The 57,671-nt window shown below is 33.9% G+C and carries 58 protein-coding genes and 1 pseudogene (1 of these 59 running past the window's edge); all 59 read right to left on the bottom strand.

Going from position 1 to position 57,671, the window contains the following annotated elements:
• Positions 1 to 21 carry the 5' portion of a 2-oxoacid:acceptor oxidoreductase family protein gene (locus BUC45_RS04345; protein WP_296970619.1) on the bottom strand. It extends 513 nt beyond the left edge of the window, so 21 of the gene's 534 nt are visible here — the first part of the coding sequence; its start codon is at positions 19 to 21; its stop codon lies off the left edge, out of view.
• The gene (locus BUC45_RS04340) at positions 14 to 841 is read right to left on the bottom strand and encodes a 2-oxoacid:ferredoxin oxidoreductase subunit beta (protein WP_296970617.1); all 828 of its coding nucleotides are present in this window, start codon (positions 839 to 841) and stop codon (positions 14 to 16) included. The genes BUC45_RS04345 and BUC45_RS04340 overlap by 8 nt, the downstream gene beginning before the upstream one ends.
• Positions 834 to 1,985 carry a 2-oxoacid:acceptor oxidoreductase subunit alpha gene (locus BUC45_RS04335; protein WP_296970616.1) on the bottom strand — a complete coding sequence of 384 codons (1,152 nt, stop codon included), beginning with the start codon at positions 1,983 to 1,985 and terminating at the stop codon, positions 834 to 836. The genes BUC45_RS04340 and BUC45_RS04335 overlap by 8 nt, the downstream gene beginning before the upstream one ends.
• Entirely contained in the window at positions 1,975 to 2,181 is a 207-nt protein-coding gene (locus BUC45_RS04330) for a 4Fe-4S binding protein (RefSeq protein ID WP_296970614.1), read from the bottom strand. The genes BUC45_RS04335 and BUC45_RS04330 overlap by 11 nt, the downstream gene beginning before the upstream one ends.
• Positions 2,182 to 2,321: 140 nt before the next feature.
• Positions 2,322 to 3,143 carry a PHP domain-containing protein gene (locus tag BUC45_RS04325; protein WP_296970612.1) on the bottom strand — a complete coding sequence of 274 codons (822 nt, stop codon included), beginning with the start codon at positions 3,141 to 3,143 and terminating at the stop codon, positions 2,322 to 2,324.
• A 242-nt stretch (positions 3,144 to 3,385) separates the two neighbouring features.
• Positions 3,386 to 3,646, bottom strand: a complete 261-nt coding sequence (locus BUC45_RS04320; protein ID WP_013778367.1) for a stage V sporulation protein S — start codon at positions 3,644 to 3,646, stop codon at positions 3,386 to 3,388.
• 100 nt (positions 3,647 to 3,746) lie between these two features.
• Positions 3,747 to 4,511, bottom strand: a complete 765-nt coding sequence (locus tag BUC45_RS04315; RefSeq protein ID WP_366749692.1) for a TIGR00282 family metallophosphoesterase — start codon at positions 4,509 to 4,511, stop codon at positions 3,747 to 3,749.
• A gap of 104 nt (positions 4,512 to 4,615) precedes the next feature.
• Positions 4,616 to 6,154 carry a ribonuclease Y gene (gene rny, locus BUC45_RS04310; protein ID WP_303872632.1) on the bottom strand — a complete coding sequence of 513 codons (1,539 nt, stop codon included), beginning with the start codon at positions 6,152 to 6,154 and terminating at the stop codon, positions 4,616 to 4,618.
• Positions 6,155 to 6,381: 227 nt separating this feature from the next.
• Complete coding sequence (locus tag BUC45_RS04305; RefSeq protein ID WP_296970608.1) at positions 6,382 to 7,056, bottom strand: ATPase; 675 nt, start codon at positions 7,054 to 7,056, stop codon at positions 6,382 to 6,384.
• A gap of 2 nt (positions 7,057 to 7,058) precedes the next feature.
• The gene (locus tag BUC45_RS04300) at positions 7,059 to 7,301 is read right to left on the bottom strand and encodes a hypothetical protein (protein ID WP_296970606.1); all 243 of its coding nucleotides are present in this window, start codon (positions 7,299 to 7,301) and stop codon (positions 7,059 to 7,061) included.
• A 28-nt stretch (positions 7,302 to 7,329) separates the two neighbouring features.
• Complete coding sequence (locus tag BUC45_RS04295; RefSeq protein ID WP_296970605.1) at positions 7,330 to 8,772, bottom strand: AAA family ATPase; 1,443 nt, start codon at positions 8,770 to 8,772, stop codon at positions 7,330 to 7,332.
• A gap of 1 nt (position 8,773) precedes the next feature.
• Positions 8,774 to 9,769 carry a metallophosphoesterase gene (locus tag BUC45_RS04290; RefSeq protein ID WP_296970603.1) on the bottom strand — a complete coding sequence of 332 codons (996 nt, stop codon included), beginning with the start codon at positions 9,767 to 9,769 and terminating at the stop codon, positions 8,774 to 8,776.
• Between the two features lies 1 nt (position 9,770).
• Entirely contained in the window at positions 9,771 to 10,808 is a 1,038-nt protein-coding gene (gene recA / locus BUC45_RS04285; protein ID WP_296970601.1) for a recombinase RecA, read from the bottom strand.
• Positions 10,809 to 10,879: 71 nt separating this feature from the next.
• Positions 10,880 to 11,434 carry an RNA 2',3'-cyclic phosphodiesterase gene (gene thpR, locus BUC45_RS04280; protein ID WP_296970599.1) on the bottom strand — a complete coding sequence of 185 codons (555 nt, stop codon included), beginning with the start codon at positions 11,432 to 11,434 and terminating at the stop codon, positions 10,880 to 10,882.
• Between the two features lie 51 nt (positions 11,435 to 11,485).
• Positions 11,486 to 12,730 (bottom strand): competence/damage-inducible protein A, encoded by a 1,245-nt coding sequence (locus tag BUC45_RS04275; protein WP_296970597.1) that lies wholly within the window; start codon positions 12,728 to 12,730, stop codon positions 11,486 to 11,488.
• A gap of 222 nt (positions 12,731 to 12,952) precedes the next feature.
• Complete coding sequence (locus BUC45_RS04270; protein WP_296970596.1) at positions 12,953 to 14,428, bottom strand: AAA family ATPase; 1,476 nt, start codon at positions 14,426 to 14,428, stop codon at positions 12,953 to 12,955.
• 24 nt (positions 14,429 to 14,452) lie between these two features.
• Positions 14,453 to 14,881 (bottom strand): hypothetical protein, encoded by a 429-nt coding sequence (locus tag BUC45_RS04265; RefSeq protein WP_296970594.1) that lies wholly within the window; start codon positions 14,879 to 14,881, stop codon positions 14,453 to 14,455.
• 270 nt (positions 14,882 to 15,151) lie between these two features.
• Positions 15,152 to 16,477 (bottom strand): 30S ribosomal protein S12 methylthiotransferase RimO, encoded by a 1,326-nt coding sequence (rimO, locus tag BUC45_RS04260; protein ID WP_296970592.1) that lies wholly within the window; start codon positions 16,475 to 16,477, stop codon positions 15,152 to 15,154.
• Between the two features lie 156 nt (positions 16,478 to 16,633).
• Positions 16,634 to 17,101: a DUF4115 domain-containing protein gene (locus tag BUC45_RS04255; RefSeq protein WP_296970590.1), complete on the bottom strand. Its 468-nt coding sequence runs from the start codon at positions 17,099 to 17,101 to the stop codon at positions 16,634 to 16,636.
• Between the two features lie 183 nt (positions 17,102 to 17,284).
• Positions 17,285 to 17,482: pseudogene (locus BUC45_RS04250) on the bottom strand (helix-turn-helix transcriptional regulator); the annotation flags it as partial.
• Between the two features lie 107 nt (positions 17,483 to 17,589).
• On the bottom strand, positions 17,590 to 19,770 hold the full coding sequence (locus BUC45_RS04245) for a DNA translocase FtsK (RefSeq protein WP_296970588.1): 2,181 nt from the start codon (positions 19,768 to 19,770) through the stop codon (positions 17,590 to 17,592).
• Between the two features lie 81 nt (positions 19,771 to 19,851).
• A complete protein-coding gene (locus tag BUC45_RS04240; RefSeq protein ID WP_296970586.1) occupies positions 19,852 to 20,076 on the bottom strand; it encodes a YlzJ-like family protein in 225 nt (74 codons plus the stop codon).
• Positions 20,077 to 20,089: 13 nt separating this feature from the next.
• A complete protein-coding gene (locus tag BUC45_RS04235; protein ID WP_296970584.1) occupies positions 20,090 to 20,812 on the bottom strand; it encodes an ATP-dependent Clp protease proteolytic subunit in 723 nt (240 codons plus the stop codon).
• Between the two features lie 81 nt (positions 20,813 to 20,893).
• Entirely contained in the window at positions 20,894 to 22,567 is a 1,674-nt protein-coding gene (locus BUC45_RS04230) for a ribonuclease J (RefSeq protein ID WP_296970582.1), read from the bottom strand.
• Between the two features lie 21 nt (positions 22,568 to 22,588).
• The gene (locus BUC45_RS04225) at positions 22,589 to 22,882 is read right to left on the bottom strand and encodes a YlmC/YmxH family sporulation protein (protein WP_296970580.1); all 294 of its coding nucleotides are present in this window, start codon (positions 22,880 to 22,882) and stop codon (positions 22,589 to 22,591) included.
• Positions 22,883 to 22,938: 56 nt separating this feature from the next.
• Positions 22,939 to 23,421, bottom strand: coding sequence for a dUTP diphosphatase (gene dut / locus BUC45_RS04220; RefSeq protein WP_296970578.1), 483 nt, complete (start codon positions 23,419 to 23,421; stop codon positions 22,939 to 22,941).
• The gene (gene alr / locus BUC45_RS04215; RefSeq protein ID WP_296970576.1) at positions 23,384 to 24,589 is read right to left on the bottom strand and encodes an alanine racemase; all 1,206 of its coding nucleotides are present in this window, start codon (positions 24,587 to 24,589) and stop codon (positions 23,384 to 23,386) included. The genes dut and alr overlap by 38 nt, the downstream gene beginning before the upstream one ends.
• Before the next feature lie 99 nt (positions 24,590 to 24,688).
• Positions 24,689 to 25,402, bottom strand: coding sequence for a polysaccharide deacetylase family protein (locus BUC45_RS04210; RefSeq protein ID WP_296970574.1), 714 nt, complete (start codon positions 25,400 to 25,402; stop codon positions 24,689 to 24,691).
• A 96-nt stretch (positions 25,403 to 25,498) separates the two neighbouring features.
• The gene (locus tag BUC45_RS04205) at positions 25,499 to 27,601 is read right to left on the bottom strand and encodes a polyribonucleotide nucleotidyltransferase (RefSeq protein ID WP_296970573.1); all 2,103 of its coding nucleotides are present in this window, start codon (positions 27,599 to 27,601) and stop codon (positions 25,499 to 25,501) included.
• Between the two features lie 157 nt (positions 27,602 to 27,758).
• Positions 27,759 to 28,028 carry a 30S ribosomal protein S15 gene (rpsO, locus tag BUC45_RS04200; RefSeq protein ID WP_013778344.1) on the bottom strand — a complete coding sequence of 90 codons (270 nt, stop codon included), beginning with the start codon at positions 28,026 to 28,028 and terminating at the stop codon, positions 27,759 to 27,761.
• A gap of 126 nt (positions 28,029 to 28,154) precedes the next feature.
• Positions 28,155 to 29,081: a bifunctional riboflavin kinase/FAD synthetase gene (locus tag BUC45_RS04195; protein ID WP_296970570.1), complete on the bottom strand. Its 927-nt coding sequence runs from the start codon at positions 29,079 to 29,081 to the stop codon at positions 28,155 to 28,157.
• A gap of 9 nt (positions 29,082 to 29,090) precedes the next feature.
• The gene (truB, locus tag BUC45_RS04190) at positions 29,091 to 29,993 is read right to left on the bottom strand and encodes a tRNA pseudouridine(55) synthase TruB (RefSeq protein WP_296970569.1); all 903 of its coding nucleotides are present in this window, start codon (positions 29,991 to 29,993) and stop codon (positions 29,091 to 29,093) included.
• A complete protein-coding gene (locus BUC45_RS04185) occupies positions 29,977 to 30,960 on the bottom strand; it encodes a bifunctional oligoribonuclease/PAP phosphatase NrnA (protein WP_296970568.1) in 984 nt (327 codons plus the stop codon). The genes truB and BUC45_RS04185 overlap by 17 nt, the downstream gene beginning before the upstream one ends.
• 1 nt (position 30,961) lies before the next feature.
• Positions 30,962 to 31,333 carry a 30S ribosome-binding factor RbfA gene (gene rbfA, locus BUC45_RS04180; RefSeq protein WP_296970566.1) on the bottom strand — a complete coding sequence of 124 codons (372 nt, stop codon included), beginning with the start codon at positions 31,331 to 31,333 and terminating at the stop codon, positions 30,962 to 30,964.
• Positions 31,334 to 31,357: 24 nt separating this feature from the next.
• Positions 31,358 to 33,358 (bottom strand): translation initiation factor IF-2, encoded by a 2,001-nt coding sequence (gene infB, locus BUC45_RS04175; RefSeq protein WP_296970565.1) that lies wholly within the window; start codon positions 33,356 to 33,358, stop codon positions 31,358 to 31,360.
• Positions 33,351 to 33,680: a ribosomal L7Ae/L30e/S12e/Gadd45 family protein gene (locus BUC45_RS04170; RefSeq protein ID WP_296970563.1), complete on the bottom strand. Its 330-nt coding sequence runs from the start codon at positions 33,678 to 33,680 to the stop codon at positions 33,351 to 33,353. Before BUC45_RS04170 ends, infB begins: the two co-directional genes overlap by 8 nt.
• The gene (locus BUC45_RS04165) at positions 33,677 to 33,943 is read right to left on the bottom strand and encodes a YlxR family protein (protein WP_296970562.1); all 267 of its coding nucleotides are present in this window, start codon (positions 33,941 to 33,943) and stop codon (positions 33,677 to 33,679) included. Before BUC45_RS04165 ends, BUC45_RS04170 begins: the two co-directional genes overlap by 4 nt.
• Positions 33,933 to 35,006 carry a transcription termination factor NusA gene (gene nusA / locus BUC45_RS04160; RefSeq protein WP_296970561.1) on the bottom strand — a complete coding sequence of 358 codons (1,074 nt, stop codon included), beginning with the start codon at positions 35,004 to 35,006 and terminating at the stop codon, positions 33,933 to 33,935. The genes BUC45_RS04165 and nusA overlap by 11 nt, the downstream gene beginning before the upstream one ends.
• Positions 35,003 to 35,476, bottom strand: a complete 474-nt coding sequence (gene rimP / locus BUC45_RS04155) for a ribosome maturation factor RimP (RefSeq protein ID WP_013778335.1) — start codon at positions 35,474 to 35,476, stop codon at positions 35,003 to 35,005. The genes nusA and rimP overlap by 4 nt, the downstream gene beginning before the upstream one ends.
• Before the next feature lie 207 nt (positions 35,477 to 35,683).
• Positions 35,684 to 39,955: a PolC-type DNA polymerase III gene (locus BUC45_RS04150; RefSeq protein ID WP_296970559.1), complete on the bottom strand. Its 4,272-nt coding sequence runs from the start codon at positions 39,953 to 39,955 to the stop codon at positions 35,684 to 35,686.
• Between the two features lie 36 nt (positions 39,956 to 39,991).
• Positions 39,992 to 40,630, bottom strand: a complete 639-nt coding sequence (locus BUC45_RS04145) for a glycosyltransferase family 2 protein (protein ID WP_296970557.1) — start codon at positions 40,628 to 40,630, stop codon at positions 39,992 to 39,994.
• Positions 40,631 to 40,777: 147 nt separating this feature from the next.
• Complete coding sequence (gene proS / locus BUC45_RS04140) at positions 40,778 to 42,214, bottom strand: proline--tRNA ligase (protein WP_296970671.1); 1,437 nt, start codon at positions 42,212 to 42,214, stop codon at positions 40,778 to 40,780.
• A gap of 49 nt (positions 42,215 to 42,263) precedes the next feature.
• Entirely contained in the window at positions 42,264 to 43,343 is a 1,080-nt protein-coding gene (gene ispG, locus BUC45_RS04135; RefSeq protein ID WP_296970555.1) for a flavodoxin-dependent (E)-4-hydroxy-3-methylbut-2-enyl-diphosphate synthase, read from the bottom strand.
• A 61-nt stretch (positions 43,344 to 43,404) separates the two neighbouring features.
• Positions 43,405 to 44,451, bottom strand: a complete 1,047-nt coding sequence (rseP, locus tag BUC45_RS04130; RefSeq protein ID WP_296970553.1) for an RIP metalloprotease RseP — start codon at positions 44,449 to 44,451, stop codon at positions 43,405 to 43,407.
• An 11-nt stretch (positions 44,452 to 44,462) separates the two neighbouring features.
• Positions 44,463 to 45,542, bottom strand: coding sequence for a sporulation integral membrane protein YtvI (gene ytvI, locus BUC45_RS04125; RefSeq protein ID WP_296970551.1), 1,080 nt, complete (start codon positions 45,540 to 45,542; stop codon positions 44,463 to 44,465).
• The gene (locus BUC45_RS04120; RefSeq protein ID WP_296970549.1) at positions 45,539 to 46,351 is read right to left on the bottom strand and encodes a phosphatidate cytidylyltransferase; all 813 of its coding nucleotides are present in this window, start codon (positions 46,349 to 46,351) and stop codon (positions 45,539 to 45,541) included. The genes ytvI and BUC45_RS04120 overlap by 4 nt, the downstream gene beginning before the upstream one ends.
• A 13-nt stretch (positions 46,352 to 46,364) precedes the next feature.
• Positions 46,365 to 47,114, bottom strand: coding sequence for an isoprenyl transferase (locus tag BUC45_RS04115; RefSeq protein WP_366749689.1), 750 nt, complete (start codon positions 47,112 to 47,114; stop codon positions 46,365 to 46,367).
• Positions 47,115 to 47,270: 156 nt separating this feature from the next.
• Positions 47,271 to 47,804 (bottom strand): ribosome recycling factor, encoded by a 534-nt coding sequence (gene frr / locus BUC45_RS04110; RefSeq protein ID WP_366749687.1) that lies wholly within the window; start codon positions 47,802 to 47,804, stop codon positions 47,271 to 47,273.
• A 30-nt stretch (positions 47,805 to 47,834) separates the two neighbouring features.
• Positions 47,835 to 48,548 carry a UMP kinase gene (pyrH, locus tag BUC45_RS04105; protein ID WP_296970544.1) on the bottom strand — a complete coding sequence of 238 codons (714 nt, stop codon included), beginning with the start codon at positions 48,546 to 48,548 and terminating at the stop codon, positions 47,835 to 47,837.
• A gap of 97 nt (positions 48,549 to 48,645) precedes the next feature.
• Positions 48,646 to 49,263: a translation elongation factor Ts gene (tsf, locus tag BUC45_RS04100; RefSeq protein WP_296970542.1), complete on the bottom strand. Its 618-nt coding sequence runs from the start codon at positions 49,261 to 49,263 to the stop codon at positions 48,646 to 48,648.
• 66 nt (positions 49,264 to 49,329) lie between these two features.
• Positions 49,330 to 50,031 (bottom strand): 30S ribosomal protein S2, encoded by a 702-nt coding sequence (gene rpsB / locus BUC45_RS04095; protein ID WP_296970540.1) that lies wholly within the window; start codon positions 50,029 to 50,031, stop codon positions 49,330 to 49,332.
• 226 nt (positions 50,032 to 50,257) lie between these two features.
• On the bottom strand, positions 50,258 to 51,250 hold the full coding sequence (locus tag BUC45_RS04090) for an AI-2E family transporter (protein ID WP_296970538.1): 993 nt from the start codon (positions 51,248 to 51,250) through the stop codon (positions 50,258 to 50,260).
• A gap of 531 nt (positions 51,251 to 51,781) precedes the next feature.
• Positions 51,782 to 52,087: a hypothetical protein gene (locus BUC45_RS04085; RefSeq protein ID WP_296970670.1), complete on the bottom strand. Its 306-nt coding sequence runs from the start codon at positions 52,085 to 52,087 to the stop codon at positions 51,782 to 51,784.
• 9 nt (positions 52,088 to 52,096) lie between these two features.
• Positions 52,097 to 53,620, bottom strand: a complete 1,524-nt coding sequence (locus BUC45_RS04080; RefSeq protein WP_296970536.1) for a DUF342 domain-containing protein — start codon at positions 53,618 to 53,620, stop codon at positions 52,097 to 52,099.
• 20 nt (positions 53,621 to 53,640) lie between these two features.
• A complete protein-coding gene (locus tag BUC45_RS04075) occupies positions 53,641 to 54,381 on the bottom strand; it encodes a FliA/WhiG family RNA polymerase sigma factor (protein ID WP_296970533.1) in 741 nt (246 codons plus the stop codon).
• A 14-nt stretch (positions 54,382 to 54,395) separates the two neighbouring features.
• Entirely contained in the window at positions 54,396 to 54,884 is a 489-nt protein-coding gene (locus tag BUC45_RS04070; RefSeq protein WP_296970532.1) for a chemotaxis protein CheD, read from the bottom strand.
• Positions 54,847 to 55,485 carry a chemotaxis protein CheC gene (locus tag BUC45_RS04065; RefSeq protein WP_296970530.1) on the bottom strand — a complete coding sequence of 213 codons (639 nt, stop codon included), beginning with the start codon at positions 55,483 to 55,485 and terminating at the stop codon, positions 54,847 to 54,849. The genes BUC45_RS04070 and BUC45_RS04065 overlap by 38 nt, the downstream gene beginning before the upstream one ends.
• An 11-nt stretch (positions 55,486 to 55,496) precedes the next feature.
• On the bottom strand, positions 55,497 to 55,952 hold the full coding sequence (locus BUC45_RS04060; protein ID WP_296970528.1) for a chemotaxis protein CheW: 456 nt from the start codon (positions 55,950 to 55,952) through the stop codon (positions 55,497 to 55,499).
• A gap of 13 nt (positions 55,953 to 55,965) precedes the next feature.
• Positions 55,966 to 57,549, bottom strand: coding sequence for a chemotaxis protein CheA (locus BUC45_RS04055; protein ID WP_296970667.1), 1,584 nt, complete (start codon positions 57,547 to 57,549; stop codon positions 55,966 to 55,968).
• Positions 57,550 to 57,671: the final 122 nt, after the last annotated feature.

Genomic DNA, 57,671 nt, shown 5'->3' with positions numbered 1-57,671 from the left:
TATTTCTATTCTTTCATTCATTTAGTTTTCCCCCTTGAGCCTTTTTCATGACTTTTGCGTATTCTTCGGTATATTCGGGAGCTTGTTCTTCATAAAATTCTCCAATAACAATTTTCTCGGAAAGTTCTTCAGGTGGTAGCTTTGCTGCAGTTCTTGCCGTAATTGACATTTCGCGAATTTTTTCCATCATAACTACGGGCGACCCCATTTTGTTTCTACGGCCAAAATATGTAGGGCATATATCTACTACATCTATTAGTGAAAAGCCTTTATGCTTCAGAGCTTTTTCCATTAATTTTATTAGTTGCGGAACATGGTAAACTGTTCCTCTGGCTACATAAGTAGCTCCAGCAGCCTGAGCCAATTTGCATAAATCAAAGTTTCTATCTATGTTTCCGTATGGTGCAGTAGTTGCAAATGCTCCCTTAGGTGTCATAGGGGAATATTGCCCGCTAGTCATGCCATAAATACTATTGTTAAAAACTACTGTAGTAATATCAATATTTCTTCGAGCTGCATGAATAAAATGATTACCACCTATGGCTGAACAATCCCCATCACCTGTAAGTACAATAATCTTTAGTTCAGGGTTTGCCATTTTAATACCTGTAGCAAAAGCTAGGGCACGACCATGAGTTGTATGCAAAGTATTGAAATTTAAATATCCTGGAGCTCTAGAAGAACAACCAATTCCAGACACTATACATATTTTATTCTGCTCCAGTTTTAGATTATCGATAGCACGAATAACGGCTCCAGTTATGATACCATGCCCACAACCGGGACACCATATATGTGGAAGTTTATCTTTTCTAAAATATTTTTCTAATTCTTTACGCATATTCGGCCACCTCCCGGACTTTATCTATGACTTCTTGTGGCGTAATCAGCTCTCCGTTGTACTTATTTAAACCATATATTCTAAAAGCTCCTTCAGCAGATGCTTTAACCGTTTCTAGCAACTGACCATAATTCATCTCAGCAACTATTAGGGTATTAACGGATGATTGCATCAATTCTTTAATAGCTATATGTGCAAAAGGCCATATGGTTTTTAATCTTAGCATTCCAATTTTAAGTCCTTCTTGCCGTAAAACTCTTATTGCGCTTAGTACTGAACGTGCAGTACAACCAAAAGTCACTATAACAGTTTCAGCATCTTCCATATACAGCTTTTCATATTCAATAATATCACCAATATTATTATTAATCTTGTTCATCAATCTGTTTATTAAATCCTCAGTAACCTTTGGGTTAGTAGATGGGAATCCGGAAATATCATGAATTAGTCCTGTAACATGAAAGGGTATTCCGTCTCCGAAATTTGCCATAGGAGGAATTCCATCACTGTCATAATCCATATATGGTTTGTAGTCAGACAAAGTAGATGCGACCTTTTTTCGATTTATTATATCGATACTTGATTTATCTGGCAATTCCACTCTTTCTCTCATATGTGCCACAACTTCGTCCATGAGCAAGATGCAGGGAACTCTATACTTTTCTGATAAATTAAAAGCCCTTATTGTCATATCATACACTTCTCTTACCGAAGATGGAGATATAACTATAATTGGATGGTCGCCATGTGTTCCCCATCTTGTTTGCATAACATCACCTTGAGCTGGTAATGTTGGTAGGCCTGTACTCGGTCCTCCTCTTTGGACATTTACTACAACGCAAGGTACTTCAGTAAGACAAGCAAATCCAATATTTTCTTGTTTCAGTGAAAAACCAGGTCCGCTTGTTGCTGTCATAGCCTTGAGGCCCGCAAGTGATGCACCTACTACTGCCCCCATGCTAGCTAATTCATCTTCCATCTGTATAAATTTTCCCCCTACCTTTGGGAGTCTTTCGGCTGCAATCTCGGCTATTTCAGTGGAGGGTGTTATCGGATACCCTGCAAAAAAACGCATGCCTGCTGCTAAAGCCCCTTCAACACAAGCTTCATTGCCTTGCATTAGCATTATTTTTCTACTCAACATCTTCACCTCCGACTATTATAGCATAATCAGGACATCTTAATTCACATAATTTGCAATTAGTACAAGCGTTTTGATTGACTATTATTGGCTTTCCACCTTCGGAAACATAGACTTTCATAGGACAAAATGCTATACATAAGCCGCATTTTTTGCAAGCCTTTTCATCAATTGAAATTCTTATACTCTTCTCATCCAAGCCGTCTCACTCCTGTGTAATTCTATTTTTATAATTGTCTAAATAAATCTATATGATATCTATCAAATAATTACTTTTTTGTTTTGATTTATTAATAATTCGACACAAGTATTAATAATCCTGCCTAATACATTCATTACTCACATTGTAAAAATTCGTTTTATTTCTTTTAATCTATAGAAATAATCCAAAGGTATATCAAAACTTCCTAATAAAAGAGGGGTTTCTCCGTGGGAGTCCGAGCCTCCGGTCAATAATAAATTATTGTCGAGAGCTAACTTAGTGTAGTAAGCTACTTGAGGCTTGTTATGGCTTTTATGAACCACCTCAATACCCATGATTCCATAGGAAATCAATTCATTAATAATACTGTTATCTTCCAGTAATCCTGGATGAGCAAGGACTGGGATACCGCTGTTTTGCTTTATTATATCAATAGCACTAAAAGGAGTTAACTTTTCTTTTGGCACATATGCAGGTTTTCCTTTGTTTAGGTAATTCTTAAACGCTTCTTGAACTGAGCCAACATAGCCCTTTTCTACCAACACTAAAGCAATATGAGGCCTTCCTAAAGAAGATCCCTTTGATTTAGCACATACATCCTCGATAGATATATTAATGCCCATGTTTTTAAGCTTTGCAATAATTTCCTCAATCCTTTTCCTTCTCTTTTGCTGAAAACTCAAGAGAACTGTCCTTAAGTTTGAATTATTATAGTCAATATAATATCCTAAAATATGTATTTCTTCGTTGTTCCAATCTGTGCTCAGTTCAACGCCTGGAACAACTTCGAACCCTGTATATTTCTTTGCCTCATCTAATGCTGGTCTTATACCATCAACAGTATCATGATCGGTAATTGCTATGGCCTTTAAATTAAGTTTTATGGCCATTTTAACAACTTGTTCTGGTGTAAGTAACCCATCTGAAAAAGTTGTATGAACATGAAGATCTATGTACATTTATAAGCCTCCGCATTTACAACTAATACCTAGGATTTTTAATCTTTATAAAAATAAATATAGACGGCATTCAGCTTTACTAAGCTTGAATGCCGCTGGCACCTGTAAAAATTATATTAATGAACATAATCTTTATAAAAGCTGTCGGATTAAAAACTTATTGTTCTTATTTATTAATTGAATAGATACATTTATAATTTTTTGTAAGCAATCAAGTTAAACCTTGAAATAAATCATTTGAACTAACGAGGTTCAACAATTAGTTTTATAGCTGTCCTTTCTTGACCGTCAATTTCAATGTCAGTAAAAGCTGGAATACAAATCAGATCTACACCGCTAGGGGCAACAAATCCTCTTGCAATAGCTACGGCTTTTACTGCTTGATTTAATGCTCCCGCGCCAACCGCTTGAATTTCGGCTCCCCCTCTTTCCCGTAGGACACCTGCCAGTGCTCCTGCTACCGAATTTGGATTGGATTTAGCTGATACCTTTAACACTTCCATTATTTAATTCCTCCCTGCATAATTTGCTTTTAATATTCTATTCTATATTTTAATGAAAAATCCTTGTTTTTTGAAAAAGTTTTAAGGGAATATTTTAATTTCATGTTGATTCCCTAATTCTTTGAATTTTTAAAGCTCTTCCTGTTGATTCATCTATATCCACAATTATTCCATTTATTTCAGCAGATCCTTTGGCTACTTCAAATCTTACCGGCATTTGAGATATAAATTTGTTTATGACTCTTTCTTTTTCTATACCTAGAACTGAATTACACGGCCCTGTCATTCCTATATCAGTTATATAAGCTGTCCCATTTGTGAGTATCTTTTCATCAGCAGTTTGTACATGTGTGTGAGTTCCTGCAACTAAAGAAACTCGGCCATCAAGATACCATCCCATAGCTATTTTTTCCGAAGTAGCCTCAGCATGGAAATCCACTACAATTATTTTTGTTACGTTCTTCATCTCTTGTATTATCAGATCCGCAGCTTTAAATGGGCAGTCAAGAGGAGACATAAATGTTCTTCCTGAAATATTTAAGATACCGATTTTCGTGCCTGCCCCAATTTGAACTATCTGATAACCTTTTCCTGGACTGTTCGGATAATTAGCTGGTCTTATTATGCGATTTTCCGTATCTATAAAATTAAAAATATCTTTATTGTCCCAGACATGATTGCCTGTGGTTATAAAATCAACGCCACTTATAAAAAGCTCTTGAGCAATTTTTTCTGTTATGCCGTTTCCACCTGCAGCATTTTCACCATTTGCAATAATAAAATTGACTTCGTATTTTTTTCTTAAAAATAATAATTTTTCTCTGATTATGGTTCTTCCTGGTCTGCCTACGATATCTCCAATCATTAATATTCTTAGTATCTTCAATTGTTTCAGCTCCTGCATTTATTTTAAATACTCCATTATGTATGATGGTATGGGTTTTAAAAAAGTGCGCAGCTTTGCGCACTTTATTTTGCATACTCTGTAGCCCGAGTTTCTCTTATGACATTCACTTTAATCTGACCGGGATATTCTAATTCATCTTCTACTTTTTTAGCAATGCTTCTAGCTATTTCTAAAACACCTAAATCGTCAACGTCCTCGGGTTTTACCATAATTCGAATTTCACGTCCTGCCTGTATTGCATAGGACTTTTCTACGCCAGAAAATGAATTAGCTATTTCTTCGAGTTTTTCTAAACGTTTTATATACGCTTCCAAAGTTTCTCTTCTAGCTCCAGGTCTTGCGGCTGATACTGCATCTGCCGCCTGAACTAATATTGCTTCTACAGTCTGAGGCTCAACATCATTATGATGGGATGCTATAGCATTTACAACCTCAAATGATTCACCGTATTTTTTTGCTAATTCAGCTCCTAATAATGCATGGGGACCCTCTGTTTCTTGATCAATGCTTTTTCCAATATCATGCAACAAACCGGCTCTTTTTGTAAGTTTGACATCGACTCCAAGTTCTGCTGCCATAGCCCCTGCTAGGTGCGCAACCTCTATAGAGTGATGCAATACATTCTGGCCATAACTTGTCCTATAATATAATTTTCCAAGATATTTTATGAGATCGCTGTGAAGGCCATGAATTCCAGTATCAAATGTTGCTTTTTCGCCCTCGTCCCTAATAATGCTATCAACCTCTTTTTGAGCTTTTTCAACCATTTCTTCAATCCGTGCAGGGTGGATTCTTCCATCTAAAATAAGTTTTTCCAAAGCAATTTTAGCTACTTGACGTCTTATGGGATCAAATCCAGAAAGAATGACTGCTTCTGGAGTATCATCAATAATAAGATCCACTCCAGTAAGAGTTTCTAGTGCTCTAATATTTCGTCCTTCTCTTCCAATAATACGTCCTTTCATTTCATCATTGGGCAGAGCTACCACTGAAACAGTGGTTTCTGCGACTTGATCCACAGCACATTTTTGAATTGCATACGAAATAATTTCTTTTGCTCTTTTTTGAGCTTCTTCTTTTGCTTGTGTTTCAATTTCTTTAATCATTATAGCTGCATCATGACGTATCTCATCCTTAATTTTATTTAACAAGAATTCCTTAGCTTCCTCAGTAGTTAATGATGAAATTCGCTCAAGTTCTGCAATCTGCTGAGAATATAATTCATTAACTTTTTCGTGAATTTGGCTTATTTCATTTTGCTTTTTAGTTACAGCTTCTTCTTTTTTTTCAATAGCCTCAATTTTTTTATCAATTCCCTCTTCTTTCTGAATTAATCTTCTCTCAGAACGTTGCAGTTCATTTCGTCTCTCACGTAGCTCTTTTTCAGCTTCGTTCTTAAGTTTTAGTATTTCTTCCTTTGCTTCTACAAGAGCTTCTCTTTTAATGGATTCGGCTTTATTTTCAGCATCTTCCACAATTTTTTTGGCTGATTCTTCTGCCGAATTTATTTTAGCTTCAGCAATGTATTTTCGAATAAAATATCCCACAGCTAAAGCTATCAATCCAGTAGCTAGAGTAACTATTATATTTACACCGTTGATACTATTTCACCTCCTGTAACATATAACAATTGACATAAAACAATAAAAACCGAGGGGAACTCGGCTTTTATTAATTAAATAGAGTTAGTGTGTGCTCTAATTTAATTTACAATCGCGCCCCCGAACCAATCATGACTGAAGTAGAACAAGGTTTCATTACATGTTAATTTTATACTTTTTTAATAACCATGTCAAGAAAAACAAACAGTATGCACTGTTAGCATAATCTACTGTTCCAACTTATTATATACTACTACCTCACTAACTCCATTTTTTAATTCTACCTTATATGCAAGATCAGCTATTTCACTTAAATACTGATTATGAGTCACCATAATTACCTGGCGGTGAAAAATGTCGCTTATTTGCTTCAAAAATTGTGCCACATTGCCTATATATTCATTGCTAACATGTTTAGCAGGTTCATCTAAAATCAGTGGACCTTCCTTATATGCATTAGTGCTTTGGATAACTGCTATTCTAAGTGCCAACGATATAACATCAACAATTCCCCCGCCTCTCGCATCTTGGGGTTTTGTTTTAATTTTTACATCATCGTAAGTTGATATAACATAAAATTCGGCGTTAGCTTTACCACGGACCTCACTCAGTTCAATTTCAAATTCAAGATTTGGACCAAAAACGAATTGCAAGCAGTGAGTAACTAACATTTCTATTTGCTGTTTTATCTGTTCTCGTGCATATTCGGATGTTCGCTGCAGAAGAAATCTAACCTGCTCTAATATATCAATTAGATTTGTTGCTTGCTCAAGCTCGTTTTGTTTAATAGTTAGTTCATTTTCAAGTTTTTCTTTAATGCTTTTTTTTACACTATATTCTATAATTAATTGCTGAGTATACTTTTCAATAGTAGCTATAATCCTATCTATATCCTCAATCATATTTACACCTCTAAGTTTTCAGGAAGTAAATCTTTTGTCTTTTTCAATAAATCTTTGATTTCGTTGCTAATTTTTTCGATCTCCTTATCCAAGTTTTCAGGTTTTACATTTAGCTTATCTAGTTCATCTAGAATAAGTTGCTTTTGTTTTTGTAGTTCTTCCAAACGTGCTTCTGCTTTGTATCTCATAGCCTTGGCCTTATCTATTTTCTGTTTTAATTCATGAATTTCTTTTTCTGGATCCATATTTCTCACCTCTTGCCTCTTAAAGAAATCAATTTAGTATATCTAAAACTATTTTCTGAGTTGTTTTTTCATCTATAGGTTTCAAGCATGTGGGACATATGGCAAATTTTTCTAACATTTGACTGTATTCTTTGGCCATTGTATTTAGGCTGTTTAAAACTTTTTGTAAATAATCATCACCTTTTTTTATCGATAATTCCACATTTATCATTGACTTTCTTATATCTTGTAACAAAAACAACTCTGACAATTTTTGGGTTAAACTATTTAAATACTGTTCAGATTTTTCTAGTTGACTATATTTACCAACTACTTTCTTTTGAAAATCAAGTTGTTGGTTTACTAGTTCCCATTGATTATATATTAATAAATATTTTTTTTCGATTTCCATCAATTTTTGTGATTCTAATAAATTATTTTCTGCGCTAAAAACATCCTGAGTTTTGCTTAAGATTATGTTTACATGTTTTAAATTTTTATCATTATCTTTAAAATTATCATTAATACTTCTCAATTTGCCTAATGTTTTATTTAGTTCTAAAATAATGAAATAAGAATTCTCGATTGATGTGAGGCTTTGTGTAACACTGATAATATCTTGTTCGGCTTTTTCAGAATCAATAATTTGTCTTAATTTCCTCATTAACTCAAATAAATATTGATGTTTTACGTATAATGCATCAAGTAGCATAATATTATTTTCTATTCTGTCTATGAAATCAAGCTTGAGTAATATACTTTTATTTTTTTCAATTTCACAATTCACCGATTCAAGATCTTGGCGCATCTGTATTAATTTTGCCAAACTAATTTTGTTTTGTTTCAGTTTTTTTAAAGCGTCATTAAGATTGGATATTTTTTTCGCTATTGCATCAATATCTTGATATGATAGAAGTTCATTATTTAAGTTCTCTATATTCTTGTATAGTAATTTGCGCCGTTGTTCAGCATCAAATATATCTTTTAAAGTAGTTCTCTGTGCAGCATCAATAATGTGAATTCCAACAAGTCTGCCTAATGCTTTAGCCCTATTACTTCCGCTTTCTGATATAAGAAAGGGAGCTTCAAGTTGTTCTGCAAGATTTGCCGCTGAAGTAGCGTCTTTGTCAATATTTATCTTTGGTATCCCGTGAGCTCTTGTTATCTCTAAAGGAACACTGTTGCCAAATCCCTCAAAAACCTGCTCTTGCCCATTTTGTACTAATATGTACCGATTTCGTTGACCATCTCGTTCCCGTATTATTATTGAACCATCTTCCATCTCCAAAGTAACTTGACAAAATTTAGAACCTGCTGTTATAAAATCCGTGCCTCGTGGTTCGTTGTATAAAACCCACTTCAGAGCTCTTATAATAGCACTTTTACCTTGGTCTGTCTGACCTAATATCACCGTAAGACCTTCATCAAAATCAATTTGGCTTTCTTTATGTGATTGAAAATTTTTCAGTTTAAGGCTTTTGATTAAACCCAAATTAATTCACCTCTAGGTTACTTTCACTCCCTAATAGCTCTTGAGCCTTGCCGATTCTCTTTAAGGCTTCTTGGACCACCTCATCTTTTAAGTTTTCTTGTTTTGAAATCTGTTCTATGATGCGATTAATATCAAAAGTATCATACTGACCGGTCGAATAAACACTTTGTATAAACTGTGAAAGTTTTTTATCCCTAAAGGACAATGCTTCAACTTTAGACCGATCCAATACATCTTCACCTGGCATAGCATTTTTAAGATAAATTTCTTGTATTTTTATTCCATCTTCGATATCTAAAAATATCACTTTAGGCATTCTCAAAAGCTCATTTAAACTATTATTAATTCTCACTAAGCTTCCCGGATTTATGAAGTATTTTCCATCAATATATTTGGTGCCAAAACCTGTATGGTAATGTCCGCACAAAGTTATATCAGCTTCAGTTTCAAGTATTCTATCAATCAGCGTATATGCCATGCCTTCAAAAAATGGTTTTTCTAAAAGCATTCCATGGACCATGTGTATAGCAATATCAACATCTGGATCTTTTTTTATTATATAACCTTTCTTTTCATCATCAGCATCAATACCATAATAGTAATGCTGACCTGTAAGTTGTATTTTTTTATCGCCTGCCATGAAGTATAATTTTTCGCCAGGTTTTATTAACTTAACGACATCAGCTCCGTCTAACAGACCTAACATTGTTCGGTTTAAAGTGAGCGGATTTTGTCCATATATATCATGATTACCTGCTACGGCGTAAACAGGTAAAGAATACTTGTTTATTAAAAGCACAAAATCTCGAGCCAATGAAGGTGCAATATCTGGCCGATCAAAAATATCCCCACCATGCAGTAGCATATCAACGTTATTTTTTTGAGCAATATCAAAAACTTCTTTTATTTTTTGATACAAAGTTTCCAAAAAGTTATCCGTCCTATTTTGTGGATTAGTACCGCGAATGTGAGTGTCTGTAAAAAAAAGGATTCTCATATTAGGCTCCTTCTTTAGATTTAGCATCCTTTTCATTGGTTGGTTCAGATTTAATCAAATTATATTTTTGCTTTACTTGCAACTCTACATCTTGCAAAATTTCCGGATGCTCTCTTAGGTATTGCTTGGCATTTTCCCGACCTTGACCAATTTTTTCTTTTCCATACGAATACCATGCGCCGCTTTTTTGAATAAGTCCTTCTTCTACAGCAAAATCTAACACACATCCTTCTCTTGATATCCCTTCGCCATAAATTATATCAAACTCTGCCTGCTTAAACGGAGGAGCAACTTTATTTTTCACTACCTTAACCCTCGTCCTATTCCCAAGCATTTCTTCACCTTGTTTTAGTGTTTCAATTCGCCTTACATCTAAACGCACTGAAGAATAAAACTTTAAAGCTCTGCCTCCTGGAGTAGTTTCCGGATTTCCAAACATTATACCTACCTTTTCCCTGAGCTGGTTTATAAAAATAGCTACAGTATTAGATTTGCTGATTGCCCCTGACAGTTTCCTTAAGGCTTGGGACATAAGCCTTGCTTGCAAGCCTACGTGTGCATCTCCCATTTCGCCCTCTATTTCAGCCTTTGGAACAAGAGCTGCTACCGAATCGATAACTACAACATCTACAGCACCACTTCTGACAAGAGTTTCTGCTATTTCCAAGGCTTGCTCACCTGTGTCGGGCTGGGATATCAATAAATCATCCGTATTCACTCCTAGATTTTTTGCATAAGTGGGGTCAAGTGCGTGTTCAGCATCAATAAATGCGGCCGTACCTCCGCCCTTTTGTGCTTCGGCAATTATATGCAGTGCTACAGTAGTTTTCCCTGAAGATTCAGGGCCGAATATTTCTATCACCCTACCCCTAGGAACTCCGCCGACACCTAAAGCAATATCTAAAGGTAGAGCACCAGTAGAAATAGCTTCTATATTAAATCTTGCTGCAGCTTCCCCTAATTTCATTATCGAACCTTTGCCAAATTGCCTTTCAATTTGAGTAATAGCCATTTCTAAAGCTTTTTCTTTTTCAGCCATTTATAAACCTCCAAACATATGTTCTTTAATATATTATATTAGTATAAATGAATCAAGTCAAGAAAGTTATTTCAGCCAAGTTTCACATTATATAAGTTAGTATAGCTTGCCCCAGTGGGAGATAAATCGCTTTTCATTAGATATATTTCCGTGACTAAAAAGGAAGCTTTAAATTCCATTTCTGCTACAGCCTTGGGTTCGATTTTTAAAGGCTCCCTTATTCTTCCTATAGTTAAATGAGGTGAAAATGGCTTCTTGTCATAAGAAATATTAAAAGCATCTAACCTCTTATCTATGTCATCTTTCAGTTTCAAAAGATTTGGTTGCTCTTTAATACCAATCCATAACACCCTAGGGTTTTTAAGATTAGGGAAAAAACCTAGGTCTGATAAGTCGATAGAGAACGGCATATGATTTGGTGCTATTTTTGTTAGTATCTTCTTTACATCTGAAATTCTGTCTGCGGAAATATCACCTAAAAAGGCAAGGGTAATATGAAGATTATCAGGTTTTATCCATCTTACACCACTAAAAATTTTGCTTAAATTGTTTTGTAAGATAAAATCGTTTATATTGTTCTTAATTGAAGATTCTAACTCAATAGATATAAAGCATCTCACTTTCATATCCTCCTGAAAAAAGAAAATTCTCTATATCTAAAACTCTACTTATTTAATTTAATCGCTTATTAAGCCTTGTATCATTTTCCTTACTAAATGTAATGCGCTGCTAGCAGAACGTTCCTTAATAACTATCCTATTGCCATTAAAAAAGTGTTGTTCAACATATGTGGTTTTAGAATCAGAATATCCGATATATACTAATCCAACGGGTTTTTCATGAGTGCCACCATCAGGACCGGCTATCCCCGTTATTGATACTCCAATATCAGAGCCAGAAGAAAGCCTTATGCCTCGAGCCATCTCCTCAGCTGTTTGTTCACTTACAGCACCATATTTTCTGATAGTATCCAGCTTAACTTGAAGTAATTCATGTTTTGCTCTATTACTATAAGAAACAATACCTCTATCAAACTGTTGTGATATTCCAGGTATATTAGTAAGTTTATGAGCCGTTAAACCACCTGTACATGATTCAGCTATAGAAATAGTTTTATTAGAGTTAAATAATAATTGTGCTACTATTTTTTCTATTGAATCATCGTCAAATCCATATAAAAAGCTACCAATTCTTTTTATTATCTCGTCTTCTACAGGCTTTATAATTTTCTGTGCCTCAATCCTGTTTTTGGCTTTTGCCGTCAATCTTACAGTAACTTCACCCATTTTTGCCAAAGGAGCAATTGTTGGATTAGTTTGCTGAGATATTAAATCTTTGAGCTTTTCTTCAAGGTCTGATTCTCCAATACCATAAAATTTCAAAACTCTTGAAAAAATAGTAGCATTACACATTTTTGAAAGATATGGAATGACAACTTCCTTAAACATTGGTTCCATTTCTGCGGGTGGTCCTGGCAACATAACAATTATTTTTCCATTATTGTTCAACAATACTCCAGGAGCAGTACCATTTTTATTTTCTATAGCATAAGCTCCTTCAGGAATTAGAGCCTGTTTATAATTATTTTCAGCAATAGGTCTTCCTCTATGAGCAAAAAAGCTCTTCATTTTATCTAGAGAATGCTTATCAGCTTTAAGTGGTATATTTAAAAAATTGGATACAGTTTCTTTAGTTAAATCATCCTTTGTAGGACCTAGCCCTCCTGTTAAAATAATAATATCAGAGCGAGCAAAACTTGTTTTAAAAACATCGCTCAATCTATCCTGATTATCTCCAACGCACGTATGATAATAAACATCTATGCCAATTTCTTGCAAAGCTTTAGATATAATTTGAGCATTTACATTAGGTATTTGTCCCAACAGAAGTTCAGTGCCAACAGCTATTATTTCAGCTTTCAAATAATGTCACCTCAAATTAAAACAATTTGTTTATTGTAGATTTGATTTTACTGTAAAAAGTCGATACGTTATATGTTGATGCTAAATTGAAAAAGAAGGTTTCTAAACTAGATTTAAATTCAATAGTAAAACAAACTATATCAATTACATTATTCTAGTTTTTTACATGATTTCCTTTTTTAATACGAAGAAAAAGAATAAATATTTTTTTTGAAATGACTTTTATGCTACCTGAGATTTTAGTAGTAGTTTCCTAAAATTATTACCATCTATTTTTTCATTTTCCATTAGATAATCAACAATTAATTTTAAAACATCTTGTTTTTCCTCTATAATATTTTCAACTATTGACTTTTGTTGTAACAATATGTTTGAAATGACTTTATGAAGTTTTTCTGAAGGTAGTGAATCCTTATCTACTACACTTAACTCAGACATGCCAGAAAATATTATCTTTTTCGCTAAATCTACAGCCTGTTCAAAATCATTGGATGCTCCTGTACTGCTGTCTCCTAACAATTTTTCTTCGGCTACCGCTCCAGCTAAGGCTACCGCTATCTGTGATTCTAAATACTGTTTTGTGTAAAGATATATATCATCTTCTGGTGTTTGTCTTATATATCCAAGAGCCTGACCTCTGGAAGTAATAGTTATAGTCGAAACTGAATTGGGATTAAAATATTCACTTATCAGAGCGTGGCCGCTCTCATGAATTGCAATTCGTTTACGTTCATCCTCAGTAGGCTTTCTATTAAGTTTTTCACCCATGATAACCTTGTCAATTGCCTCTATAAAATTTTTTTGACTAATTTTTTTATTTTGTTCTCTCATTGCAAAAATAGCTGCTTCATTGCAAAGATTTTCCAAATGAGCCCCAGAAAATCCAAATGTTTCTTTTGCTATTTGTTCTAAATCCACATCAATATCGAGTGGTTTATCTTTAGTATGCAATTTCAGTATTTCAAGTCTTCCATCTTTATCAGGAAGATCCACTTTTACAATACGGTCAAACCTGCCCGGTCTCATCAGTGCAGGATCAATGATATCTGGCCGATTTGTTGCAGCAATAACAAGTAAATTTATATCATCATTAGAAGAAATGCCGTCCATTTCAACTAATAATTGGTTTAATGTTTGGTCATATTCTAGATGACTTGTATTTCTGCCTCGGGTTCCCGCTATGACTTCAATTTCATCTATAAAAATAACACCGTGTTTTTTAGATGCTTTCTTAGCCATAGTGCGTGCTCCTTCAAATAATTGTCTAACCCGCTGCGCACCAACGCCGGCATACATCTCTATAAATTCGCTTCCGGAGGCAGAAACAAAAATTGAATCTATATATGATGTAGCAGCTTTTGCCATAAGAGTTTTACCTGTACCAGGAGCTCCTACTAACATTATTCCTCTAAGAGGGCGAATCCCCATTTTTTTTGCTTCATCAAAGTTCTTGATAAAGTCTAGCGCTTCCAACAGCTCATTTTTAGCTACTTCTTGTCCACCGATTTTGTCAAAGGTTATGTCTTGAGTATTTGAAATAATTTTTGCTGGATTTTTCATTAAATTGCCTTTGTCTAAGATATTATATAGCATATATGCAAAGCCTAACATGATAATCATCGGCAGCACATTTATGCCATTTATTAAAAGAAATGCCAAAAAGGCTATTCCTAAGCCAATCCCAACTTCAAGCAACAATTCTCCTCTCCTCCTATTCCCCATTTAGACCTCTCGACTAATTACCTTATAAAAACTAGACTCGTTAAGTTTTATCTGTAAATAAAGATTATCTAAATCTATAAACACTTTAATTTCTACAGGTTCTAATGTTGTATTTTTAGCTTTGGCATCATCAAGTCTGGTTTTCATTTCAGTAAACTTTCCAGTCTGCAAGGCTTCATATATGATAAACTGTATCTCATTATTGTATAGGTCGCTTATCATTTTATTAGCTTGATTAACAATTTCTAATTCAAACGGTCGACCTTTTAACTGGCGTTCCATTATACCATGTATTGTACTGTAAGCCTCCATTAAATTATCCACATCTTTAAATGTAACATATACAATAATTTTTTCTTTCTCTTCTTTTACTTGGATATTACTTACATACTTATTTTGAAGTAATTCCTTTTCTAAGGTTTTTGTCATGACATTTTTAGTATAATGCCATTGAAATGCTAACATTAACAACAAGAAGATGATAGAAATGGCTATTATTCGAAAAATCTTGTATTTATCATGACTCAATAAACGTTCACCTCACAATTGTTTACATAATATCATTATAGCATACCATTTTTTAATTGTCCTTTGAAAAAAAGGCATCTTTTAGCAATGCCTTCTAATTTTTATTTTAAATGGATAATCTGAACTTTTTTTACAGAGATTTTAAAACAATAACATGGTAAATTAAATTTCTTACAGCAATTTTCCTAATAAATCATATTCATAAGTTTCCAGAATCTTTACTGGATATATTTGACCTAACTCACAGTTACCGTTATCACATAAGACCTTAACTATTCCATCAACAAAAGGGGCATCATTTTCAGAACGACCAATAAATAATTGATTTTCCTGGTCATAGCCTTCGATTAATACATTTAGAATCTTTCCTTTGAATTTTTGATTTTTTATTTTTGAAATAGAACTTTGAACCTCCATTAATTTGTTATATCTTCTCTGCTTAGTTTTCTCAGGTACCTGTGGCATAAGTGTAGCTGCAACAGTACCCTCTTCTTGAGAATACTTAAAAGCTCCTACTTTATCAAATTTATACTGTTTTATAAAGTCAAGTAGTTGCTCATATTCAGCTTCTGTTTCAGTAGGAAAGCCAACTATAAAAGTTGTCCTTAAAGTTATTTCAGGCAACCTGCTTCTTATATTATTTATGAGTGTAATTATAGATTGACTATTAGTAGGTCGGCCCATAAGTCGTAAAATCCTATCATTGAAATGCTGTAAAGGTATATCTAGATAGTTGGCTATTTTGTTACTGCTCTGCATTACATCTAATAGTTCCTTATTGATATTTGTTGGATATGCATATAAAATCCTTATCATGTATTCTCCATCTATTTTTATAAGTTCTTGCAATAATTCAGGAAGTGACGGTCGCCCATAAATATCTACTCCATAGTTTGTGGTATCCTGAGCCACAAGATTTATTTCTTTAACCCCTTGAGCAGCAAGAATTTTAACTTCTTCTTTGATAGCTGCAATCTTTCTACTTCTATATGAGCCCCTAATAAATGGAATCGCACAATATGAGCAATAATTATCACATCCCTCGGCTATCTTTACAAAAGAAGTATAAGGATAAATTCTTACACGATTATGAATATCATAATCAATAAAACTATAATTATTAGTAAGATTAATTTTATTTGAATCTAGTTGTTGAATTACTTCACATATTTTATCAAAATCCCCCGTGCCTATAACGGCATCAAGCTCAGGTATTTCTGTTAATAACTCACTTTTATACCGCTGAGCAAGGCACCCTGTAGCTATAAGCAATTTACATTTGCCGAGTTTTTTAAGCTGAGCCATTTCTAGAATTGTGTCTATAGACTCTTGTTTAGCCTCTTTAATAAAACCACAAGTATTAATTATTATGATTTGTGCTTCATTTTCATTATTTGTGATAGTGTAATTGTGTTTTTTAAGTATGCCTAACATATATTCCGAATCAACAAGATTTTTATCACAGCCTAATGATATGAAACCTATTTTTATAGTCAATTTTCTCCTCCTGATAATCTAACTAAATTATATATTAATAAGTATACTTATTTTACAACTGTGTGTAAAGATATATAGATTCATTAATTTTTGTTCACCTATAATCCCATATTGGACCTAAAAGTAAAATATAAATAAAATTAAGAGAAGAACTTTCTAAGTTCTTCTCTTAAAAATAAAGTTTCGGGCTTCTCCCGCAGGCCTTCCAAAGTCTTTACCGTTAATCACTAAATTAGTCACAGGAGGGTTCCCTATTCTTATATTAATATCTTTTTCTGCTCTCCAGGTTTTCGTTTCTCCTGTATTTAAAGTTCCTTCAAAGTCGACAATATCGTCTTTCATAACAGAAATCCAGCATCTGCCGTCTATAACATTCATAGTTACTTCAACAAAATCATCATCAATAACATATACTGTCTGCTGCTTTGAGTCTTCAACTACCTCAATTATTACTCCTGCATCCTTTGTATCTTTAGTATTCACCACATTATTTAAGTCTTCTATGCTATGTGTAGTATCTTCAACATCTGATTTATTAGTTTCATCTTCAGGTAAGCTTTGAGACATAGGTGGTTTTGTTTCATGCAGAGAATGCTTTGGCTTAAATGCTTTTATAAACGTCACTGCTAATATCAAAAATATTATTAATAAGACGGCAATGCTAACGATTTTATGCTTCGGCTTACCGGATAGATCGTCTACCTTTGCCGAATATTGTGTTAATGAAACAGCCGAGTCTGTTTCTTCCTCTTCCTTTTCTTTACCGGTTACCTTTTTATAGATTTCGATAACTGCACCGGAATCAAGCCCAATGGTATCAGCGTAATTTTTTAGAAAACCTTTAATATAAACATCGCCACCTGGTATTACGGAAAAATCACCATTTTCAATGGCCGTTAAGTATTTTGTTCTTATTTTTGTTTCTTTTTGTATTTGTTCTATAGATATATTTGCTTGTTCTCTAGTGCTTTTTAAATATGTACCAAGTTCTGTTGGAGTTTTGATATCATTAATGTCACAGCTCAGTTTTTCCGCCCCCTCCTATTCTGCTCTTTTTCAATTTAAGGTAAGATGACACTTTGATTTAATATATTTGGCATTTCCTTGAAAATTTATTGACTATTAACATATTGATCAAAATATTCTTTGGTAATTAAGATCTCTCTAGGTTTAGTACCTTCATATCCGCCTATAAATCCACGTTCCTCCATTTCATCGATAAGTCTTGCTGCGCGTGCATATCCTATTCTTAACCTCCGTTGCAACATAGAAATAGAAGCCTGACCGTTATCCAACACCAATGACACAGCCTCTTGGAATAACTCATCAGATTCTTCATGTCTTTTATTATCAGCCTCTATTTCATTAAAATCGGAAAGATTTTTTTCGTATTTAGGTTCTCTTTGTTTCTTGCTAAAATCTACCAGATTTTCAACTTCTTCTTCTGATATATAGGCCCCTTGAATTCTAGTGGGCTTAGATGCCCCAACTGGAAAGAAAAGCATATCTCCTTTACCAAGTAGTTTTTCAGCACCGGATATATCTAGTATGGTTCTAGAATCTATTTGCGAAGAAACAGCAAAGGAAATTCTAGAAGGAATATTTGCCTTAATTAGACCTGTTATTATGTCTACAGATGGTCTCTGAGTGGCCACCACCAAATGTATACCAGCAGCTCTTGCCATCTGAGCAAGCCGGCATATACTATCTTCGACTTCTCTTGGAGAAACCATCATTAAATCAGCTAATTCATCAATTATTACCAATATTTTAGGCATTGGCTTTTCATTGTTTAATTCATTATACCTTGCTATTTCTCGGACACCTTCTTTTGCAAAGGCTTGATACCTTCTTTCCATTTCTGTTACCATCCAATTTAGAGCTGCAGCAGCTTTTTTAGCATCGGTGACTACAGGAGTCAACAAATGTGGAATACCATCATATACTGCCAATTCGACAACTTTTGGATCTATCATCATAAACTTTACCTCATTGGGGTATGCTTTGTATAAAATGCTGGATATAATTGAATTTATACAAACACTTTTGCCTGATCCGGTTGCTCCAGCAATTAGAAGATGAGGCATGTCCGACAAATCTGTAACCATAGGATTTCCGCCTATATCCTTACCTAACGCTATAGTCAATTTAGATATAGATGTACGAAATTCTGTCGATTCTAATACGTCTCGTAAATATACAGGAGATTTAGCTTTGTTTGGAACTTCTATACCAATCGCTGCTTTCCCTGGAATAGGAGCTTCTATCCTAACATCAGAGGCAGCTAAGCTTAAAGCTATATCATCAGCTAAGTTAACAATTCGGCTGACTTTTGTGCCTGGAGACGGCTGCACTTCAAATCTCGTAATAGTTGGACCACAATTAACCTGTATCACTTTAGCTTGTAAGCCAAAACTTTCTAATGTGTTTTCGAGAATTTGTGCATTACTTAATAATTCTTTTTCACTGAAACCACCTTGTTTGATAGTATTTTTACGCAGCAGAGATACAGGAGGTAGTTTATATTTTTTTTCTTCGTCATTGTTGCCATTTATAATAATTGGTTCTTCCTTAACTTCTCTACCTTTTTCCAACTTTTCAGTTTGCTTTTCTTCCTGGTTTTTTAAAATTACATCTTCTTCTATTCTCCTATTATCGTTTTCGCAAACAGAAGATTCATCTATCATATTAGTTACAACTTTTATATTCTTGTTTTGAGATGGTGGGTTTATTGGGATGCTTTTATTTTTAATAGATGGCTTTATTTTTTGTATTAAATCCGTTAGCGGCTTTCCTGTAATCATGATAGTGCCTATAATTATAAAAGTAATCATCAATATTGTAGATCCGGTAATGCCAAAAATACTTATTAGGAATGACAAACCTATTTCGCCTAAAATTCCTCCTCCAACTCCTTCTACACCTATATCAGCACTTGCTCTCAATCGATTTATGAAATTCATTTCGAGCAAGGTTGCATGAGGTTTTAAATGGAGCAACAAAACCATTACTATAAAAATAATAAGGAGTCCAACTGTTCGGAAGGATATATTCGGTTTTTTCTTATAATACAAGCAGTACACGCCTGTAAGAATTACTAGTATTGGGATTAATAAGGCAGCTTGACCGGCAAACCCCTTGAAGTTTTTACTTATAAAGTTTCCTACTGCACCAACGGCATTGGTATATATTGAAAAAATCCCAAGCACTCCAAATGAAATTAAAAGAAGCCCATTAATTTCCCACTGAATATCGCTTTTTATATTTTTAGTATTTTGTGTTGATTTTGCCATTTCATTACACCTCAGTAATTTTATTATTCTCCATATCTTTAAAAAATCCTTTCTTGTTATACAAAAAAAAGACCATAAGGTCTATTGAAGCGAAAATGTTATTATTTTCCCCGGAAAGAAGTTTGGATTTAAAAAATCCTGAGGATTGCTACTGAGAAGCCTTACTATTTTGCCTTGATTTATGCCTATACATTCTACTATCAATTTTACTCCATTAGTATCAATCTCTTTATATTCACGCTTTTTATATATTCCATCAAGAACGATTTCTAAAGGCATTGTTGTATATAACAGCAATAAAATCACCTCATCAAATCATTTAATTGTTAACTAGTTTAGTCATTTCTTCTAATTTTTTTATGGCAGCGCCAATTCCTCCGACCTCATCAATTAATCCATATTTCACAGCATCTGAACCTACCAATACGGTTCCTATGTCTCGAGCGAGTTTACCTGTGCTGAACATCAACTCTCTAAAAGATTCTTCATCAATTTTAGAATGTTCCACAATAAATTTAATGACGCGGTCCTGCATTTTATCCAAATATTCATATGTTTGGGGGACACCTATCACAAGTCCTGTAAGCCGTATCGGGTGAATGGTCATAGTAGCAGTTTCGGCTATGAAAGAGTAATCACTGGCAACCGCTATAGGTACACCAATGCTATGCCCTCCGCCTAAAACTAAAGATACTGTGGGTTTTGTCATACCTACAATCATTTCTGCAATAGCAAGACCCGCCTCAACATCGCCACCTACAGTGTTTAGTATGACTAATAATCCTTTAATTTTTGGATTTTGTTCTATAGCTACCAATTGCGGAATAATGTGCTCATATTTAGTAGTTTTATTCTGTGGTGGTAGCACTATATGTCCTTCAATTTGTCCTACTATAGTAATTGAATAGAAGTTGCTTTCCATCTTTGGTATTTCAAGCTGGCCCAATTGCTGTAGTGTTTCAGTTGCAGTATCTGCAGATGGCTGCACGTTTTGATTTTTAGCAGGAATCTTATTACAGGAAAAAACATCATACCGTAACATTAAATCATCCTTCCCAAATGTTTATCTTATTCTTTGAATCTTTTACAATAAATATACAAAAGAAGTATGACAAAGGATTTGTCATACTTCCATAATAATGGGTAATATCATAGGTCTTCTGCGAGTCTGTTCAAACAAGAGCTTGCCTAAATGTTCCCTTACTTGAGACTTTATTGTAGACCATTCACTAATATTTTCTTCCTGACATTTTCTCAAAGCTTGTTTAACTTTTTCGCGAGCTTGTTCCATAAGCTCTTCAGATTCTCTTACATATACAAAACCTCTTGATATTATATCCGGTCCTGAAACAACTTCGCCTGTTTCCTTGTCTATAGCCACCACGACAATCAAAATACCATCTTGTGAAAGTTGTTTGCGATCCCTTAATACTATATTTCCTACATCACCTACACCTAAACCATCAACAAGAACCTTACCGGCAGTAACCCTCCCTGCCATTCTGCATGAATCCTTAGTAAATTCTAAAATTCTACCGTTCTCAACGATGAAAATATTTTCTGAAGGAATACCAACTTCCATAGCTAAATGTGAATGATGGACAAGATGTCTATATTCTCCGTGAACAGGTATAAAAAATTTGGGTCTTACAAGGTTCAGCATTAGTTTTAATTCCTCTTGGCTTGCGTGACCTGAAACATGAACACCGGATATTGCTTCATATATAACATTTGCACCCTTTTTAAATAAATGGTCTATCGTCCTGGCTATAAATTTTTCATTTCCCGGAATGGGACTTGCAGAAATAAGCACTGTATCCTCAGGCATTATCTCAACTTTTTTATGCTCAGACATTGCCATTCGAGTTAATGCAGACATAGGTTCGCCCTGGCTTCCTGTGGTTATTATTACGACTTTTTCTTTTGGTAAACGGTTTAGTTCGTCTAAATCCATCAATAAAGATTTAGGTATGGTAAGATAACCTAAGTCCAGAGCAATATTCACCACATTTACCATGCTTCTGCCTACCACTGCTACTTTCCTATCATTCTTATATGCGGCATCAAAAATTTGCTGAATTCGATGTATATTTGATGCAAAAGTCGCTACGATAATTCGACCGGTAACTGTTTTAAATATATCTTCAATAGTATGACCTACTACTTTCTCTGACATAGTATATCCTTCGCGCTCTGCATTAGTGCTATCAGATAAAAGTGCAAGTACACCCTTTGAACCTAACTCTGCAAATTTATGAAGATCTGCTTTTTCGCCATTCACAGGAGTTTGGTCTAATTTAAAATCTCCTGTATGACAAATTATACCAACAGGTGTATGAATTGCAAATCCAACTGCATCTGGGATACTATGATTTACCCTGATAAAATCCACAGCAAAACTTCCTATATTGATAGTAGTTGGTGGCTTTACAACGTTCATTGATATATTTTTTTTATTAAGCCTTGTCTCTTTTAACTTGCCTTCAACCAACCCTAAAGTCAGTTTCGTTCCATATAGTGGAGCATTTATCTGTTGAAGCACATAAGGAAGTGCTCCAATATGGTCTTCATGGCCATGTGTTATTAGAATGCCCTTTATATACTCTTTGTTTTCAATAAGATACGTTATATCTGGAATTACTATGTCTATTCCAAGCATTTCCTCTTCAGGGAACATCAAACCCGAATCGATTAGCAAAATCTCCTTACCATACTGAATAACTGTCATATTTTTACCTATCTCACTCATGCCGCCTAAGGGAATGATAAGTAATTTGCCTTGTTCATTTTTTGACAATAACAAAACACCTCCAACAACTTAAGTATAATTTTTGCTTTTTCGTAAATCATCATATTTTTTATGATTGTAGTCTTCCACATCAATAATAACAATATCCGGCCCTATTTTCTTTATCGAATCCCATACTACTTCCGTATAGCTCCGATCTCCCAAGGTAAAATTAAAGAACCATGAATTTTTTTTAGGTATTAGCAAATAAATTATCTTACCAGAAACTTCATCTAAAACCAAATCTGAATTCCCAATTATTCCAAGTCTTGCGCCACTGTAAAGATTGATTATTTCCTTTCCGCTCAATTCACTTAGTTTCATTTTTTTACCTCCCAACTATATGTTTATGACCTGAGAAGTAAAAAAATGCAAAATTACTATATACCAGTGTGACCTAACCCACCGTTTCCTCTTTCCGTTTCACACAGATTACGGCTTTGGCAGATTTCAGCTTCTACTACTTTGGCAATTACGAGCTGAGCTATTCTGTCACCTCTCTTTATTGAAAATTTTTGTTTGCCGTGGTTAATCAAAATAACTTTTACTTCTCCTCTATAGTCACAGTCAATAGTTCCAGGACTATTGAGCACTGTAATACCGTAATTTGCAGCCAAACCGCTCCTGGGTCGGATTTGAGCTTCAAATCCAGGCGGAAGTTCAATTTTTATTCCGCAAGGGATAACTTTAAATTCTCCTGCCTCCAAATATATAATTTCGGAAACATTAGCTGCCAAATCCATTCCTGCAGCTCCGGAAGTCATATACTGAGGCAAAGAAATATCTTCTGCTCCTTCTACTTTACATACTGTTATCTTTATTTTGCTACACAATTGATGTTTCGCTCCTTTGTTCGGTTCCATGTGATAAATTTACTTCATTTTCATCTAAAACGGCTCTATCTACTAAAAAAATATTATCCGCTTTATGATAAACCCTAGCAATACTATGTGATAAGTTTATTCGTCTGGCATTGAGTTCTACAACATCACCGATAAATACTTCATCTTTTATATCTGTGACATCGACTATACAACTTTGCATACTTATTTTGCCTAATATATTACATTGAATACCATTCACCTTTACGGTTCTATTGGCAGTTATTATCCCAAAACTTGCTAAAATCTGTTTGATAAGATTTTTAAGATTATCCCAAATCCCATTTGGCTGAGAGATAAAGAGCTCAAGACCGTCATAATAGCCAAAAGGTACTATAGCCACTGTAGTAGGCCTGCGAGTTTTAAATCTATTACCATAGCCGACATAATGTCCTTTAGGCAAGGTTTTTAAAAATATTATTTTGGAATATATTTTTGAGGGATTGCTGATTTTTAGATTTTTTGAGGGGCATAACCCATATACCAAATTCCCTACTCTAACCATATCCAAATGCATCTCGGCATAATTTAACATTGCAGTACTATTACATACATGCTTTAAAGGTATTTTATAGCCTTGATGCTCTAACTCTTTTATAATTGATAAAAATATGTTAAATTGTTTACGGGTAATATTTTCGTTTGTTGCCAAGGAAAAGTGCGTATAAATTCCCTCAATATGAACGTTCTTGAAGTTAGCTGTTATTATACGAACCATTTCAACAGCATGTTCAGGTAATACGCCAAATCTTCCTAACCCTGTATCAATCTTCACATGTACAAAAGCTTTTTTATTCATTTTTGCGGCTGCATCATTAAGAGCTTGTACAGTATCAAAAGAACAAACAGTAACTGTCAAGTCGTAATTCAACGCATCTTCTGCTTGTTCAGGCAGTATAGTGTTAAAAACAAGCACTGGTTCCTTTATCCCGCTTTTTCGCAAAAAAATACCTTCCTCTAAAGAAGATACACCTAAATAATCGGCTCCACTCTCTACGGCACAGGCAGCAACAGGATATATCCCGTGCCCATAAGCATTAGCCTTAACTACTACCAATAATCGAGTTGTGCCGATATAATTTTTTATAGTTTTAATGTTCTCTGATATTGCATTCAAATCTACATATAGCCAAGAAGTCGGATTCGCCATGATTATTACCCTTCTATTGTTTTATCAAGTAAAGTATACATGAAATAAGTATACATGAAATATAGTTTGATTTCAACTTTTATTCTTATCACACTATAGTTATTCTTCCGACAACAATTCGCCAACAGTGGTTATTTTAAATCCTTGTTTATGTAGATTTTCAATAATTGTTGGCATTGCTTTAACAGTATCTTCGGTAGGATGCATTAGTACAATTTTGCCATTACCCGCATTATCCAGAACCTTATTAATTATATAATCTACTCCTGGTTTTTTCCAATCGATAGTATCAATGGTCCACATTATCATGTGATAGTTCATCGCATTAGCTGCTTTCTCGGTTAACTCTGAAAACTCTCCATAAGGAGGTGCAAAAAGTGTTGTCTTTTCACCTGTTATTTCTTGAATGATTGATTCGGCTTTCTTTATTTCATTCAGATTTTCTTCGTAGGAGAGCTGTGCATGATGAGCATGACTATATCCATGATTCCCAATTTCATGTCCTTTGTTATGAATAAGTCTTAATAAATCAGGATAATTTTCAGCCCACCTGCCTTCTATGAAAAATGTTGCTTTTATATCTTTGTCACTAAAAACTTCTAGTAATGGTGGTATATATTCATTACCCCATGCAATATTACATGTAAAGGCTATTATCTTTTTATCTTTTCTCCCTTCATATATAGGTTCATACTTCCCTAGGGTTTGGATATCTGAAGATGGTATTTTTAATAAAGCCCATGTTACTGCAAGAATAAAGAAAGAAATAAGGCTAAGAGTTTTTCTAGGTAATTTAAATGTATAAAACTTCATAAAATATCCTTCCTCTCTACTTTTATGTTTCTACATAAATAGTATTTTGAAAAAGATATTTTATGACATAAAAAACATAAACCGATATTATTCGGTTTATGCTTCGATGCTTTTTTTAGTTTGTGTTTCACTAAGAGCATCTTTATGCGATAAGTTGATCCTGCCTTGTTTATCAATATCAGTTACTTTAACTAGGATTTCATCACCAACTTTTACTACATCTTCTACCCGCTTTACTCTTTCTTTGGATAGCTTCGAAATGTGAATTAAACCTTCCTTCCCTGGCAATATCTCCGCAAAAGCTCCAAAATTAGTTATACGCATTATTTTACCCATATATGTTCGACCTACTTCAACATCCTGCGTAATCTTGTCGATTATTTCCATCGCTTTAATTCCTGCTGACTCTTCAGGTGCAGCTATATAAACCTTACCATCGTCTTCAATATCAATTTTTGTATTTGTTTCTGCAATTATCTTGTTTATAGTTTTTCCTCCTGGCCCTATAATGTCTCGGATTTTATCTGGGTCTACAGTAATCGTAAAGATTCTTGGAGCATAGGGAGATAATTCTTTTCTAGGTTCGGGAATTACCGATAACATCTTGTCCATAATGAATAAACGGCCTTCCTTTGCTTGCCGCAAGGCACTTTTTAGTATCTCTTCATCAATTCCCTTTATTTTAATATCCATCTGAATTGCAGTAATACCCTTTTTTGTTCCTGCAACTTTAAAATCCATGTCGCCTAAAAAATCTTCCATACCCTGTATATCGGTCAAAATTGTAACTTTATCCTCTTGCTTAATTAATCCCATAGCTACGCCTGAAACAGGCGCTTTTATAGGTACACCGGCATCCATCAGTGCGAGTGTTGAACCGCATACGCTTGCCATCGAGCTGGAACCGTTGGAGCTTAGAACTTCTGAAACTAATCTTATGGTATATGGAAAATCTTCTTCCGAGGGGATCATTGGTTCAAGGGCTCTTTCAGCCAAAGCACCATGACCTATTTCTCTTCGCCCCGGTCCTCTAAGAACTTTTGTTTCACCTGTGCTATAAGGTGGAAAATTATAATGGTGCATATATCTTTTTGACTCTTCAATACCTAGGCCATCCAAAATCTGAACATCACCCAAAGCTCCAAGAGTTGCTACTGTAAGAACCTGTGTTTGTCCGCGCGTAAACAAGCCTGAACCATGGGTTCGCGGTAAAATCCCTACTTCACAAGAAATTGGCCTTATTTGATTGGGTGTTCTGCCGTCAGGTCTAATGCCTTCATATGAAATCATCTTTCTTACTTCTTCTTTTAGGATATCATATAATACATCAGTTATTTGTTTTTCCATATCTGGGTAAATGTCTTGAAAATGTAGCAAAGTATCTTCGTTTATCTTATCAATATAAGCTTCTCGCTCTTGCTTATCATAAATTCTAACAGCTTTTAATATATCTTCAGTTGCAAATTCTCGAACCGATTTTTCTAACTCATCATCAATTTCTTCCGCAGTTATTTCCATTTTATTTTTACCGATTTCATTAATTATTTCTTCTTGAAAAGCTATAATTTTTTTAATTTCTTCATGACCATATAGGATGGCATTTAACATTTCATCTTCAGATACTTCATCGGCACCTGCTTCAACCATAAGTACTGCTTCTTTAGTGCCGGCTACTACAAGCCTAAGTCGACTTTTTTCAGCTTCAGATACTGTAGGGTTTATTACATATTTGCCATCAATTAAGCCTACTGATACTGCTCCAACAGGACCTTCAAATGGTATATCTGAGATACACAATGCACATGATGCCCCATTAATAGCAACGATGTCAGGAGTATTGTCTTGGTCTACTGATAAAACGGTAGCAATTACCTGTACATCATTCCTGAAATCTTTAGGAAATAAAGGTCTCAATGGCCTATCAATCAAGCGTGCTGAAAGGATGGCCTTCTCGCTGGGTTTCCCCTCTCTTTTAATAAAACCTCCGGGAATCTTACCTACGGCATATAATTTTTCTTCATAATCGATAGTGAGTGGTAAAAAGTCTACACCTTCTCGGGGCTTTTTAGAAGCTGTAGCCGTCACTAACAACACAGTATCTTCATATCTAATCATAACTGAACCATTAGCTTGTTGAGCCACTTTGCCTGTTTCTATGATTAATTTACGACCACCTATTTCTGTTTTAAATTCTGGCAAGAAATAATCCTCCTTTATTTGATTTTTTTAACTTTTTAACAATGATTTTATTCTACACTAAAATTAGTATTTCCTTCTTTTTAAATAAAAAGGCAATTTAAATTTAAATTTCATTTAAGTTTTAACAAAAATAAAATTTAAGCGGGGAAACCCCGCTTTATTTCCTTAACTCTAATTTTTCAATAAGATTTTTATAACGTTCCAGGTCATTTTCCTTTAAATAATTAAGTAAAGCACGTCTCTTACCAACCATTTTAAGCAAGCCTCTGCGAGAATGATGATCTTTTTTGTGCTGCTTTAAATGTTCGGTTAATTGGTTTATTCTGTGTGTTAACATGGCAATTTGAACTTCTGGAGAACCAGTATCGGTTTCGTGAATTTTATATTCATTTATTATTGCCTGTTTAGTTTCCTTGACCAATGCCATATTGCATTCACCTCCTTATTCTATAAAATCCCCGATTGCCCAGTAAATCGTTGGAGCTCTCAATTAACCGAGCAAGGGTTCATATATCGCAAATAGATTTTATCATAACACACAAGAAAAGTAAATTTAAATTAATTTTAAAATTTCTTTAGCTCTTATAAAGTCATTTTGTATTTGCATTGCAAGAGCTTCAGCCGTATTGAATTTAAATTCTGGACGCAGATTATCAATAAACATAACTTCTAGCTTTTCGCCATATAATTTTCTACTAAAATTAAATAAATGTGTCTCAAGTCTTATACTGTCACCATTAAAGGTTGGCTTTATACCTAGATTTGCTACTCCTTTATATATATTATCTTTCCAACTTACAAGAACTGCATATACTCCTCTAGGAGGCAGTACAAGCTCTTGTTCTGGTAAAATATTTGCCGTAGGAAAACCCAGCTTTTTACCTATACCGTTTCCATGTTGTACAAAACCTTCAATAGTAAACGGACGCCCTAAAAATTCAGCAGCGCTTTTCACATCGCCTCTTTCTATAAGGTTTCGAATAAAAGTACTGCTAATATTTTGCCCTTTATATTTTACAGGTGGAATTATAATTGTATCGATTCCTTCTTCATGACATATCTCTTTTAATGTATAAGCTGTACCTTCACCCTTGTATCCAAATCTATAATTATAGCCGACAACTATGACCTTTGCATTACATTTATCAATTAATATATCATGTATAAAATCCTTATAATTCATCCTGGAAAATTCTAAGGTAAAAGGTGCCAAAACGAAGTGGTCTATTCCATAGGATTTCATTATTTGCTGTTTTTGGTTTGGTGTCATTATAAATTTAATATTATTATCTGGAGATAAGACTTTTGATGGGTGTGGTTCAAAAGTAAAAATTAAGGAATCGATATTCCTTATTTGAGAAGATCGTAATAATTCTTTAATTAATTTTTGATGGCCTTTATGTATACCGTCAAAGTTTCCAATGCCACAAGCTGTACAATTTGATACTTGTAAAGATGATAATTCATGGTATATTTTCATATGCTTCTCTCAATCCTGCTTTAAAGCTTTAAATACTTGTAGTGCAATTCGGTTTTTGATTTCTTTCACAACTGCAATGCCTAAAAATTCTTTAAAGTTATAAACACGAATAAATTTATCTAGATACACTCTTAGATAATCGAAATCGCCATACAATACTTTACCTTTTATAAAAAAATTATTATCTTCTCGATTCAATATGACCATGGGCATATTTTGCAAACACTGATCTATTGGGATTAAAACCTTTTCAAATGTATTATTTATAAGATTTTGTTGAATCTCTTCAAGAGTTAATGAATCCTCTATTTTAAAAGACCCCGATCGTGTCCTAATCAAATCTGAAAGGCATGCTCCACAGCCAAGTTTATTGCCGATATCCTCACAAAGAGTTCTTATATATGTGCCCTTTGAACAAGCCACATTAATAATAGCAGATTTTTCGTCAAATTCAAGTAAATCTATGGAATATATATATATTTTTCTAGGTCTTCGTTCTACCGTTATTCCTTGACGTGCCAATTCGTATAATCTTTTTCCTTTATAATGCACGGCTGAATACATAGGTGGTATTTGCATGATTTCTCCGGTAAATTCTTTAAGAACTTCTTCAAATTTAATTTTTTCAATTTTAACAGGACCATTATAAATCTTTGTAATATTCCCTTGAAAATCGCCAGTATCCGTAGTAACTCCCAAACGCATTTCAGCTATATATTCCTTGTCATCTTCCATGAAAAATTCTATAGCCTTTGTTGCTTTACCGATAAAAGCAGGTAGCACTCCGGTGGCAGCAGGGTCTAAAGTTCCACTATGGCCTATTTTTTTAATCTTTAATAACCTTCTTAAATGATTTATAACATCATGAGATGTCATTCCCGCAGGTTTTAATACATTAATTACACCTTCCACTAAATCCCTCCATTATATACATCCCTACTGTATTTAAAACAATTTTACGGGCTTTTTCTAAAGGAATTTCAACAATACAACCTGCGGCTCTTAAATGGCCACCTCCATTAAATTTCTCTGCTATCTTGCTTACATCAATCCATTCGTTTGACCTAAATCCTACCTTTGTCAGTGATTCTTCTTTTTCCCTAAAAAGTACAGCTACTTCTACACCTTCAATTTCTCTAGCATAATTAATAATACCATCTATATCTTCCTCTAGGGCCCCGGTAATTTCAAGCATTTCTTTTGTAATATAAATACTTGCTACTTTATTATTAGCCGATAATTCAAGAGTATCTAATGCTAGTTTCAGTAAATTGATAGAACTGATACTTCTTTTTTCAAAAACTTGGCGACTCACATAATTCGGTTTTACGCCTTTATCCACCAAATCTGCTAAAATCCTTAATGTCAAAGATGTAGTATTAGAATATCTCATCGAACCAGTATCGGTAACAATAGATGTAAAAAGATTAAGAGCAATATCATAATCTATTTCAGTTTTACCATTTAATAACTTATATATGATTTCTCCAGCTGAAGAAGCATTGCTATCAACTATATTTAAGTTACCAAAGCGAGTATTACTTTTATGGTGGTCTATATTTATTACAACATTAGTATATTTGTCCAATTCTTTTCTAAAACCAAGTCGTTCAATGTCACTACTATCCACAGCAACTAACGCATCATAATTGTCTGAAATCCCCTTTGTTATTAAATTACTTCCCGGCAAGAACTCATATTTTTTAGGGATATCATCATTAACTACCGGCACTGCCTTTTTACCTTTTTTCAATAAAGCAAGAGTCAATGCAAGTATAGAACCTATACTATCTCCATCTGGATCAATATGTGAGGTGATTACAAAACTGTTATTGTTTTTAATAGCCTCATGAAAGGCAGTAACATCAATAACATCCATATTATTTATCCTCTTTTTCTTCTGGTTTCTGTTTTTTAATTTCTTCCAGTAATTTATTAATATGAATCCCATATTCAATAGACTCATCTATCTTAAAGGATAGCTCCGGCATATACTTTATTCTGATTTTACCTGCTAATTCATGCCTGATAAAATTTTTTGCATTCTGAATTACATCAAAAGTAGTATCTTTTTTTGTTTCATCACCATAAAAACTAATAAATACTGTAGCGTGGCCAAGATCTTTTGTCACTTTAACTTTAGTAACAGATATCAGCCCTTCAATGCGCGGATCTTTTAAATCACTGTTTATTATTTCACTAACACCTTTTTTAATTTCTTCTGCAATTCTTTCGTTTCTAGAAAAGTCCACTTTAGTATTCACCTCATACTAATATTACCTCTTAATCGGTTTGATTACAAAAGCCTCAAGAACATCTTGCTCTTTTATATCATTAAATTTTTCAAGACCGATGCCACACTCATATCCACTCATAACTTCTCTTACATCATCTTTAAATCGCTTTAAAGAAGCTATCTTACCTTCGTGAATTACAATTCCTTGACGTATTACACGAATTTGTGAATTTCTGGTAATTTTTCCCTCTGTAACAAAACACCCAGCTACCACGCCAATTGTGGGAACTTTAAATAATGCTCTAACTTCTGCTCGACCCAATACTACTTCCTCGTATTCAGGCTCAAGCATTCCCTTCATAGCTAACTGAATATCGTCTAAAACATCATAAATGATTCTGTAAGTTCTTATATCGATTTGTTCCTTTTCTGCCATCTTTTTTGCATTAGAATCAGGTCGAACATTAAAACCAATAATTATTGCATCCGAAGCTGATGCAAGCATTACATCACTTTCGGTAATTGTCCCCACACCACCATGAATTATCTTAACTTGAACCTGATCACTTGAGCATTTTTCCAAAGCTTGTTTAATTGCCTCAATTGAACCCTGTACATCGGCTTTTATTATCAAATTCAAATCTTTCACTTCGCCTTTTTGAAGCCTTTCAAACAATCGGTTCAATGATATTTTTTTAGGTGTGTTATATTCTGGTTCTTTTTGAAGATTCTTTTGCTCTTCAGCAATTGACTTAGCTTCTTTTTCACTTGATACGGCTATTAAAATATCACCAGCAGTTGGCACTTCAGATAATCCCAGTACCTCCACAGGTATTGAAGGCCCTGCTGCTTTTATTCTTTTACCGCGAGAGTTAAACAGTGCCCTTACTTTCCCATAAGATGTACCTGCAACTATTCCGTCACCAACTCTTAAGGTTCCCCTTTGAACCAGAACGGTAGCAATGGGCCCACGACCTTTATCCAGTTTAGCTTCTATTATAACCCCACGAGCTTTACAGTTGTAGTTAGCCTTTAATTCAGCCATTTCAGCCACTAATAAAACCATTTCCAAGAGTTGGTCTATTCCTGTCTTTGCTTTTGCAGAAACATTTACAAAAATTGTATCTCCGCCCCATTCTTCAGGAATTAAACCATAATCAGCTAACTGTTGTTTTATTCTGTCCGGATTTGCTGTAGGTTTATCAATCTTATTTATTGCAACAATAATTGGAACACCTGCTGCTTTAGCATGATTTACAGCCTCAACAGTTTGTGGCATTACACCATCATCCGCTGCTACTACTAATATTGCTATATCGGTTACTTTTGCACCTCTAGCTCGCATAGCTGTAAAAGCTTCATGGCCTGGAGTATCTAAAAATACAATTTTTTTTCCATTAATTTCAACTTCTGAAGCGCCAATATGTTGAGTTATACCGCCTGCTTCTTGCTTTGTAACACTTGTTTGCCTTATAGCATCAAGCAGAGATGTTTTACCGTGATCCACATGGCCCATTACCGTTACAACTGGGGGACGAGGTTTTAAATCTTTGGGATCATCGCTTTCTTCTTTTATGAATAGGTCTTGACTATCTTCTTTTTCTTCAATAACATCAAATTCAAACTCACCAGCAAGTTTCTTTGCTGATTCAAAATCTATTTCTGCATTAATATTTACCATCAAACCATAATCCATGAGTTTCTTTATTATTTTAACTGGTTCAATTCCCATAAGGATGCCTAAATCCTTAACACTTATTTTTCTGGGAATAGTAATTACTTTTCGTTCATTTTTATTATTATTATCCTCAGTTTTTGTACTTGTAATCTCGCTTTTTTTAGTATCATATGATTGAGCAGATTTCTTCTTACTTTTTCCAGATTCTTCTTCAATTAGTTCGATAACTAGTTTTGCTGTATCTTCGTCTATTGTGCTCATATGATTTTTTACATTTACATCTAAATCTTCTAAAACCGTAATGAGTTTTTTACTTGAAATTCCTAATTGCTTGGCTAATTCATATACACGTAGTTTAGTCAATATCCCCCACCCCCGTTAAAAGATTAATACGCCTAAATATTTCTTTTGCTATACCTTTATCAGTAATCCCAATCACCTTTCTTTTTTTCTTGCCGATTGCTCTACCTAATTCATCAGAGTTTCCCCACGAAATCATAGCTACATTTTTGCGGGTACTTAATTCCTTAATTTTTTTTTGGGTATTTCCCGATGTATCTTTAGACATAATTATCAAAAAAACTTTATTGGCATTAACACTTCTTTCCACACAATCTAGGCCTGATATTAATTTGCCTGCCTTTTGGGTAATGCCTAATATAGAAAAGACTTCATCGGATCTCATGAATTTAATAATTCCTCCTTGATGTTTAAAACCATTTCTTTTGTTACGTGAAAATCTAAGGCTTTAGAAAGTTTGTTCTCCCTCATAGATGCTTCAATGCATTTATCATTTTTACAAAGATAGGCTCCACGGCCAGATTTTTTGCCTGTAGGATCTATTTCGATTTTGTTATCAGTAGTACGAACTATTCTTATTAATTCATTTTTTGGTTTCATTTCCTTACATCCAATGCACATACGCATCGGTACCTTCTTACGTTTCACTTTCGTCACCTCTTAAATCATCATTAGCATTGAAATTGCTATCCTTGCTCTTTATATCTATTTTCCAACCGGTTAACCTTGCAGCAAGTCTTGCATTTTGGCCTTCTTTCCCAATGGCTAATGATAACTGACTTTCTGATACAGTGACTCTAGCTGTTTTAGTATTTTCTTCTACGATAACATTCAGCACTTTTGCGGGACTTAAGGCATTTGAAATAAATTCAGCCACATCTTTATCCCATTTAATTATATCTATCTTTTCTCCATTAAGTTCATCCACAATTGACTGGACTCTCGATCCTTTGGGACCGACACAAGCACCTACCGGATCAATATTTTCATTTTTTGAGTACACGGCTATTTTTGTTCTAGAACCAGCTTCCCGAGCTATTCCTTTAATTTCTACAATACCTTCATAAATTTCAGGCACTTCTAATTCAAATAACCTTTTTACAAGTCCTGGATGAGATCGTGAAACAGTTATCTGAGGGCCTTTGGTAGTCTTCTTAACTTCAAGTATATAAACTTTTATTCTATTGCCTTGAACATACTCCTCAGAGCTTATTTGCTCTCCAGTCGGAAGAATAGCTTCGGTTTTACCTAAATCAATTATAACATTTTTTTTGTCAAATCTTTGAACTATACCTGTAACTATATCGGTTTCTCTCCCAGAGTATTCTTCAAATATTAAGTCCCTTTCAGCTTCTCGTATTCTTTGCATTACAACCTGTTTTGCTGTTTGTGCAGCTATTCGGCCAAATTTTTTTGGAGTTACTTCTATGGAAATAACATCACCGATTTTTGCAGTTGGGTTAAATGTGTATGCTTCATTAATATCAATTTCAAGGAGTGTATCTTTTACTTCGTCCGTAACTACCTTTTTAGAAAATACTTTTACTTCCCCCGTATCTCTATCGATACTGACAGATACATTTTGAGAAGAACCATAATTCTTTTTGTAAGCAGATATTAATGATGCTTCAAGTGCATCTAATAGAATGTCTTTTGATATGCCTTTTTCTTTTTCTATTTGTGCCAATGCTTCGATAAATTCTATATTCATTTTCGATCCCCGTCCCATTTGAATTTTAACTTAGCTGATGATATCTTTTCTTTCGGAATTAAATAACATTCTCCATTCTTAACAGTAACAGTATTGTTTGAATAATCCTCTAAAATCCCCGTGAAAACCTTCTTATCACCAATCTTTTCAAAGGTTTTAATTTCTACAAATGAACCGATGTATCTTAAAAAATCCTTGTCCGTTTTTATCGGTCTTTCTAACCCTGGAGAAGATACCTCTAAAATATAACTGCATGGTATTAGATCAGCAATATCAAGAAGTCTGCCAACTTCTACACTCACAGTCTGACAATCATCAATGGTTATCCCACCAGGCTTATCAATATAATATCTTAAATACCAATTTCCAGATTCCTTTACAAATTCCATATCGATTAATTCAAACCCTGCTGCTTCAACGGCTTTATAACCCAAATTCCATAGTTTCTTCATAGATTCATCTTTCAGCATAGTATAATCACTCCTGTAAAACCAAAAGTTTTATTCAGTTTGGTATAAATTAAAATGACATTGGTAATAGAAAAACATTCTTATAAAATGAAGAATTAGTCTTATAATATTAAAGAGTGGGAATTTACCCACTCCAAGTTTCACCCCAAAACATAATGTCAGTTTATTACCCATTAAATTATAACACAGCAACTTGTTGAATGCAACTCAAAACAGACTCATTTGATCAGTTTCCTGAAGACCGTTTAATACGCCATTTTGCTTTAAAATCTGGACAACAGTTTTAGTTATCTTTGTCCTCTGTTGTAAATCATCAATTGAAGTAAATCTTCCCTTGTTTCTCTCCTTTTTTATGTTCTGAGCTGCTGTAATTCCTAAGCCTTGCAATGCTGATAAAGGCGGCAATATACCGTCTTTTGTTATTTTAAATCTTTTTACATCTGACTTGTATAAATCTATGGGAACAAATTGAATACCTCTCATATACATCTCGTTAGCTACTTCTAACAGTGTATAAATGTTTTTTTCTTTAGCAGTAGCCTCTTTTTCTTTCTTTTCAATTTCATTCATTGTTTCTCTAATTTTTTTAGGTCCCTGTAAAATTAGTTCAGCATCAAAATCGTCTGCCTTAACAGTAAAATAAGTAGCATAAAAGGCTTCTGGGAAATGTACTTTAAAATATGCAATTCTAAAAGCCATTACAACATAGGCTACGGCATGTGCCTTCGGAAAAAGGTATTTAATTTTCTTGCATGATTCAATAAACCATGAGTCTATATTATTATTTTCCATCAATAGTTTTTCGTATTCCGGTTTCAGGCATCTACCTTTTCTTACGTCTTCCATAATGTTAAAGGCTGTTTTAGAATTAATCCCTTTGTTTATTAAATATATCATTATATCATCTCTGGTGGCAATTACATCTTTTAATGTTGCAATATTATTTTTTATAATGTTTTGTGCATTATTCAGCCATACATCAGTACCATGTGATAAACCACTTATTCTAACCAGTTCTGAGAATGAAGTCGGGCGCGTATCTTCGAGCATTTGCCTAACAAACCTAGTCCCAAATTCAGGAACCCCTAGTGTTCCAACTGATGTTCCCAAAACTTTTGGATCCAAATCTAGTGATGCCAGAGATGAAAAAATTTTCATGGTTTCTACATCGTCTAAAGGCACTTCTCTTACATTTATACCTGTTTCTTCCTCTAACATTTTGATGACTGTAGGATCATCATGACCTAATAAATCTAGTTTTAGCAGTCGATCACTAATAGAGTGATATTCAAAATGAGTTGTAATAACTCCCGAACCCTTGTCGTCAGCGGGATGTTGTATTGGTGTAAATTCAAAGATTTCTTTATCTTTTGGAACTATTATTAGGCCTCCGGGGTGTTGACCTGTCGTTCGTTTAACACCAGTAATCCCTGTAGAAAGGCGGGTTAATTCGATATTAGGTAGCTGTATACGTTTTTCTTCTAAGTATGCCTTGACAAAGCCAAAAGCCGTTTTTTGCGCCACTGTTGAAACAGTCCCAGCTCTAAATACATGATGCTCTCCAAATAATTCTTCAGTGTACTTGTGAGCTTTTGACTGATATTCTCCTGAAAAATTTAAGTCAATATCAGGAATTTTATCTCCTTCAAAACCCATAAACACTTCAAATGGGATATTGAAACCTTCTTTTTTCATGCGGTTTCCGCATTTAGGACAATTTTTATCAGGTAAATCCGGACCCACTATTTCTTGTATATCTTCTTCAAATAAAGATGTTTGACATATCGGACATAAATAATGAGCAGGCAATGGATTAACTTCCGTAATTTGGCACATGGTAGCAACCAGGGAAGATCCTACCGATCCTCGCGATCCAACGAGATATCCGTCTTCCATAGATTTTTTTACTAGCTTATGTGCTATAAGATATATTACAGCATAGCCATTATTAACAATAGAATCTAATTCATGTTTTATTCTTTTTTCAACAATAGGAGGTAGTTTTTCACCGTAAAGTTTTTTGGCTTGGCGGTAAGTCATATCTATAATTTCTTGTTCAGCACCTGCGATTTTAGGCGGATATAGTCCGTCTGGAAATGGTGCAATCCCATCATTTACTTCATCAGCTATAATATTTGGATTTTTTATAACGACTTCATTTGCTATTTCTGTTCCAAGATATTTGCATTCATTTAACATTTCATCAGTAGTCTTAAAATATAGTCCCGATTCTTTGTCAGCATCTTGGAATCCCTGGGCATTCAAAAGAATTTTTCTGAATATTTCATCTTCAGGATTGATAAAATGCACATCACCTGTCATCACTACAGGTTTTCCTAAGTTTTTTCCTATATCATATATTTGACGATTCAGTTCCTCGAGTCTTTGTATTCCACTTGCATATCCGCCATCGATTAAAAATGCATTATTGTGCAGTGGTTGAATCTCTAAAAAGTCATAAAACCCTGATATTTCTTTGACTTTTTCATAGCTGCAAAAATGGAGCAAGCTCTGAAACAGCTCACCGGCTTGGCATCCGCTTCCAATTAATAAACCTTTTCTATAAGTTCTGAGTAAAGATTTTGGTATACGGGGATGCCTATAGAAAAAATCTAAATGTGCCACAGATACAAGTTTATATAAATTTTTTAAACCAATCTTGTCTTTTACAAGAATCGTAGCATGATAAGAACTTAGGCTTGTTACGCCCTTTTGCAATTTATAAATGTCATTTATTTGAGAAATATTGTCTATACCGGCTTCATTTACTTTTATAAGCAGTTCCTGCAATATAAGTGCTGCGGTCTTTGCATCGTCAATAGCCCTATGGTGAGATCCCATTTTTATATTTAATTCTTTTGCCAAAGTATCTAATCGATGGTTTTTTAACTTAGAAAAAATTATTCGGGCTAAAGCTAAAGTATCCAGTATGTTATTTTCAAATGGAATTCCTAGCTTAGACGCTTCCCTTCTTATGAATCCAGAATCAAATTCTGCATTATGAGCTACAAACACCCCATCACCTAAGAACTCCATGAAGGATGGAAGAACCTGTTCAATAGGCCTGGCATTTTTTAGCATCTCATTTGTTATTCCTGTGAGATTTATAATATTAGTCGGGATAAGTCTTTGGGGTTTTATAAAAGAACTGAACTTATCAATAATTTCATTATTAAGTATCTTTATAGCACCTATTTCTATGATTTCGTCGCCATCAAAACAGAGTCCGGTTGTTTCTATATCAACAACTACAAAGGTTACTTCCTTTATAGATTTATTAGGAGGCGATATTATAACAGGATTCTCATCATCGAATATATATGCTTCAACCCCATAAATAGGCTTTATGCCAAATTTTTTTGAAGCCTCATATATTTCGGGGAAAGATTGCAATACACCGTGATCAGTGAAGGCAACTGCCTTATGTCCCCATTTTTTAGCCATTTTGATAACCTCTGTCGGTGAACATAAGGCATCCATAGAACTATATCGTGTATGTAAGTGTAATTCAACCCTTTTTTCAGGTTTTGTATCCTTCCTTTCAGGCTTTTTGTCAATATTAACATCAAACGGAATTAATTCATACTCCTGACTGTACTTATTCTTTTCTATTTTCCCGCGAACTTTTAACCAAAGACCTTCTTTAAATCTAAATTCTAAGGATTTTTGTTCACCTGAAAGAAATATTTTTACTAAAATAGAACCAGTATAATCAGTTAAGCCAAATGTAAGCATTATTGTCTTATTTTTTAATTCACGTTTTTCAATATTAAATACCTCGCCAGAAAAGATAACATCGTTAGTTTCATTAATATAATCACCTATAGGAGTTGAATTACCTGAAATTATTCTTCCAATTATATTTGGAGATAAGTTATCATTGTCAATTCCATTATTACCCTTAAATTCATTTTCTTTGAGGATAGACTCTATTATTTCTTTTTCCTCTTCATAAATATCATATGTATTTTCTTCTATACTTTCTTCAGTCTTTTCTTTGAAAACAACTTTCAAAGGATACCCTAAACCTACGAAAAAATCTTCTATAATAGGGGACACCTTACGTTCTTTTAAAAACTCTAATCCACTAGGCTCGACATAAATATTCAGATGCTTTTCATCTAATTCCCAATAGCTATTAAGCATCCACATTTGTGATGCTGGAGCTTCTGTGAATACGCATTCTAAAAGATCCTTCCATACTTTTGCGACTAGCATCTGACCCTTATTTCCGTTATCCAATTTGACGCAATGAAACAAAACATTATTAGTATACGGCAAATGATGCAATAGTATCTTTTTTATTTTAATCAATGTTTGTTCGGTTAAAACATATTCTGAAAGCAAAAAAACATCTAAGTCTTTTTTTTCCCTTGAAACAACTATATTTTCTAATATAACATTTGTTAACAATCTTTTTTCTTCAGCTTCAAATATTTTTAAATCCTCTTCTTTAAATATATCTTTAAGGTTGATCATACTATAATCCCTCTACATCAAAAAGAAAAAATTATCTCAATTAAATTTAAATTTTATAGCACTAGATATTATATCCACATACATTTTTATTCTGGATATAAAGCCTAAAAAAGCACCTCTTTTTTCTTCTTTCATTACATGAGTTAAATTAGGAAGATAAACCCGCTGAACCCTTATTTTTTCTTTCTCAGCCATTAAAGTAAGCGCCATTTCAATCCCATAATCCTTTACATTATGTTTTTCAAGTTTGCAAAAAACTGATCTTGATATGGCTCTCTGACCCGAAAGAAATGGTGCGATTTTTTGGGCTAAATCTGTAGCTCCTCTTCCGGATTTAAATATCCCTATAGTCATATCAGCTTTTTTATCGATAATAGGCTGTAAAAGGCTCGTAATATGTTCATCATTCAAGCCTATTAAATCTGCATCTAACATTAGGATTATATCAGCATCCGTATTTTTAACACCTATTAAGACAGCATTTGTTTTCCCTTGATTTTTCTCAAGCTCAATTACGCGAGCCTTATAAGACTTGGCTATTTTTGCAGTATTATCGCTTGAGCCATCACTTATAACAATGATTTCGTCTATTAGTTTGTGGTTTGACAAGGGTTTTAAAACATTACCTATGGTTTTTTCTTCATTATACGCAGGCATTACCACAGCAATTTTCATAGGTATAAATCACCCTTTGCAATTTAATTTGTCTAACAAACATTATCTTACTAACTGGGATTTTAAAAAGCTTTAACAAAATAATTAAATGCTTCTACTTTTATTTACTTATAAAGTTGAATAGGAAATTTTTTATAACGCTATTTTTTAATAGGATTTTGCAAAATAAGCAATAATATTCGATTCTTTATCGCATACTATGCATCGCCCTATGGTTGATTGTTCGGAAAATGGGATACACCTGAGTGTAGCTCCTGTTTGTTCCTTTACAAACTTTTCACATTCTGGATTTCCGCACCAATGGGTTTTTATAAAACCTCTTTTCGCATCTATTACTTGTTTAAACTCATCAAAATTATCAATTTCTCTGATATTTTCCTGCATGAATCTTTTAGCTTGATCAAACATATTTTCTTGTATTTCATTTAATAGGGTTTTCAAGCAGGAAAGTAATTCAGGTTCACTTACAGTAAATTTCTCCCCTGTATCTCTTCTCACAAGAACCACCTGTTGCTTTTGAATATCTTTCGGACCTATCTCAATACGAACCGGAACTCCCCTCATTTCCCATTCATTAAATTTCCATCCTGGTGTGTATTCATCGCGATCATCAAGCTCAATCCTTACTTCAGTTTTAAGTTTAGTAAAAATTTCATTAGTTTTATTTAATACCAATTCAGTTTGTCTACCAAAAATCGGTACAATAACTGCTTGTATAGGTGCTATAGTTGGAGGAATTTTTAAACCACGGTCATCGCCATGAACCATAACAATGGCACCAATTAATCGAGTAGTAATGCCCCATGATGTCTGCCAAACATACTTAAGCTGGCCGTCTTGATCTAAAAAAGTGATATCATAAGCCTTAGCAAAATGCTGACCTAAATTGTGAGAGGTTCCAGCTTGAAGAGCTCTCCCATCACTCATCAATGCTTCAATAGTATACGTCTTAGAAGCACCGGCGAATTTTTCATTATCTGACTTTTCACCTGTTACTACTGGTAGTGCCAAATCTGTTTCTACAAAATCTCTATATACTTCAAGCATCCGTAAAGCTTCTTCTTCAGCATCTTCTTTAGTCCGATGGGCTGTATGCCCCTCTTGCCACAAAAATTCAGCAGTACGTAAAAATGGCTTCGTACTTTTTTCCCATCTAACTACATTGCACCATTGATTTATTAGAACTGGCAGATCTCGCCAGGATTTTATCCATTTGGAATACATATTACATATTATGGTTTCGGACGTAGGTCTTACCGCCAAACGTTCAGCTAGCTTTTCGTTTCCTCCGTGAGTAACCCAAGCCACTTCAGGAGCAAAACCTTCTACATGTTCGGCTTCTTTTTGAAGAAGAGATTCTGGAATGAAGAGAGGAAAATACGCGTTTTTATGACCAGTAGCTTTAAAACGATCATCTAGTAACTGCTGTATATTTTCCCACAAGGCATAGCCATAAGGCCTTATAACCATACAGCCTCTAACAGGCGAGTAGTCTGCCAGTTCGGCTTTAAGTATAACATCAACATACCACTGTGAAAAATCTTCAGTTTTTGGTGTTATTTCCTTTACAAAGTCATTTTCCATATTCAAGTATTACCTCCTTCAACTTTCTCTTTAAATATAATAACATATTTTAGATGTTCACAATATCATTTATTTCTCGAATAAGCTCTGAGACAGCATCTTCTTCAGGTACAGTCTTTATTATCTCACCCTTTTTAAATATTGCAACCCTTTTTTTACCGCCTGCAATGCCAATATCCGCTTCTTTGGCTTCACCCGGGCCGTTTACTATACACCCCATAACTGCTACTTTCAGCGGTTTTTTCACATAAGCAAGCTTTTCTTCAATTTCTTTGGCTATACTGATTAAATCGACTTCAGTTCTACCACAAGTTGGACATGAAATCAAATTTATTCCACATTCTCTCAAATTTAAACTTTTTAATATTTCAATACCTACTTTTACCTCATCTAACGGTTCCCCTGTCAAAGATACTCGAATTGTATCACCTATTCCTTCATACAATAAAATCCCTAAACCTACTGAAGACTTTATTGTACCGTTTAGTAATGTTCCAGCTTCTGTTATACCTAAATGTAAAGGGTAATCTACTTTCAGAGCCATCATTTTATATGCCGATATATTTGAAAGCACATCAGAAGACTTAAGTGAAACTATTATATTGCCAAAATTCATGTTCTCTAAAATTTCAATATGTCTTAATGCACTTTCGACCATTGCTTCAGGTGTAGGCTTGCCATGCTTGTGAAGTAAATCCTTTTCAATGGACCCTGAATTGACCCCTATTCTGATAGGTATTTGATAAGATTTGGCTAACCGAACAATCTCCTTGATTCTGTCGGCATCACCGATATTTCCTGGATTTATTCTGATAGCATCGGCACCCCGCCTAATAGACTCAATCGCCAAACGATAATCAAATTGGATATCTGCCACCAAAGGTATATGAATTTGCCTTTTTATCTTGGATATAGCTTCAGCACTTTCTTGATCCGGGACAGCCACTCTAATAATATCACAGCCATATTCTTCTAAAGCGTATATCTGTTGTATGGTGCTTTTTGCATCATATGTCTTCGTATTTGTCATAGACTGAATACTGATAGGGCTGTCTCCCCCAATACCAACATTACCAACCATAATCTTTTTAGACTTACGTCTATCTTTTATACCGTAATTATTTACCATAATTCCTCCAGTTAATCATTAAATAAATCTGAGTCTAGAATATATGTTCAGTGAAATTTTATTATTGTATTTTTAACCAAAACTGTTTCATTAAATTTATCAAATCTAGTTCTCTTATATCTTTGAATAAAACTATTATCATTAAAAACATTAATAAGGCAAATCCAATAAAATGTATTAAACCTTCCTTTTCTTGATCAAGAGATTTGCCTCTCAAAAGCTCTAATACCAGAAAAAGGCCTCTACCGCCATCTAGGGCAGGAATGGGGAAGAGATTAAATAATCCTAAATTTATACTTATTAAAGCTGCTATATATAAAAGCTGAAAAATGCCTACCTTAGCTGCTTCACCTACTATTTGAAACATTCCTACCGGGCCTACCACATCGACCTTTGCTTGACCTGTTATCATCTGAGATAGACCTACCAATATCATTTTTGAAATCCAAAAAGTCTTTTCGACTCCAAACTCAAGACTCTTACTCAAAGAATGTTTGACTACAACGGTTTTAATACCTATAATTCCTCGCTGTGTCTGTGGCTCTGCCGCTGTATTTACTTTATATGAAATAAAATCACCATTTCTAAGTACTGTTATGTTTATTTCTTGATACGGCTTATTACTAATTATATCTACTACTTCATCCCAAGAGTTAACCTTTTCATTATTTATAGCACATATTTGATCTCCATTGCGGATTCCAGCTTGTTCAGCCGGTTCTCCTGGGATGACTGTAACGCGTGTTGTAGCAATCCCTGAAGAAAAGCTAATAATTGCCAATAAAAGCACAGCCAGAAGAAAGTTCATCATAGGCCCCGCTAATACAACACCCATTCTTACTAATGCTGGTTTGTTGTTAAAAGCTCTGGGATCAGTAGTTTCGGAATCTTCTCCCTCCATTTTTACGTAACCGCCAAAAGGAAGTATTCGTATGGAATAATCAGTTTCTTTTAACTTTAGTTTTAATATTTGCGGTCCAAAGCCTAGACTGAATTCATTAACCTTTATATCAGATAATTTTGCAAAAATGAAGTGGCCAAATTCATGAAAAAAAACAAGCATGCCAAAAACTATTATCGAAGTAACTAAGGTTAGCAATATTTCCACCTTCCGTAATTTTATACTTTCTTTGTAGTTTTAGTCAATGGAGGTATTATTCCTGAATGAATCAAAGCCCTAACTACGACAACTACCAAAGGTCCTATAAATAATCCTTTCCAGCCTAACATTTCTATCCCTAGATAAATGGAGATTAAGGTTAACAAGGGATCTACATCAAGATTCTGACCGATTACTTTAGCTTGTAAAATTTGTCTGCTTCCAATAATTATAACATATAATAGCAACAAACCCACAGCGAAATTTATATTATGAACAATAATCGAATAAATAATCCAAGGTATAAATATTAAACTAGGCCCAAACAAAGGCATTATATCCAATAGCCCGCAAATTATCCCTAAAATTAGCGCATAATCTACTTTTAAAATATAAAAGCCAATAACAGTTATAACTGTGGAAATAATAACTAAAATTATTTGTGCTTTTATCAATCTAAAAAAAGAAAAAATAATTTCAACCTGGAGTAATTTTACCTGCTCCTGGAGCTGCTCAGGAAATAAGTTCTTTATCGCTTCTATAATTTTATCTTTGTCCTTGGTCAAAAAATAAGTAAACAAAAATACAAATACTATTATTGCAAAGCCGCTAATAAACAAATTGGGAACCATCCATATCTTATTAACTAAAAAACTATAAAAATCCGATATTGAACCTGTAATTGTTGACAATATTTGATTTAGGTTAGCTTTTACATATGTCAAAATTTCTTCGGGAATCCTTGAAAAAAAGCTATTTATAAATAGAAATATTTTATCTAAAATAGTGTTAAAATAGTCGCGCTGGTAAGGTATAAGATTTATAAGCCTTGCTAGTTCAAAAGTAAAGCGTGCAATTATAAGAAAAAAAACATAGCCTAACCCACAGAATATTGCAGTAAGAACTATCGCAGTAATTACACCTCTGGCGAAGCCTGTTTTTCTTTCAACGAAACTTACTATCGGATCAATCAATACGGCTAAAATTATCCCTATAACCAATGGTAATAAGTGTTTTAAAGCTAACACAATAAAAAGTGAAGTTAAAATTATAGCAAGGATTAGAAAAACGATCGGGGTGTAAGTGGTTTTTATTTTCATTGAAGACCACCTTTTTGAAGTAATAATATAATATAAATATATGCCACAGGAAAAGAGAAAAGAGCACTGTCTAATCTGTCAAGAATTCCTCCATGGCCGGGGATGATATTTGAAAAATCCTTAATCTTGCAATACCGTTTAATTAAAGAAGCCGATAAATCACCTGCTTGAGAAGCAAATGCGATTAAAAAGCCTAATATCACAGCATATAAATTGCTTATTTCCGGCAGAAAATATATTTTGAAAATGATACACACTATTACACTTAACAAAATACCACCTAAGCTTCCTTCTAAAGTTTTTTTCGGACTAATATTTGGCGCTAGAGGTATTCTGCCCCAAAAAAGACCGGCGAAAAAAGCCCCTGTATCACAAGCCCAAATTGTAACAAATATCCACCAAGTTAAGTTAGTTCCGCAAGGAAGATTCCTGGCTAAAATAATGCTCATAAATAAAAGTGCGGTATATATAAACGAAAATATACTAAAAACAGCATCACTTAAACGGCTGTGAAAATTATTTATTAAACTAAATAAAAATGTCAATATAAGTATTAATACTATAGAAAAATAAACTAAAATAAAATCGAACTTATAAGAAAAATTAACAAAGTATAATAGCACAACTGCAAAAACTGAATCTAAAATAAAATTTATATGTATATCCGCTTTTTTCAAGGCATTATAAAGTTCATAAATAGCGCATAAGTTTAGTACAGTTATCCCTATATAAAAGATCCAACCACCCGTATTTATAATATATCCTAATATTAGTATGCCGATAATAGCACTTATAGTTCTTATAAGCATTAATTCACCTGCTTTATTTTTTTAGCCCTCCAAATCTTCGTTCACGTGTTTGATAATCATATATAGCTTTTAACAGATCCTCCGGCTTAAACTCGGGCCAAAATATTTCCGTAAACCATAATTCAGTATAAGCAATTTGCCAAAGTAAAAAATTGCTTATTCGTAGCTCTCCACTGGGTCTTATTAGTAGATCCGGATCCGGTAAGCCATGAGTATATAAATACTTATCAAATAGTTCTTCATCGATTTTATCAATAAGCAGATCGCCTTTTAAAATATCACTGCATATGTTCTTGCAAGCCAATAATATTTCTTTACGAGCACCATAATTCAATGCAATATTCAAAATAAGTCCGGAATTATTTTGTGTTTTTGTTATGCTTTTTTTTATTTGTTTAACAATTCTATCAGGTAATTCTTCCCAATCACCAGTTACAATAATTTTTATATTATTTCTGTGTAATTCTTCAACTTCTTTTCTTAGATAATACAGTAAAAGATTCATTAATGAATTTACTTCTTCAGCGGGTCTTTTCCAGTTCTCGGAAGAAAATGCGAATACGGTTAAAACTTGAATTTTTAATTTTGAACAAGTGCTTACAATATTCTTAAGTGTTTCAGCACCGGCCCAATGGCCGGCTATCCTAGGAAGGGCCTTACATTCTGCCCATCGTCCATTGCCATCCATTATTATAGCAATATGTTTTGGCATACTATGCATTTTTAATTTCTCTATCACAGGTTTAGAATCATCCATAGGCATTCTTCTCATATTCCTCCCACACAATTTACGCAAAAGAACCCCCTCCACCGAGGGGATTCCTTACCCTTAGTCAACTACCTCGACTGGATAATCTTTATGATTAGTATTTTAAAGAAAAATAAAATAATCGACGAAGTAAATCATATATAATTGAATTTATACTTCCATTATGTCCTTTTCTTTACTAGCTAATATCTTTTCAACTTCATCTATGTATTTATCAGTTATTTTTTGAATTTCTTCCTGTGAACGCTTTAAATCATCCTCGGAAATTTCTCTGTTTTTTTCCATCTTCTTTAAAACATCATTAAATTCTCTGCGAATATTTCTAATAGATACTTTAGCCTCTTCAGCTTTTTTCTTAGATAATTTTACAAGTTCCTGTCTTCTTTCAGCGGTTAGTTCCGGTAGAATTAGTCTGATAACCTTACCATCGTTATTTGGTGTAAGACCAAGATCTGACTTTAAAATAGCCTTCTCTATGACCCCAAGCATTTTTAAGTCCCATGGCTGTATCAGAATCATTTTAGGTTCCGGGACGCTAACAGAGGCCACTTGATTTACAGGAGCAGGCGAACCGTAGTAATCTACATAAATTTTATCAAGAAGTGCTGTAGATGCCCTACCGGTTCTAATAGTGGTAAACTCCGACTTTAGATTTACCAATACCTCACTCATTTGATTTTCCATCTCAGTATAAATCTTCTTGTCCAAATTTAATCAACTCCCCCTTACTAATGTGCCTATATTTTCACCTAGTATCACTCTTTTTATGTTACCAGGCGTATTTATGCCAAAAACAATAATTGGGATATTATTATCCATGCACAAAGAAGTTGCTGTTGAATCCATTACTCCTAAGCCCTTATTTAGTACATCAATATAATCGAGAGAATCATATTTTTGTGCCGCAGTATTTAGTAAAGGATCAGAATCGTAAACTCCATCTACTTTTTTTGCCAACAGTATTACTTCCGCCTCGATCTCAGCAGCCCTTAGCGCAGCAGTGGTATCCGTTGAAAAGAATGGGTTACCGGTTCCTGCAGCAAAAATAACCACTCGGCCTTTTTCAAGATGTCTTATGGCTCTTCTTCTGATATACGGTTCTGCTACCTCCCTCATTTCTATAGCAGTTTGAACTCTTGTTTGAACTCCTCTGTTTTCTAAAACATCTTGCAAGGCAAGTGCATTAATTACAGTAGCTAGCATCCCCATATAATCTGCTGTTGCTCTGTCCATTTGCTTTGAATCTCTACCTCTCCATATGTTGCCACCGCCTACAACTATTGCTACCTCAACACCAAGACTATGAACTTCTCTAATTTGATCCGCTATTGAATTCAGTATTTGTTGATCAATACCAAAACCCTTGTTGCCAGCTAATGCCTCACCGCTGATTTTTAAAATGATTCTTTTATAAACTGGTTTTTGCATCCGGAGCCCTCTCTTTGCTAAATGAATTCTATATTTTATTACAAAATCCTCCTTTTTAAAAAAGAGACACTGGAAATGGTGTCTCTTTTTTAACTGTTCAAACGCTAGAACTATTGTCTTTTATAGCTTCGCCCCGCTCAAATCTCGCAAAACGACTAATAGTTATATTTTCGCCGATAATAGCAATTTTCTCCATTATCAGTTGAGAAATATTTTTATCAGGATCTTTTATAAAGGGTTGCTCTAAAAGGCAATTTTCTTCATAAAATTTTTCAATTCGCCCATCAACAATCTTTTCAGCAATCTTTTCAGGTTTGCCTTCGTTTAGAGCCTGTGTTTTTAGGATTTCTCTCTCTTTTTCTATCACATCACGAGGAACATCATCTCGCGATAAATATCTGGGATTTGAAGCGGCTATTTGCATAGCAATATCCTTTGCAAAGCTTCGAAATTCTTCATTTCGAGCAACAAAGTCAGTCTCGCAATTAACTTCTACTAATACACCTATCCTTCCATCTCCATGTATGTAGGATTCTATTATTCCCTCAGATGCCAAACGGTTTTGCTTCTTAGCTGCTTTAGCCAATCCTTTTTCACGCAATACTATAATAGCCTTTTCAATGTCACCATCTGCTTCGACTAAGGCTTTTTTGCAATCCATTATTCCTGCGCCCGTTTGCTCGCGCAACTCCTTAACCTGTTCCGGAGTGATCATAAATAAAACCTCCCCTGTTTTTGAAATAAAAGGTAAGGGTAGTATAGTCCCTTACCTAAAATATGCTTATTCAGCTTCCATCTGTTCACCTTGTCTACCCTCAATTACAGCATCAGCAATTTTTTCGGTTAATAATTTTACAGCCCTTATGGCGTCATCGTTTCCTGGTATTACATAATCTACTTCATCAGGATCGCAATTCGTATCAACAATTGCTATAATAGGAATTTGCAGCTTCCTAGCTTCTTGAATAGCTATCCTTTCCTTCCTCGGATCGACAATGAATACTGCTTGTGGGAGCTCTGTCATATCTTTTATACCACCTAGATTTTTTTCTAAACGTTCCTTCTCATGCAGTAAATTTAGTACCTCTTTTTTAGGTAGTACTTCGAAAAGACCGTCTTCCTCCATTTTTTCTAATTCATGAAGCCTGTCTATTCTTTTTCTAATAGTTTTAAAGTTGGTAAGCATCCCGCCAAGCCAGCGTTGGTTAACATAAAACATACCGCATCTTTGGGCTTCTTCTTGAATGGATTCCTGGGCCTGCTTTTTTGTCCCGACAAAAAGAATGTTACCGCCTTCTGCAGAAATATTTTTTACAAATTCATATGCTTCTTCGATTTTTTTTACAGTTTTCTGAAGATCAATAATATAAATCCCATTTCTTTCAGTAAAAATATAATCTTTCATCTTGGGATTCCATCTTCTTGTCTGGTGTCCAAAATGTACGCCAGCTTCTAATAATTGTTTCATTGAAATAATTGACATTCTTTCACCTCCTGGTTTTATAACCTCCGCCGATTTCATTCATCAAAGGAGCCACATGGGCACCTCACTTTGAAAATCCATCGGTGTGTGTATTTTACCGCTTGTTAGTATATCATAAAAATAATTGTGGTGCAATAACTTAGCGATAAACTTTAGATAAACTTTATTATAATTTCTAATCTGGATTACCTGACAAAGTAAATATAACTTTGTCAGGTCACTATTTCTATTCTTTTTTATTCTGCTGTAAAGTAATTTTTATCAAAGCGGCAACAGGAACTGCGAAAATAAGACCTATTATGCCAAAAAAGGTTCCTCCAATTAAAAGAGATAAAATTACTGTCACAGGATAAATACCCACATGTTCTCCAACGATATGGGGTGAGATTATACCGCTTTCCAATTGATGAATTACTAACATTGAAATAATTATCCATGGTATTTTTTCAGGATAGCGCAATAACGCAATTATGATTGCAGGTAATGCTCCGATTACAGGACCAAAATATGGTATTATATTTGTTATACCGGCTAAAGCCCCAATCACAAATGCAAAATCAATGCCCAATATTAGCATTGAAAAAGTCGTTAAAAAACCTATGATTAAACTAACTATTAATTGGCTTCTAATGTATCTGCCTAATGTTTTGCTAATTTTTTCACTCCATTCGATCGCTAAATTTTTATACGGTATTGGTATACAAAGAATTATGTTCTCTTTTATGTATGGCAGATCCTTTAGAAAATAGAATCCTAAAATAGGACCTAAAACTATACTAAAAAAGTTTGAAAAAATACTTATTATTGCATCAACAGCATTTTGCAAAAAACCTAGAAGCAATTCTTGTAATCTATCTATATTTCTATCTATAATTTCTTGGAAGCTAATCGGTAATGATGCCAAGTAATTCCTTCTGATTTTTGCTATAATTTCTTGACTTTCACTTGTATAAAGCGGTATTGTTTCTATTAAATTATTAAGTTCAAAAATTAAAATCGGAATTATATATATTAGAGCAATAACTATTGATGCTATTAATATAAAGTAAATTAAAACTACCGCTACAGTCCTATTAATTTTTTTTTGGGTTAATAATTCAACTAAAGGGTTTAAAAGGTAGGTGATAAAAATTCCAAAAACAAAAGGTAAAATTATTGTAACTATCTTTTCCTTATTGTAAAAAACAAAAATTAAAATAAATAAAATAAATACGACCAAAAAAAGCCGGTTTGTAATGATTTTAATTGCTATTTCACCTCTTTTAATTACTAACAGTCGTTAACTCATTATGTTCCTTATCGTAGACCAATAGGGTGCCATCATCACAAACCTCATATATTATAATTTTATCTTCTTTAATTGAAAACTCTACGTAACATTCCCAACAATAATACTGATTGTTTCCCACCTTACCTATGGAACCTTTTTGACATAACGGACATACTATCAATAACCTCACCTCTGTAATACTATCTATCTTTTTATAATTTTTCCCAAAAAAAGCAAATAAATACGCTTTTGCGTATTTATTTTAAACCATATCCTTTCTTCAATTTATAATATTCATCACCAGCAACAACGTTTTTGTAAAAGACTACTGATTCAGCTGGAAGTGTAATTGCTTGTTTCAGAAAATCTTTACATAATGCATGTATCCATATTCTATAATTCCGAGTATTTCAGTCTTATTTACGGTTGCAATATAACCACCTGTAAATAAGCAATCAGCTACTACTTTCAACTATTAGGCTAGACTTTAACATCTATGTGACTCATATGCTTTTTATTTTGTTGAAGTTTTTTGTGATTTTGTTTTTTACTGTGTTTTTTGTTCTCATTACCTTGTTTTGATTTGCTCTGGTCTTTTTCAATTTTTACATTTTCACTTTTTGAACGTTTATTAACTCTTTGCTTAGAAGTTTGTAATTGCTCTTGAAATCCCGTAGCGAGTATACTATTTTGTGCATCGGAATTTTCTTTTAATGTGCTTTGAATTTTTGATACTTCAGTAGTTTTTGGTAATATCGTCCGCAGGTCAACAGGTCTTATTGTCATCAAAAACACCTAACCTTCATAAGGACCAAATTTTATCTGGCCTTCATAGTTATAAAAGGTAACATGGTCGATTCTATCTCTAACCTTAAGACTAGCATTGCCTATTATTATATTAACACCTGAGTAACATACGTTGGAAGCAGAGATGCTTGCTTTACTTGATTGAGAAATCATTAAGTCAAGCCTTTCTTTTTCCCCCATTAGTTCTTGCTGTTGTTCCTTTAGAGTTTCCTTTGTAAAAATAAGTTTTTCAAGCAAAGCCTGTTTATCTGAGGTTAACAAATCTTTTTCCTTTAATTTTTCTAACACAATTAGAGCTTGACCTATTTTATGTAAATCAGTTTCGATTGTTTTTAATTTGTTGCAAATGTTTTGGTAATTCATTTTTAATGACGGGTCAATTCCAACTTCCAATTCCGTATAGGTAGACATAGGAGAGCCAATAGTCTTTGCGATAATTTTTTCTCCGGCTCTAGCCGTTCCACCGACAATTAATCCCTTTTTTCCTTCCAGTTTTATGTTCTTTCCAGCTAAAAGGCAGCTATGCATGGCAGCATCTGTAATATTTATATTCTCACCGGCCTCAACCGTTGCATTTTCGATATATCGAGCTGCAAAAGATTTCTTTGTCTTAAGTATACCTTTGCCTTGCCCTTGAACTCCTCTTTTGATTATTATATTCCCATCAGTTTCGATTTCTGCTGCTTCGACAATTCCGTTAACTTCTACATCCCCATTGGCTTTAATAGTAAATCCAGTCTTTACATTTCCCAAAACCACAACACTACCTAAAAAATCAATATTCCCTGTAGCCGGCCCAACATCCCCCTTAATTTCTAAAATGGGTAAAACACTCAGTTTATTATTACTTATAACAGGTTGACCGTCAATCCCTGCAAATAACTTATCTCCATCTTTCGAAATAATCACATTTTTACCAGCATGTATTTTAGCCTCTTTACCATTTTTTGCAGGTATGACTTTGCCTGTCACGGTTTTGCCAGGAATTCCCCGAGTAGGAGGAATAATTTCTGCAAGTAATTCTCCCTTTTTTACATTAATCACTAAACCTAAATTATGGTAATCAGCGGTTCCGTCTTCTAATACCTTAGGTTTTATGTCCCTATTAAAATCAAAATGGTATTTTATATAACCATTTTTACCGTTGACAGGCAGTGATCCTGATGCAATACAAATTGGTTTATTGAATAACTGTTTTGCAAGTATTTCCCTAATTTTATTATTATCAACACCGTGTTTTACGTTTTTTGCTGTAAGTTCTTCTATAATCTCTTCAAATGTAAACATCCTACCGCCTTTTGGAGGGATTATACATAAAGTAGCATCCATCTCATTCTTACTTATTTCAACTTCCAACTTTGCATCTTCAACAATGTTTTCGTTTTCGCTGTAGTCAGACTTTAAAGCAGAAGTTATATCTTGTTCCGATTTTTCTCGACTCTCTTCAATTTTTGCCCTTTCTATCGCCCACTTTATTATTCTCTCAGCCTTCTTATCGTTATTAGCTTCCACCTTTTTTATACACTCCCTTATCACAAACTTACCTTTTTTCTACTTAAATGTCCCCGCAACCTTAAGATAGCTTTGGTGTGAATTTGAGAAATTCTTCCTTGAGATAATTCCAAAACTTCAGCTATTTCTTTGAAATTTAAACCTTCATAATAATACAGAGTTATTACTAGTTTTTCTTGTGGCGGAAGTTGAGTGATTGCATTTCCGAGAATTTCCTTAACTTCTTCTTTTTCAGCTTGCATATCTGGTTGTCTAGAAGCTTGGCTGGCATCTTCATATTCAATTAACTCATCAAAAGATAAAACTCCATAGGCAGCCGAAATTTCTTGATAAATTTTATAAAGGTCTTTTTTCGTAATACCAAGATAGTTACTAATATCGTCATCATTTGCCGAATGTCCTAAAAGTTGTTCCATTTCTGAAAAAGCATTCTGGAGCATTTTTATTTTTTTCCTAATATCCTGCGGTATCATATCTGTTTTTCTAAGTTCATCAATTATTGAACCCTTTATTCTGGTGTAAGCATACGTTTCAAATTTTATTCCCTTTTTGATGTCATATCTTTCTATTGCCTGCATTAAACCGAAGACGCCATAACTTATTAAATCCTCATATTCTAAGTAAGGTGGGAGATTTATATTCATTCGATTTACTATATGTTTAATCAGAGGGATATATTTTTCAATAAGCTGTCCTTTGGCATAATTATCTTTAGTGTTATTATAAATTAACCACAGCTTCTCAGTATTTTCATTTTGCATCCTTACACCTCAAATTATAAAATCCTAATACCATGTCCAATAGTTTTTACTGTAAGCTCTCCGGTTTCACAAAAAAATTCTATAGTTCTACCATAATTGCCTTCAACATCTTCAGCAACTATTTTTATATTTACTTTACTCAACTTAGTTCTAACAGCTTCTACATTCCGTTTTCCAATTTGCATAATATTATTTTCAGATTTTATTTGAAACATTTGTGCTCCACCAGCTATTTTACTAATAATATGCCTTTCGTTAGCACCAAGCTTTGACATTTCTTGCATTAATGCATCAATGGCTGTATCTGCAAATTTGCCCGGGTTATAATCTTTTTTACTGCTGAGATTACTATCTGGAAGCATTACATGAGCTAACCCACCAATTTTTGCAAAGCTGTCATATAATACGACTCCTACACATGAACCTAGACCTAAAGTTATTAAAGTAGCAGGAGATTTTGCAGCTTTATACTCCGCCATTCCCACTCGGATCGATATGCTCAATAGTATTCACTCCAATAGCCTTTAAAAGTAGCTTTAATGATTCATCATCAGGAATTAAGAAATAATGCAGCTTAGTACCATCTAAACCTTCTGTAAACTCAGTATCAATTAGAAAAGCTGTATCGCCCATATATCCATATAAGCTCAGTGGAAAACTAATAATTGCTCCGGCCATATCAAATGCAAGACTTGGAACCGAAACTTTTAGCGAAAGTTTGGTTAAATCCGAAAGAGCTACGACATAAGAACTTCCAACGATATTTCCTAATTCTAGCAATGCAGACTTTTCCATATCTGAAAAATCTAAATCGCCATCCTTTTCCTTGCTTAGCAATGTTTCAGTAAGATTATATGCATCCTTTTCGGGTATAATTATTAAAATATTCCCATCAATATCTCCGGTAATGCGCATAAAAATTCCAACTACCAGCTTTTCCGGTCCGCCTACTGATTTTGAGACTTCATCAAATGGAATAATCTTTATTTGGGGCACTTTAATTATTATTTTCTTTGAAAGCAATGTAGACAATGCTGTAGCTGCATTGCCGGCACCAATATTCCCAATCTCTTTTAATGCATCAATCTCGAAATCAGTATACATTTAGTTCACCTTCATATTTGAGCCAATTGGCTTATTTCTTGAGGTTTTAAAAGCTTTGCTACATTAAGCAGTATCAATAATCTGCCGTCAATCTTTCCCACCCCATCAAGATAATTAGCATCTATGCTGCCTGTAATCGGTGGTGCCGGTTCAATATCATCCTGAGATAATTGGATTACTTCCGTAGCTGAATCTACAATCATACCGACTGTTATATCATCAATTGAGACTATTATTATTCTGGTACTGTCCGTAGTTTCACTTAGTGGTAAATCAAATCTCTTTTTTAAATCTATTACTGGTACTATCTCTCCTCTGAGATTTATAACTCCTTCAACAAATTGAGGCGCCTTAGGAATTCGAGTTATAGGCATCATTCTTTCAATTGTCTTAACCTGCAAAATATCTATTCCATAATCCTCATCACCTAATTTAAATTCTACAAACTGACGAATATTTTCAGACATTTTGGTTCCTCCTTTAAACTAATTTATTTATATCTAAAATTAAAGCTACCTCACCATCACCAAGTATTGTAGCTCCGGCGATGAATTTAATATCTTTTAAAAAGCTCCCCAGCGTTTTTATTACTATTTCTTGTTGGCCTATTAACTCGTCTACGGCCAAACCGACATCTTTTTCTCCCTTCTTGACAACTACTAAAGTTAACTCATCATCATCTTCATCTTTTTTTTCAATATCTAAAATTTCATTAAGCCTAATAACCGGAATAACATCACCTCTTAGTATAGTAACTTCACTTTTTTGAACTTTTTTTATTTCTTTTTTAGGTACTATAACAGTTTCTTTAATAGAACTAAGAGGAATCGCATATTTTTCTTCTCCAACCATAACCATTAATGCTTGTATAATTGCTAGCGTAAGTGGCAATCTAATTAAAAATGTCGTCCCCATATCTTTTTTATTATTAATTTCAATTGAACCACCAAGAGATTCAATTTTAGTTTTAACTACATCAAGACCAACTCCTCTCCCTGAAACATCAGTAACCGAGCTTTTTGTGCTAAAACCCGGCTCGAATAAAAATGAAGTTATTTCATATTCCTTTAAGTTTTTGGATTGTTCCTTATCAATTAAACCTTTTTCAATAGCTTTTTTTAGCACAGAATTTAAATCAATTCCTCTACCGTCATCGGATACTTCAATTACTACATTATTTCCATCATGGTATGCCTTTAATTTGATTGTTCCATGTTCCGGCTTGCCTTTACTAACTCTTTCTTGTGGACTTTCTATACCATGATCGGCTGCATTGCGGATTAGATGTATCAAAGGATCTCCAATTTCATCTATTATCGTTCTATCTAGTTCTGTTTCAGCACCTTCGATCAATATATCAATTTCCTTTGAAAGTTCACGTGAAAGATCATGCACAACCCTGGGAAATCTGTTGAATACATTTTCTATTGGAACCATTCTAGCTTTCATTACCGCATCATGAAGATTTGAGGTAATACGTTCCAGATACTCAATTGTTTCACGCTGCTTGGTTTGATAATCTTTATCGCCATTGATATCATCTAATCGAGTCTTTATTATAATTAATTCGCTGACTAGATTCATCAAAATATCTAATCTTTCAATATCTACTCTTAAGGTTTTACCGGTTTTCTTAAAAGTATTTACTGTCCTTGTTGGTATATCTGTAGTAGCAGAGATTAGTTTCTGCGATTTATCGTCATCAATTTGGTAATTGTTTTGGTTAGTTTGTTGGATAAGTATTGAGTCCTGTTCAACAGATTGGACAGATACACTTTCTAATTCCGATATGGTCCTTAATGACTTATATATTTCATCTTTGCTTTGAGATGTAACTAAATATAACGTGAATTCATTATCGAATTTCTCATCTTCTATATCTTGGACTATGGGTTCAGTTTTTATTATTTCTCCAAATGTCTCTAATGTCTTAAAAACCAAAAATGCTCTAGCTGATTTCAAAAGACATTCATCAACTAACCTAACAACTACTTTCCAAACATAAAGCCCTTTCTCTAAGGCTTGGACAACTAATCGATTTTCATATTCATTAAAACTAAAAATCTCACCTTTTTTCTCATCATCAGTTCTCTATAGCCCCCTAACCAACTTGGAGAAAATCTTTGTATATGATAGTATAAAAGCAGGGGGTTAACTTAAATGACAAGAAAACAATATACAGAAGA

Origin of the sequence: Tepidanaerobacter sp. EBM-38, from assembly GCA_001896545.1 — a bacterium.
Taxonomy (GTDB): domain Bacteria; phylum Bacillota; class Thermosediminibacteria; order Thermosediminibacterales; family Tepidanaerobacteraceae; genus Tepidanaerobacter.
Note: the sequence above shows the minus strand (reverse complement) of the source record. Positions and strands in the feature narration are given on the sequence as shown.

Excerpts from the sequence above, each read along its gene's own strand:
- BUC45_RS04340 (WP_296970617.1), bottom strand. The coding sequence starts at position 841 with ATGCGTAAAGAATTAGAAAAATATTTTAGAAAAGATAAACTTCCACAT.
- BUC45_RS04335 (WP_296970616.1), bottom strand. The coding sequence starts at position 1,985 with ATGTTGAGTAGAAAAATAATGCTAATGCAAGGCAATGAAGCTTGTGTT.
- BUC45_RS04325 (WP_296970612.1), bottom strand. The coding sequence starts at position 3,143 with ATGTACATAGATCTTCATGTTCATACAACTTTTTCAGATGGGTTACTT.
- BUC45_RS04320 (WP_013778367.1), bottom strand. The coding sequence starts at position 3,646 with ATGGAAGTGTTAAAGGTATCAGCTAAATCCAATCCAAATTCGGTAGCA.
- BUC45_RS04315 (WP_366749692.1), bottom strand. The coding sequence starts at position 4,511 with ATGATTGGAGATATCGTAGGCAGACCAGGAAGAACCATAATCAGAGAA.
- BUC45_RS04305 (WP_296970608.1), bottom strand. The coding sequence starts at position 7,056 with ATGATTGAGGATATAGATAGGATTATAGCTACTATTGAAAAGTATACT.
- BUC45_RS04300 (WP_296970606.1), bottom strand. The coding sequence starts at position 7,301 with ATGGATCCAGAAAAAGAAATTCATGAATTAAAACAGAAAATAGATAAG.
- BUC45_RS04290 (WP_296970603.1), bottom strand. The coding sequence starts at position 9,769 with ATGAGAATCCTTTTTTTTACAGACACTCACATTCGCGGTACTAATCCA.
- recA (WP_296970601.1), bottom strand. The coding sequence starts at position 10,808 with ATGGCTGAAAAAGAAAAAGCTTTAGAAATGGCTATTACTCAAATTGAA.
- thpR (WP_296970599.1), bottom strand. The coding sequence starts at position 11,434 with ATGAAAGTGAGATGCTTTATATCTATTGAGTTAGAATCTTCAATTAAG.
- BUC45_RS04265 (WP_296970594.1), bottom strand. The coding sequence starts at position 14,881 with ATGACAAAAACCTTAGAAAAGGAATTACTTCAAAATAAGTATGTAAGT.
- BUC45_RS04245 (WP_296970588.1), bottom strand. The coding sequence starts at position 19,770 with ATGGCAAAATCAACACAAAATACTAAAAATATAAAAAGCGATATTCAG.
- BUC45_RS04235 (WP_296970584.1), bottom strand. The coding sequence starts at position 20,812 with ATGTTACGGTATGATGTTTTTTCCTGTAATAAGATTCCTGCTAAAAAT.
- BUC45_RS04225 (WP_296970580.1), bottom strand. The coding sequence starts at position 22,882 with ATGAAACTAAGTGAATTGAGCGGAAAGGAAATAATCAATCTTTACAGT.
- dut (WP_296970578.1), bottom strand. The coding sequence starts at position 23,421 with ATGGAACCGAACAAAGGAGCGAAACATCAATTGTGTAGCAAAATAAAG.
- alr (WP_296970576.1), bottom strand. The coding sequence starts at position 24,589 with ATGGCGAATCCGACTTCTTGGCTATATGTAGATTTGAATGCAATATCA.
- BUC45_RS04210 (WP_296970574.1), bottom strand. The coding sequence starts at position 25,402 with ATGAAGTTTTATACATTTAAATTACCTAGAAAAACTCTTAGCCTTATT.
- rpsO (WP_013778344.1), bottom strand. The coding sequence starts at position 28,028 with ATGGCATTGGTCAAGGAAACTAAACAGGCAATAATAAATGAATATAAA.
- BUC45_RS04195 (WP_296970570.1), bottom strand. The coding sequence starts at position 29,081 with ATGAAAATATACCATGAATTATCATCTTTACAAGTATCAAATTGTACA.
- BUC45_RS04185 (WP_296970568.1), bottom strand. The coding sequence starts at position 30,960 with ATGGATGTTATTGATGTTACTGCCTTTCATGAGGCTATTAAAAACAAT.
- BUC45_RS04170 (WP_296970563.1), bottom strand. The coding sequence starts at position 33,680 with ATGAGATCCGATGAAGTCTTTTCTATATTAGGCATTACCCAAAAGGCA.
- nusA (WP_296970561.1), bottom strand. The coding sequence starts at position 35,006 with ATGAATATAGAATTTATCGAAGCATTGGCACAAATAGAAAAAGAAAAA.
- rimP (WP_013778335.1), bottom strand. The coding sequence starts at position 35,476 with ATGCTGAAAGATGAATCTATGAAGAAACTATGGAATTTGGGTTATAAA.
- BUC45_RS04150 (WP_296970559.1), bottom strand. The coding sequence starts at position 39,955 with ATGATCAACCTTAAAGATATATTTAAAGAAGAGGATTTAAAAATATTT.
- BUC45_RS04145 (WP_296970557.1), bottom strand. The coding sequence starts at position 40,630 with ATGAAAATTGCTGTGGTAATGCCTGCGTATAATGAAGAAAAAACCATA.
- proS (WP_296970671.1), bottom strand. The coding sequence starts at position 42,214 with ATGGAAAATGACTTTGTAAAGGAAATAACACCAAAAACTGAAGATTTT.
- ispG (WP_296970555.1), bottom strand. The coding sequence starts at position 43,343 with ATGGTAAATAATTACGGTATAAAAGATAGACGTAAGTCTAAAAAGATT.
- ytvI (WP_296970551.1), bottom strand. The coding sequence starts at position 45,542 with ATGAAAATAAAAACCACTTACACCCCGATCGTTTTTCTAATCCTTGCT.
- BUC45_RS04120 (WP_296970549.1), bottom strand. The coding sequence starts at position 46,351 with ATGCTTATAAGAACTATAAGTGCTATTATCGGCATACTAATATTAGGA.
- BUC45_RS04115 (WP_366749689.1), bottom strand. The coding sequence starts at position 47,114 with ATGCCTATGGATGATTCTAAACCTGTGATAGAGAAATTAAAAATGCAT.
- frr (WP_366749687.1), bottom strand. The coding sequence starts at position 47,804 with ATGGAAAATCAAATGAGTGAGGTATTGGTAAATCTAAAGTCGGAGTTT.
- pyrH (WP_296970544.1), bottom strand. The coding sequence starts at position 48,548 with ATGCAAAAACCAGTTTATAAAAGAATCATTTTAAAAATCAGCGGTGAG.
- tsf (WP_296970542.1), bottom strand. The coding sequence starts at position 49,263 with ATGATCACTCCGGAACAGGTTAAGGAGTTGCGCGAGCAAACGGGCGCA.
- rpsB (WP_296970540.1), bottom strand. The coding sequence starts at position 50,031 with ATGTCAATTATTTCAATGAAACAATTATTAGAAGCTGGCGTACATTTT.
- BUC45_RS04085 (WP_296970670.1), bottom strand. The coding sequence starts at position 52,087 with ATGACAATAAGACCTGTTGACCTGCGGACGATATTACCAAAAACTACT.
- BUC45_RS04075 (WP_296970533.1), bottom strand. The coding sequence starts at position 54,381 with ATGCAAAATGAAAATACTGAGAAGCTGTGGTTAATTTATAATAACACT.
- BUC45_RS04065 (WP_296970530.1), bottom strand. The coding sequence starts at position 55,485 with ATGTATACTGATTTCGAGATTGATGCATTAAAAGAGATTGGGAATATT.
- BUC45_RS04060 (WP_296970528.1), bottom strand. The coding sequence starts at position 55,952 with ATGTCTGAAAATATTCGTCAGTTTGTAGAATTTAAATTAGGTGATGAG.